General features: G+C 62.1%; 64 protein-coding genes and 1 pseudogene (1 of these 65 running past the window's edge). 35 read left to right on the top strand and 30 right to left on the bottom strand.

All coding sequences use genetic code 11. The features are described 5' to 3' along the window. From AC1D1L_RS29260 to waaF, 8 genes are all read left to right on the top strand, one after another. A protein-coding gene (locus AC1D1L_RS29260; protein WP_477344817.1) for a glycosyltransferase crosses the window boundary here: on the top strand, positions 1–929 show its 3' portion. 16 nt of this gene lie to the left of the window's left edge; 929 of the gene's 945 nt are visible here — the last part of the coding sequence; its start codon lies beyond the left edge, outside the window; it ends in the stop codon at positions 927–929. Positions 930–1,087: 158 nt separating this feature from the next. Next, positions 1,088–1,789: a glycoside hydrolase family 108 protein gene (locus AC1D1L_RS29255; RefSeq protein ID WP_477344748.1), complete on the top strand. Its 702-nt coding sequence runs from the start codon at positions 1,088–1,090 to the stop codon at positions 1,787–1,789. Next, the gene (locus AC1D1L_RS29250) at positions 1,786–1,989 is read left to right on the top strand and encodes a hypothetical protein (RefSeq protein WP_477344746.1); all 204 of its coding nucleotides are present in this window, start codon (positions 1,786–1,788) and stop codon (positions 1,987–1,989) included. Before AC1D1L_RS29255 ends, AC1D1L_RS29250 begins: the two co-directional genes overlap by 4 nt. 96 nt (positions 1,990–2,085) lie before the next feature. After that, a complete protein-coding gene (locus AC1D1L_RS29245; protein ID WP_352590180.1) occupies positions 2,086–2,325 on the top strand; it encodes an ABC transporter permease in 240 nt (79 codons plus the stop codon). Continuing rightward, positions 2,310–2,501, top strand: a complete 192-nt coding sequence (locus tag AC1D1L_RS29240; RefSeq protein ID WP_477344744.1) for a hypothetical protein — start codon at positions 2,310–2,312, stop codon at positions 2,499–2,501. Before AC1D1L_RS29245 ends, AC1D1L_RS29240 begins: the two co-directional genes overlap by 16 nt. Before the next feature lie 4 nt (positions 2,502–2,505). Further along, entirely contained in the window at positions 2,506–2,829 is a 324-nt protein-coding gene (locus AC1D1L_RS29235) for a hypothetical protein (protein WP_477344742.1), read from the top strand. A 68-nt stretch (positions 2,830–2,897) separates the two neighbouring features. Beyond that, entirely contained in the window at positions 2,898–3,416 is a 519-nt protein-coding gene (gene msrA / locus AC1D1L_RS29230) for a peptide-methionine (S)-S-oxide reductase MsrA (protein WP_436259427.1), read from the top strand. A 636-nt stretch (positions 3,417–4,052) separates the two neighbouring features. Then, the gene (gene waaF, locus AC1D1L_RS29225; protein ID WP_477344739.1) at positions 4,053–5,075 is read left to right on the top strand and encodes a lipopolysaccharide heptosyltransferase II; all 1,023 of its coding nucleotides are present in this window, start codon (positions 4,053–4,055) and stop codon (positions 5,073–5,075) included. A gap of 74 nt (positions 5,076–5,149) precedes the next feature. Here the strand turns inward: waaF and AC1D1L_RS29220 are convergent, their stop codons facing one another. Further along, positions 5,150–5,344, bottom strand: a complete 195-nt coding sequence (locus AC1D1L_RS29220; protein WP_112562371.1) for a hypothetical protein — start codon at positions 5,342–5,344, stop codon at positions 5,150–5,152. A gap of 99 nt (positions 5,345–5,443) precedes the next feature. Here AC1D1L_RS29220 and AC1D1L_RS29215 point away from each other — a divergent pair, with 99 nt between their 5' ends. Further along, positions 5,444–5,782 carry a hypothetical protein gene (locus AC1D1L_RS29215; protein ID WP_477344737.1) on the top strand — a complete coding sequence of 113 codons (339 nt, stop codon included), beginning with the start codon at positions 5,444–5,446 and terminating at the stop codon, positions 5,780–5,782. On the opposite strand, the gene AC1D1L_RS29210 is transcribed toward AC1D1L_RS29215, so the two are convergent. The 5 genes from AC1D1L_RS29210 to AC1D1L_RS29190 all read right to left on the bottom strand — a co-directional run bounded on the left by AC1D1L_RS29210 (position 5,779) and on the right by AC1D1L_RS29190 (position 8,189). After that, entirely contained in the window at positions 5,779–6,339 is a 561-nt protein-coding gene (locus AC1D1L_RS29210; RefSeq protein WP_477344735.1) for a hypothetical protein, read from the bottom strand. The two genes, AC1D1L_RS29215 and AC1D1L_RS29210, sit on opposite strands and share 4 nt — an antisense overlap. Positions 6,340–6,643: 304 nt before the next feature. Continuing rightward, positions 6,644–7,123, bottom strand: coding sequence for a GFA family protein (locus tag AC1D1L_RS29205; RefSeq protein WP_477344733.1), 480 nt, complete (start codon positions 7,121–7,123; stop codon positions 6,644–6,646). 150 nt (positions 7,124–7,273) lie between these two features. Further along, the gene (locus AC1D1L_RS29200) at positions 7,274–7,480 is read right to left on the bottom strand and encodes a hypothetical protein (protein ID WP_477344731.1); all 207 of its coding nucleotides are present in this window, start codon (positions 7,478–7,480) and stop codon (positions 7,274–7,276) included. 109 nt (positions 7,481–7,589) lie between these two features. Continuing rightward, positions 7,590–7,757, bottom strand: a complete 168-nt coding sequence (locus AC1D1L_RS29195) for a Thivi_2564 family membrane protein (RefSeq protein WP_023694668.1) — start codon at positions 7,755–7,757, stop codon at positions 7,590–7,592. Between the two features lie 156 nt (positions 7,758–7,913). After that, entirely contained in the window at positions 7,914–8,189 is a 276-nt protein-coding gene (locus AC1D1L_RS29190) for a hypothetical protein (RefSeq protein ID WP_477344729.1), read from the bottom strand. Positions 8,190–8,544: 355 nt separating this feature from the next. On the opposite strand from AC1D1L_RS29190, the gene AC1D1L_RS29185 reads away from it, so the two are divergent. Then, entirely contained in the window at positions 8,545–9,888 is a 1,344-nt protein-coding gene (locus AC1D1L_RS29185; RefSeq protein WP_477344815.1) for a sensor histidine kinase, read from the top strand. A gap of 67 nt (positions 9,889–9,955) precedes the next feature. Here the strand turns inward: AC1D1L_RS29185 and AC1D1L_RS29180 are convergent, their stop codons facing one another. After that, positions 9,956–10,243, bottom strand: a complete 288-nt coding sequence (locus tag AC1D1L_RS29180; protein ID WP_477344727.1) for a hypothetical protein — start codon at positions 10,241–10,243, stop codon at positions 9,956–9,958. Positions 10,244–10,516: 273 nt separating this feature from the next. Here AC1D1L_RS29180 and AC1D1L_RS29175 point away from each other — a divergent pair, with 273 nt between their 5' ends. Together AC1D1L_RS29175 and AC1D1L_RS29170 are read left to right on the top strand one after the other, a co-directional pair. Continuing rightward, complete coding sequence (locus tag AC1D1L_RS29175) at positions 10,517–10,762, top strand: hypothetical protein (protein ID WP_352590209.1); 246 nt, start codon at positions 10,517–10,519, stop codon at positions 10,760–10,762. Positions 10,763–11,421: 659 nt separating this feature from the next. Beyond that, complete coding sequence (locus AC1D1L_RS29170) at positions 11,422–12,648, top strand: anion transporter (protein WP_477344725.1); 1,227 nt, start codon at positions 11,422–11,424, stop codon at positions 12,646–12,648. Here the strand turns inward: AC1D1L_RS29170 and AC1D1L_RS29165 are convergent. Further along, the gene (locus tag AC1D1L_RS29165; RefSeq protein ID WP_477344723.1) at positions 12,645–13,235 is read right to left on the bottom strand and encodes a TetR/AcrR family transcriptional regulator; all 591 of its coding nucleotides are present in this window, start codon (positions 13,233–13,235) and stop codon (positions 12,645–12,647) included. The genes AC1D1L_RS29170 and AC1D1L_RS29165 overlap by 4 nt on opposite strands. An 83-nt stretch (positions 13,236–13,318) precedes the next feature. Between AC1D1L_RS29165 and AC1D1L_RS29160 the strand changes: the two genes are divergently transcribed. Continuing rightward, positions 13,319–14,203 carry a crotonase/enoyl-CoA hydratase family protein gene (locus AC1D1L_RS29160; protein WP_477344721.1) on the top strand — a complete coding sequence of 295 codons (885 nt, stop codon included), beginning with the start codon at positions 13,319–13,321 and terminating at the stop codon, positions 14,201–14,203. Here the strand turns inward: AC1D1L_RS29160 and AC1D1L_RS29155 are convergent. The 5 genes from AC1D1L_RS29155 to AC1D1L_RS29135 form a co-directional block, all read right to left on the bottom strand. Beyond that, complete coding sequence (locus AC1D1L_RS29155; protein ID WP_477344719.1) at positions 14,179–14,490, bottom strand: cupredoxin domain-containing protein; 312 nt, start codon at positions 14,488–14,490, stop codon at positions 14,179–14,181. The genes AC1D1L_RS29160 and AC1D1L_RS29155 overlap by 25 nt on opposite strands. Before the next feature lie 10 nt (positions 14,491–14,500). Further along, positions 14,501–15,025 (bottom strand): DUF4142 domain-containing protein, encoded by a 525-nt coding sequence (locus tag AC1D1L_RS29150; RefSeq protein ID WP_352590223.1) that lies wholly within the window; start codon positions 15,023–15,025, stop codon positions 14,501–14,503. A gap of 210 nt (positions 15,026–15,235) precedes the next feature. Further along, positions 15,236–15,916, bottom strand: a complete 681-nt coding sequence (locus AC1D1L_RS29145; RefSeq protein ID WP_477344716.1) for an RNA polymerase sigma factor — start codon at positions 15,914–15,916, stop codon at positions 15,236–15,238. Between the two features lie 87 nt (positions 15,917–16,003). Further along, positions 16,004–17,089: an HPP family protein gene (locus tag AC1D1L_RS29140; protein WP_477344714.1), complete on the bottom strand. Its 1,086-nt coding sequence runs from the start codon at positions 17,087–17,089 to the stop codon at positions 16,004–16,006. A gap of 230 nt (positions 17,090–17,319) precedes the next feature. Next, positions 17,320–18,492 (bottom strand): cystathionine beta-lyase, encoded by a 1,173-nt coding sequence (locus AC1D1L_RS29135; protein ID WP_477344712.1) that lies wholly within the window; start codon positions 18,490–18,492, stop codon positions 17,320–17,322. 470 nt (positions 18,493–18,962) lie between these two features. On the opposite strand from AC1D1L_RS29135, the gene AC1D1L_RS29130 reads away from it, so the two are divergent. The 5 genes from AC1D1L_RS29130 (at position 18,963) to AC1D1L_RS29110 (ending at position 23,997) form a co-directional block, all read left to right on the top strand. Beyond that, positions 18,963–19,991, top strand: a complete 1,029-nt coding sequence (locus AC1D1L_RS29130; protein WP_477344710.1) for an amino acid ABC transporter substrate-binding protein — start codon at positions 18,963–18,965, stop codon at positions 19,989–19,991. A 62-nt stretch (positions 19,992–20,053) separates the two neighbouring features. After that, a complete protein-coding gene (locus tag AC1D1L_RS29125; RefSeq protein ID WP_477344708.1) occupies positions 20,054–21,241 on the top strand; it encodes an amino acid ABC transporter permease in 1,188 nt (395 codons plus the stop codon). A gap of 4 nt (positions 21,242–21,245) precedes the next feature. Next, positions 21,246–22,403: an amino acid ABC transporter permease gene (locus AC1D1L_RS29120; protein ID WP_477344706.1), complete on the top strand. Its 1,158-nt coding sequence runs from the start codon at positions 21,246–21,248 to the stop codon at positions 22,401–22,403. 21 nt (positions 22,404–22,424) lie between these two features. Then, on the top strand, positions 22,425–23,228 hold the full coding sequence (locus tag AC1D1L_RS29115; RefSeq protein WP_023671483.1) for an amino acid ABC transporter ATP-binding protein: 804 nt from the start codon (positions 22,425–22,427) through the stop codon (positions 23,226–23,228). A 103-nt stretch (positions 23,229–23,331) separates the two neighbouring features. Next, entirely contained in the window at positions 23,332–23,997 is a 666-nt protein-coding gene (locus AC1D1L_RS29110; RefSeq protein WP_477344704.1) for a TIGR02117 family protein, read from the top strand. Positions 23,998–24,025: 28 nt separating this feature from the next. Here AC1D1L_RS29110 and AC1D1L_RS29105 read toward each other — a convergent pair whose 3' ends face one another. Then, complete coding sequence (locus AC1D1L_RS29105) at positions 24,026–25,249, bottom strand: FAD-dependent monooxygenase (protein ID WP_477344702.1); 1,224 nt, start codon at positions 25,247–25,249, stop codon at positions 24,026–24,028. A gap of 19 nt (positions 25,250–25,268) precedes the next feature. Beyond that, positions 25,269–25,514, bottom strand: coding sequence for a zinc-finger domain-containing protein (locus AC1D1L_RS29100; protein WP_112562390.1), 246 nt, complete (start codon positions 25,512–25,514; stop codon positions 25,269–25,271). Positions 25,515–25,750: 236 nt separating this feature from the next. Between AC1D1L_RS29100 and AC1D1L_RS29095 the strand changes: the two genes are divergently transcribed. The 3 genes from AC1D1L_RS29095 (at position 25,751) to AC1D1L_RS29085 (ending at position 30,625) form a co-directional block, all read left to right on the top strand. Continuing rightward, positions 25,751–27,952: an RNA degradosome polyphosphate kinase gene (locus AC1D1L_RS29095; RefSeq protein ID WP_477344700.1), complete on the top strand. Its 2,202-nt coding sequence runs from the start codon at positions 25,751–25,753 to the stop codon at positions 27,950–27,952. Then, positions 27,952–29,484 carry an exopolyphosphatase gene (gene ppx, locus AC1D1L_RS29090; RefSeq protein WP_112562391.1) on the top strand — a complete coding sequence of 511 codons (1,533 nt, stop codon included), beginning with the start codon at positions 27,952–27,954 and terminating at the stop codon, positions 29,482–29,484. Before AC1D1L_RS29095 ends, ppx begins: the two co-directional genes overlap by 1 nt. Positions 29,485–29,560: 76 nt before the next feature. Then, positions 29,561–30,625 (top strand): serine hydrolase domain-containing protein, encoded by a 1,065-nt coding sequence (locus AC1D1L_RS29085; protein WP_477344698.1) that lies wholly within the window; start codon positions 29,561–29,563, stop codon positions 30,623–30,625. Positions 30,626–30,630: 5 nt separating this feature from the next. On the opposite strand, the gene AC1D1L_RS29080 is transcribed toward AC1D1L_RS29085, so the two are convergent. The 6 genes from AC1D1L_RS29080 to AC1D1L_RS29055 all read right to left on the bottom strand — a co-directional run bounded on the left by AC1D1L_RS29080 (position 30,631) and on the right by AC1D1L_RS29055 (position 36,251). Next, the gene (locus tag AC1D1L_RS29080) at positions 30,631–31,038 is read right to left on the bottom strand and encodes a DoxX family protein (RefSeq protein ID WP_477344696.1); all 408 of its coding nucleotides are present in this window, start codon (positions 31,036–31,038) and stop codon (positions 30,631–30,633) included. Positions 31,039–31,178: 140 nt separating this feature from the next. Next, on the bottom strand, positions 31,179–31,601 hold the full coding sequence (locus tag AC1D1L_RS29075; protein WP_352559521.1) for a DoxX family protein: 423 nt from the start codon (positions 31,599–31,601) through the stop codon (positions 31,179–31,181). Between the two features lie 123 nt (positions 31,602–31,724). Beyond that, complete coding sequence (gene fumC / locus AC1D1L_RS29070; RefSeq protein ID WP_477344693.1) at positions 31,725–33,122, bottom strand: class II fumarate hydratase; 1,398 nt, start codon at positions 33,120–33,122, stop codon at positions 31,725–31,727. A gap of 413 nt (positions 33,123–33,535) precedes the next feature. Beyond that, positions 33,536–34,492, bottom strand: coding sequence for an IS5 family transposase (locus AC1D1L_RS29065; protein WP_477344691.1), 957 nt, complete (start codon positions 34,490–34,492; stop codon positions 33,536–33,538). Between the two features lie 97 nt (positions 34,493–34,589). After that, complete coding sequence (locus AC1D1L_RS29060; RefSeq protein ID WP_477344689.1) at positions 34,590–35,351, bottom strand: SDR family NAD(P)-dependent oxidoreductase; 762 nt, start codon at positions 35,349–35,351, stop codon at positions 34,590–34,592. A 126-nt stretch (positions 35,352–35,477) separates the two neighbouring features. Then, entirely contained in the window at positions 35,478–36,251 is a 774-nt protein-coding gene (locus AC1D1L_RS29055) for an NIPSNAP family protein (RefSeq protein ID WP_477344687.1), read from the bottom strand. 83 nt (positions 36,252–36,334) lie between these two features. Between AC1D1L_RS29055 and AC1D1L_RS29050 the strand changes: the two genes are divergently transcribed. Continuing rightward, positions 36,335–37,021: an LmrA/YxaF family transcription factor gene (locus AC1D1L_RS29050; RefSeq protein ID WP_477344685.1), complete on the top strand. Its 687-nt coding sequence runs from the start codon at positions 36,335–36,337 to the stop codon at positions 37,019–37,021. An 18-nt stretch (positions 37,022–37,039) separates the two neighbouring features. Here the strand turns inward: AC1D1L_RS29050 and AC1D1L_RS29045 are convergent, their stop codons facing one another. Then, positions 37,040–37,633, bottom strand: coding sequence for a hypothetical protein (locus AC1D1L_RS29045; RefSeq protein ID WP_477344683.1), 594 nt, complete (start codon positions 37,631–37,633; stop codon positions 37,040–37,042). A 109-nt stretch (positions 37,634–37,742) separates the two neighbouring features. On the opposite strand from AC1D1L_RS29045, the gene AC1D1L_RS29040 reads away from it, so the two are divergent. Then, positions 37,743–38,861: a metallophosphoesterase gene (locus AC1D1L_RS29040; RefSeq protein ID WP_477344681.1), complete on the top strand. Its 1,119-nt coding sequence runs from the start codon at positions 37,743–37,745 to the stop codon at positions 38,859–38,861. A 58-nt stretch (positions 38,862–38,919) separates the two neighbouring features. Here the strand turns inward: AC1D1L_RS29040 and AC1D1L_RS29035 are convergent, their stop codons facing one another. After that, a complete protein-coding gene (locus AC1D1L_RS29035; RefSeq protein ID WP_352590276.1) occupies positions 38,920–39,099 on the bottom strand; it encodes a CsbD family protein in 180 nt (59 codons plus the stop codon). A gap of 164 nt (positions 39,100–39,263) precedes the next feature. Between AC1D1L_RS29035 and AC1D1L_RS29030 the strand changes: the two genes are divergently transcribed. The 7 genes from AC1D1L_RS29030 to AC1D1L_RS29000 all read left to right on the top strand — a co-directional run bounded on the left by AC1D1L_RS29030 (position 39,264) and on the right by AC1D1L_RS29000 (position 42,932). After that, on the top strand, positions 39,264–39,917 hold the full coding sequence (locus AC1D1L_RS29030; RefSeq protein WP_477344679.1) for a glutathione S-transferase family protein: 654 nt from the start codon (positions 39,264–39,266) through the stop codon (positions 39,915–39,917). Between the two features lie 475 nt (positions 39,918–40,392). Continuing rightward, on the top strand, positions 40,393–40,602 hold the full coding sequence (locus AC1D1L_RS29025; protein WP_023671502.1) for a cold-shock protein: 210 nt from the start codon (positions 40,393–40,395) through the stop codon (positions 40,600–40,602). Positions 40,603–40,895: 293 nt separating this feature from the next. Further along, complete coding sequence (locus AC1D1L_RS29020) at positions 40,896–41,120, top strand: hypothetical protein (protein WP_112562407.1); 225 nt, start codon at positions 40,896–40,898, stop codon at positions 41,118–41,120. Further along, positions 41,120–41,527: a hypothetical protein gene (locus AC1D1L_RS29015; protein ID WP_192252739.1), complete on the top strand. Its 408-nt coding sequence runs from the start codon at positions 41,120–41,122 to the stop codon at positions 41,525–41,527. The genes AC1D1L_RS29020 and AC1D1L_RS29015 overlap by 1 nt, the downstream gene beginning before the upstream one ends. 1 nt (position 41,528) lies before the next feature. Beyond that, a complete protein-coding gene (locus tag AC1D1L_RS29010) occupies positions 41,529–41,696 on the top strand; it encodes a hypothetical protein (protein ID WP_352590281.1) in 168 nt (55 codons plus the stop codon). 46 nt (positions 41,697–41,742) lie between these two features. Then, positions 41,743–42,159 carry a YkgJ family cysteine cluster protein gene (locus AC1D1L_RS29005; protein ID WP_477344813.1) on the top strand — a complete coding sequence of 139 codons (417 nt, stop codon included), beginning with the start codon at positions 41,743–41,745 and terminating at the stop codon, positions 42,157–42,159. 161 nt (positions 42,160–42,320) lie between these two features. Continuing rightward, complete coding sequence (locus tag AC1D1L_RS29000) at positions 42,321–42,932, top strand: LysE family translocator (RefSeq protein ID WP_477309573.1); 612 nt, start codon at positions 42,321–42,323, stop codon at positions 42,930–42,932. 18 nt (positions 42,933–42,950) lie between these two features. On the opposite strand, the gene AC1D1L_RS28995 is transcribed toward AC1D1L_RS29000, so the two are convergent. Genes AC1D1L_RS28995 through AC1D1L_RS28985 form a run of 3 tightly spaced genes read right to left on the bottom strand, consistent with a single transcriptional unit; the run spans position 42,951 to position 44,686 of the window. Continuing rightward, the gene (locus tag AC1D1L_RS28995) at positions 42,951–43,337 is read right to left on the bottom strand and encodes a nuclear transport factor 2 family protein (protein WP_477344677.1); all 387 of its coding nucleotides are present in this window, start codon (positions 43,335–43,337) and stop codon (positions 42,951–42,953) included. 17 nt (positions 43,338–43,354) lie between these two features. Next, positions 43,355–43,804, bottom strand: coding sequence for an OsmC family protein (locus AC1D1L_RS28990; RefSeq protein ID WP_477344675.1), 450 nt, complete (start codon positions 43,802–43,804; stop codon positions 43,355–43,357). Between the two features lie 48 nt (positions 43,805–43,852). Beyond that, positions 43,853–44,686 carry a zinc-dependent alcohol dehydrogenase family protein gene (locus AC1D1L_RS28985; protein WP_477344673.1) on the bottom strand — a complete coding sequence of 278 codons (834 nt, stop codon included), beginning with the start codon at positions 44,684–44,686 and terminating at the stop codon, positions 43,853–43,855. A 277-nt stretch (positions 44,687–44,963) separates the two neighbouring features. On the opposite strand from AC1D1L_RS28985, the gene AC1D1L_RS28980 reads away from it, so the two are divergent. Next, a complete protein-coding gene (locus tag AC1D1L_RS28980) occupies positions 44,964–45,575 on the top strand; it encodes a TetR/AcrR family transcriptional regulator (protein WP_477344671.1) in 612 nt (203 codons plus the stop codon). A 229-nt stretch (positions 45,576–45,804) separates the two neighbouring features. On the opposite strand, the gene groL is transcribed toward AC1D1L_RS28980, so the two are convergent. From groL to AC1D1L_RS28965, 3 genes are all read right to left on the bottom strand, one after another. Further along, positions 45,805–47,460, bottom strand: coding sequence for a chaperonin GroEL (gene groL / locus AC1D1L_RS28975; RefSeq protein ID WP_112564873.1), 1,656 nt, complete (start codon positions 47,458–47,460; stop codon positions 45,805–45,807). A gap of 63 nt (positions 47,461–47,523) precedes the next feature. Next, entirely contained in the window at positions 47,524–47,820 is a 297-nt protein-coding gene (groES, locus tag AC1D1L_RS28970) for a co-chaperone GroES (RefSeq protein WP_006203049.1), read from the bottom strand. A gap of 185 nt (positions 47,821–48,005) precedes the next feature. Further along, positions 48,006–48,803: a class I SAM-dependent methyltransferase gene (locus AC1D1L_RS28965; protein ID WP_477344669.1), complete on the bottom strand. Its 798-nt coding sequence runs from the start codon at positions 48,801–48,803 to the stop codon at positions 48,006–48,008. Between the two features lie 237 nt (positions 48,804–49,040). On the opposite strand from AC1D1L_RS28965, the gene AC1D1L_RS28960 reads away from it, so the two are divergent. Next, positions 49,041–49,739, top strand: coding sequence for a hypothetical protein (locus tag AC1D1L_RS28960; RefSeq protein ID WP_477344667.1), 699 nt, complete (start codon positions 49,041–49,043; stop codon positions 49,737–49,739). A 10-nt stretch (positions 49,740–49,749) separates the two neighbouring features. On the opposite strand, the gene AC1D1L_RS28955 is transcribed toward AC1D1L_RS28960, so the two are convergent. Further along, the gene (locus AC1D1L_RS28955; RefSeq protein ID WP_477344665.1) at positions 49,750–50,376 is read right to left on the bottom strand and encodes a TetR/AcrR family transcriptional regulator; all 627 of its coding nucleotides are present in this window, start codon (positions 50,374–50,376) and stop codon (positions 49,750–49,752) included. A 158-nt stretch (positions 50,377–50,534) separates the two neighbouring features. Here AC1D1L_RS28955 and AC1D1L_RS28950 point away from each other — a divergent pair, with 158 nt between their 5' ends. The 3 genes and pseudogenes from AC1D1L_RS28950 to AC1D1L_RS28940 form a co-directional block, all read left to right on the top strand. Further along, a complete protein-coding gene (locus tag AC1D1L_RS28950; protein ID WP_477344663.1) occupies positions 50,535–51,722 on the top strand; it encodes an MFS transporter in 1,188 nt (395 codons plus the stop codon). A gap of 103 nt (positions 51,723–51,825) precedes the next feature. Beyond that, a complete protein-coding gene (locus AC1D1L_RS28945; RefSeq protein WP_112564881.1) occupies positions 51,826–52,761 on the top strand; it encodes a bifunctional helix-turn-helix transcriptional regulator/GNAT family N-acetyltransferase in 936 nt (311 codons plus the stop codon). A gap of 76 nt (positions 52,762–52,837) precedes the next feature. Further along, a pseudogene (locus AC1D1L_RS28940) lies at positions 52,838–53,003 on the top strand (IS5/IS1182 family transposase); the annotation flags it as partial.

Here is a 53,003-nt window from a genome sequence, read left to right as displayed (position 1 = left end):
CAGTGCAAGGCAAAATACCCTCTAGAGGCTACGGTGGCACCCAGCGGCAAATCGATTGGCTGGCCAGCGAACTCGTATCTCTCGGACATCAAATCACGCTGATTGCCGGCCCGGGATCAAGCCATCCGCGTTGCGAGGTCCGGCAGGTGGCGTCAGTAGCGGAATGCCTGGCGGCGATCCCTGCCAATACTGACATCGTGCATTTCAATGGCTGGTATGATGTAGAGAGCCCATATCGTGCGCTTTACACCCTGCACGGCTATGTTCCGAACGCCCCGAGGGAGGGGCTAAATTTCAGCTTTGTCAGCGCCAGTCACGCGCATCAGCATAACCGAGAAACGTTTGTTTATAACGGTTTCCCGGTAGATGCCTATCGGCTCGCAGATCGCAAAGTTGACCGGCTATTGTTTCTGGGCGGCATAGCAAGGGCCGGGAAGGGCCTCAACCGGGCCGTTGGTCTGGCAAAGAAATTCAACTTCGAGCTCGATATTGCAGGTGGATCGAGGTGGAAGTTGCTGGGGCGCAGCCAGACCCGGAAAGACGGCCTGTTCTTCAAGAGCTTGTCGTGGCGCTACCGTTTCCACGGTGCCGTCGATGGCGAAGAGAAGCTGCGATTGCTCGGCGAGGCGCGTGCATTCCTTAATCCGATCTCTTGGGTAGAGCCGTTCGGCATGGCCCCAGTCGAAGCAATGCTATGCGGGACCCCGGTGCTGACCACGCGGTGGGGTGCGCTTGCAGAAACGGTCGATGCAGAGAGCGGGCGCTTCTTTGAAACCGATGAGGATTTTGCTCACGTTCTCAATGAGATCGACAGCATTTCCGCGCGAACATGCCGTGAATCAGCTGCCGAAAGGTTTCCGATCCAGATGACCGCAAAGGCCTACTTGGAACTCTATAAACGCATCCTCGATGGCGAAACGCTTCCGTGAACCCTGTCTAGCGGCTCCTATCCTGCGAGGAAGCGTTGTGGTGGGGGACCGACATGCCGGTCTGCTCAGTTAGGTTAGCGAGACACTCGTCTCCTTTGTTTGATTTGTGACCAGCTAAAATCGCCTAGCTAAATCCCACAACCCAAAGAGGCACTCCCATGGACCGCAACTTCGCGCGGGCGCTTGCGCTCGTCCTCAAATCGGAAGGCGGGTGGTCGGACAATCCGGCCGATCCGGGCGGCGCCACCATGAAGGGCGTGACGCTTGCCAACTTCCGCCGCTATGTGAAGGCGGACGCCAGCAAGGCCGATCTTCGCAAAATTACCGACGAACAGGTGGCCACCGTCTATCGCCGCTTCTACTGGGATGCGGTCGCCGGCGCTGAACTTCCCGGCGGCGTCGACTATGCCGTGTTCGACTTCGCCGTGAACAGCGGGCCGGGCAGGGCGGTGAAATATCTGCAGGCGGCGGTGGGCGCGGTGCAGGACGGCAGGATCGGCCCGGCCACACTGAGCGCCGTCGGCGCCAGGCCATCGGGCGCCGTCATCGACGACCTCTGCGATGCCCGGCTGGTATTCCTGCGGCGGCTGCCGACCTGGCCGGTTTTCGGCAAGGGCTGGAGCGACCGCGTCCGGTCGGTCCGCGCCCAGGCGCTGTTGATGTCTGCCCCTCGGCCCGCTCCGGCACTTTCGCCGGATCCATGGGGGCCACAACATCCGCCCGGCCCATCCACCGCACCCGGCTCTACGCCATCGCCTGCGCCGGCCGGGGCTCCCGTTGCGCCTCCCGTCGTACGCCTGCCGTTCTGGGCTGCGCTGCTTCAGATCCTGAAATCCATTTTCGCAAGGAGTTCTACATGATCGCCGTCTTCATCCGCATCGGCTTGCGTTACGGCGCCGGCGTTTTGGTCGCGCGTGGCCTGCTCGGCGCCGACGACGCTGCAGCGTTTTCCTCCGATCCCGACATCCAGGCGGGACTGGAGGTCGCCGCCGGTCTTGCCATCGCCTCGCTCACCGAGACCTGGCACTGGCTTTCCCGCAAATTCGCCTGGACGCACTGACATGGAAGGGTTTCAACAACTGCTCATCGCCTATCTCGAAGCCGCCAAACCCTATGCCATCGGCTTTGTGGCCGGACTCATGGCCGGATGGCTGCTGTGAGCGCGCTCCTTGCCGTCCTGCTCGGCAACAAGGCGCTGCTGGGCTTCCTGGCATCGGTCATCGCCGCCCTTTGCTGGGGTTTTCACCAGCGCCTGGCCGGCGCCAGAGCCGAGCGCGGCAAACAGGCGGCCGCTGAAGCCGCGGCGCGCGCGGTCGCCGACCAGGTGCAGAACGATATCGGCGCACTGCCGGCGGACGCTGTTCGAAAGGAGCTGAAATCATGGGCAAGGGACTGATGCTTGCGCTGCTCGTGACGCTGGCCGGTTGCGCGACTGCTTCGGGCGGCTTCTGCGCGGTTTCGAGCCCGCTGCGCCTGTCGGCCAAAGCCGTCGATGCACTGTCGGACGCCGAGGCGAGAGCGCTTTTGATGCACAACCGCAAGGGACAAAAGCTTTGCGGATGGAGGCCTTAAGCCGATGCACGACCTCTTCGACATGCTTGGCATCAAAGGCCCCGTCGTCGCGGCCGGACTGGCCGGCGGCGTGCTGCGGGCGCTGTCACGCCATCGCTACAAGCTGCGCGAGATGATCGCCTCGCCGATCTGCGGGGCACTCGCCGCCGCCTATCTGACGCTGCCCGCCGTTGCCTCGTTCAAGGCGACGGGGATGCCCATTCCAGATCCGGCCGACGACACCACGACACTTGCCGCCGCCTTCCTGATCGGCGTCTCGGCCATGTGGATTTCCGACATCGTCTTCGAGGTGATCGTGCGGCGGTTCAGGCCGGCTGGCGACAAGTGATGCACTTGAGGTGCTGGAAGAAGCCGGCGACAATGCCTACCTAACGAGCAATCCAAAGGAGGTATGATATGGCGACGTCCACCGAACGTGCAGTGCTTGCCGGCGGCTGTTTCTGGGGCATGCAGGATCTGATCCGGCGCTATCCCGGCGTGATCTCGACCCGTGTCGGCTATAGCGGCGGCGATGTGCCCAATGCCACCTACCGCAACCACGGCACCCATGCCGAAGCCATCGAGATCATTTTCGATCCGGCCAGGATCAGCTTTCGCACGCTGCTCGAATCCTTTTTCCAGATCCACGATCCGACCACGAGGAACCGGCAGGGCAACGATGTCGGAATGAGCTACCGCTCGGCGATCTTCTACACCAGTGACGAGCAGAAGCGCGTCGCCGAAGACACCATTGCCGATGTCAACGCCTCGGGACTGTGGCCCGGCAAGGTGGTCACCGAACTTGCTCCGGTGGGCGATTTCTGGGAGGCCGAGCCCGAACATCAGGACTATCTCGAGAAATATCCCAACGGCTACACCTGCCACTTCGTCAGGCCGGGCTGGAAGCTTCCGGTCCGCGAAAAGGCCATTTCGTAGCCAGTCATAACCGGCCGATATCGGTATCGGTTCAGAGCGCCGCACCCGAAAGGGTGTGGCGTTTTTTGCGTTTGTTCGCGGCGTTTCCGCCGCGAGCGTATCCGGAGAGGATTGGCCTAGAAGCCGAAGAATTGCCGGCCGATCATGTATCCAAGCGCGGCGACGACCAGCGGAAACAGGGCAGGCGCCAGCCGATCAATAGCGGACCTCTTTGGCTGTTGCCTGGGGATGGTCCTGGATGCATTGCCGAGATTCTTGGTCATTGGGCATAGTAGCAAGCGCTGATTAACGATTCCGTAACCCGGTGATAGAGGCGCAACACTGACAGTGGGCGCGGCTTTTCGCGATTCCGGCGTGACCTTGACAATGCCCAGCCCGTGACGCAACTGAGACCGGCTTTGACAGGGATTATGAGGCAGGATCAATGCGGGTGACGTTCATTTTGAAGGGCGTGATAGCCTGTCGGGCCTACGGCGGGATTCAGCGTCAGGTCGATCGGTTGGCAACGGAGTTGGTTCGTCTGTCGGCTCAAGCCGAGCGCTTTACGAGATTCGGCACGCGTCGACCGATCCCCAATGCCGCGCCGCCAATCCGCAGGACCTCTACGCTCCGCATCCTTGACGGCGAAGCGCTTCCTTGACGACCACCGATCCAATCCTCTTCGTCGGCTTTCCGGCAGTCGGCGACTTCGTCCGTTGCCACTCCGCCATCCAGATCATTGCCGAGCGATTTCCCGGTCGCGCCATCGATGTCGTCACCTCGCCGGTCGCGGCACCACTGGCGCGCCTGATGCCGCATGTCAGGAAAGGCTGGTCGCTCGCCAAGCGCCATCAACGGCCCGGTTTTGCAGAGCGCGGCCGCCTTGTCGGCGAGTTGCGAAAGGAGAACTACGGGACGGCCTATCTGATGACCAGCAGCACCAAGGCGGCGCTGATGGCGGTTATGGCCGGCATTGAGGAGCGCATCGGCTATCCGCAGGAATTGCAATTCGGCCTCCTCAATCGCTTCCCCGCCGGCTGGCTGGCACATCTATGGGCTTTCGGCCCGCGCAAGACGCGGCTCTTCGAGGAGGTCTGCTCGATTGCCTCTCTTGGCGAAAAGCCGGCTGCGGGGACAGAATGGCCGGCGCCCCGGCTTGTGGTCGATCCGGCCGAGCTGGGCGAATGGCGCCAACGCCACAAGATCGATGCCGGACGGCCGGCGCTGGCGCTCTATACGGCAGACATCGAAAATTTCCGCTCGTGGCCCATAGAGCGCTTCATCTCGGTGGCCAGAGACCACCATGATCGCGGCTGGGCAATCTGGATTGTCGGCGGACCGCGCGAGCGCGCCGGTGCTATAAAAATCCGCGCCGCCATTCCTGAGGCAATCGACTTCACCTCGACCCCATCGATTGCTGATGCGATGTGCCAGATCGCTGCATCGACCATATTCCTGGGGGTTGACGGCGGCATTTCGCACGCCGCCGCTGCCCTGAACGTCCCATGTGCGCTCATCTACGGGCTAAATCGCCCCTACGTGCACGGCCCGGTAAACAGCCATGTTCGTTTTATCGAGCCGCCGCTCTCGACGCCCAGCTGGGTCAAGGATACGCGCGGGATCAGCGAAACCCGGGTGAGGGAGGTGCTGGCTGGCCTTTCAGTCGGCATTCACAACTGACGGTGGTCTGGATAGCCTCCGGCGCCTGATCCAAAACACCCCCGTGAGGGCGCCGCCATCGCTCCGTTTCGGCTTTACCCCTTGGCCCTGCGGCTTTCGGGCTCGTGATTGCCGACCCAATGCGCGCGAATGCGATCACTGGCTTCAAGGTAAGCCATGTCGATGAGATAGGTCAGAAGCTTCTCGCCGTCGGCTTCGGCTTTCTGCCGAAGTTCCCGCAGTATCCCTTGCGCGAACTGCAGGTTCTCCATCTTGCTCGGCTGGTTCATCGGTGCCCCCAATGTCTGCGCATGAACTGTGCGCCGACTATGCTTGCATGAAGATTGCGGTGAAGCTCACGGTGGAGCTGTATCAGGTTGTATTAGCGCTTGATCAACGACCCTATTGCGCTTTGTGCGAAAATGTCGATATTTTACGCCGCCAATCGGACCGCGACGATGCACGAAGACGAGGGCAGTTCCCCCGACAAGTTGCAGGCCATGATGGATGTCATCGCCGGCAGCGTGTCGTCCAGCCGGGACGGACACGCCGACCTTGGCCGACTCAGGGTCGACGCCGCCAGCGCAGCGACGGTGTTGGTCGAGTTTTACGGCGACGCTGCTCTTGAGCGAGCCAGCTTGCTGGAGCGCCGCTCGCCTCAAAGCCATTTTGCTCGCATGGTGACGGCTGAGCTCCGCGGTCGCGGTAAGATTGCCCGCAAAAGCTAACAAGGTCTGCTCCAAGCCGAGTTGCGCCTCATCGTCCTGCCGTCAAGGCGTTGCTGCGCCTCTTCCTGGGCATTTTCGAGAAGATAGAACAGCAGGTCCTGTCCTATCGACTGTGAGATCTCCTTGGCCTGTTCGATATGGCGGTGGACCTCGCGAAGTGCTGTCTCGCCCGAATCGACATTGCGGGTCAGATCGATGAACCAGCCGGGGTACAAGGCCGCTTCTCCCTGACCGTCCACATAGCATTGGCCAACCGCCAGTATCCGGCGAAGCCCCATCTTGTCTGAGCGGACCTGATAGATCTCCCTGAACCCCGCTCTCCGCTCCACCGCCTTGCGGATCGCGATATGCACCCGCAGCCGATCTTCGGCGTCGATGCTCTGCATGCATCTTTCCATGGATGCGCCGTGCGAGAACTCTTCGAGCGTCAGCCCGAAATAGTCAGAAAGATTGGCGTCGCCGTAAACGCGGTCACGCTTGATGTCCCAGGTCCAGAACCCATCGATCGGTGGATATTGCACGTGCGGACTGCGACCCTGCCCATGCGCTGACTGCATGAAAACCGCCTCATTCGGCTTCAAGATTCGCCACACTATGTAACAAAAAAGGAAGCAAACAAAGTTGTCCTTTTGTCCGAGCTGGCAAGATTTCTTCATGTCACGCTAAAACATACTTGGACAGCATAGTTGGCGTAACGATATTACGTGGTCTTAAGCTCTCGTTTTTAAATAAACCAGCACCGCTCTGCAACCGTAAGACGAATTCCAACTGACCAACCGCTCCGATAAATCGATTGCCGTTACAAAAAGACCGCGAGCGTCGAGCCCGCCTTCGACTGGCTAAGGCTCTGCGGTGGGTACACTACGCAGATTTGCGTCGCGACAAATGGCTTAACGGCGTTTCAGCGCCTTCAGCAACCGGTTCAGCTGTCAGGCCATCATTTGTCGACCCGTCTTCCACCCGGTCATGCTCGAACTGCTGGGCGCCGGGCAATGGTTGCAACCAGCGTTCGCGGCGGTTGACCCAGAGCTCATAGCTGGGCTCCAGTGCTTCGGTGGGGACCTCATCGAGGCTGCCAATTGTCACCTCCACCTCGTTCTCACGAACCAGCGGGACCCGGCCGCCGCAGGTTGGACAAAAGCTTCTGTCGCCATAGCTGCTGACGATACCCGTCGTTTCAAATGCCTCAAGTGGCCACACCGCGAACGCCGAAAAAGTCGACCCACTGGCCTTGCGGCAGTCCTTGCAATGGCAAAGGCCAATCCGAAAGGGATCTCCCGTCACCGAAAACTGGATGCCGCCGCAAAGGCAGCTGCCGCTTCGCCTTGTATCATTGGGCATGACCGCTCCTCCCGTCTTGTTGGGCATCACACCGCTACAACTCGCAGCGCCCTGCGCAGAATCAATTCACGCGGAGCGCAAGGGTTCCGCGTTGCCTCGCGCAGTGCATTTGCTGGCGCGCACAGTTGCTGGCGCGCGCAGTTGGCTCCGTCAGTTCGGGAAGTCGAACACCGGCTCCCGGCACCAATAGATGCGGCATTGTCCATCACGTGTTGGAACGGAGGCGGCAACCGGCACCTCCGGCCAGTAGCAGTCGTTGCCAAATTGACGAACGTAGCGATCGTAAGTGTTGCGGCCTGTCTCCAGCACGGCCGAGTGATGGCTCTGGATCAGGCGCTGTGTCTCCTCGCAGGTCATCGTTCGCGTGTCCGGTCGAGCGTAGGCCGTGGTTGTTGCGACAAACAACGCTGTTCCGACGATCCATACGAGCCATACGAGCCTTTGGAATCTCATAGCGGTCCTTATTCTAGAACACCGCCAGATATTTCAGCAACGAAATGATGCCGATAATGATGACAACGATCTGCGCGATCTGTCTCGTGCGCCCGTCGAGCGGCAGGCGCTGAACGAGATAGAGCACCAGGATGATCACCAGAAAGGTGATCAGGATGCCGATAAGTACCGATGAAGCCATGTCCCTCACTCCGTTTGGCCAGGTCTGAAAATGAAAAAAGTACGCAGCGGCAAACGCTCTGGCCGTTGATTGGTTCCTGTCGGTGCGAACTGACCGGTTAACAGCAAGGCCGCAAATTCCGTTCCGCGGCCTTTGAAGCTGGATGCCGATTGCGACTTACTTGCCGCAATGATTGTCGTTCACCGTTGGCGACACAGTTCCGGGCGACTTGGTGCTGGCGTCGGGCTGGGCGCCCTGCGGGCTGGCGGCACAGTTTTCATCGGCATTCGAGTTTAGCGCGCCGTTCATGCCCTTGGTGCTGTAGGTTGCGCTCGGATCAACGGCGTTGGGATCGGCCGGATCGGGCGTGACCACAACCGATTTGCCGCTGCCACCACCGTCAGCGCTCTGCGCCATCGCCGAGGTCACCGACGGCAAGGGCTGAAGCTGCAAGGATTTTCATAAACATGGTGTTTCTCCATTTTTCGAAACTCGTCGCATTGCGACCTAGGGGGGGGAACCACTCGGGTTGACGAAGGTTCCGACAAAGTTGACCTGGGTTGCGCTTGGTGGTCGGCATTTTGCGCGAGCCCCGAAATCGACGCCGCCGGCGTAGGAAATCGCCCTTCCGCAGGAGAACAACTGCCGCCCCAAGGGTGCGACGGGAACCGAAACCTCGCGCGTGCATTTCAGCTATTGCAGCAAGCTGCAAAAACTCGAGCGTGCAGGGGAATTCGTGGCAGGGGAATATGCTGATGTCGTCCAACAGCTGGAGCCTGGAATTCCAGGAGTCCCTTCTGCCCATTTGATGGAGGCGTTGCCCGTTGCCGTCTACACGATCGACAGACAGGGCCGCATCACATTCTTCAACGAGGCCGCGGCTGACCTGTGGGGGCACAGTCCTGTAATAGGCAGAGACCTTTGGTGCGGCTCCTGGAAGCTGCGACATCTCGATGGCCGGCCGATGGCGCATGGTGAGTGCCCAATGGCAATCTCCATGCTTGAAGGACGCGATATCCCGTGGGATCAGGCGATTGCCGAGCGGCCCGACGGCGAACTCATTCCGTTCAGAGCCCACCCGCGCCTGCTTCGCGACGAATCGGGCAATATTGTCGGCGCCATCAACACGTTGCTCGATCTGCGCACGCAGACGCAGGCCGACGAGGCCCGCATGCGACTTGCCGCAATTGTCGAGTCGTCCATGGATGCGATCGTTTCGAAGGACATCAACGGCATCATCACCAGCTGGAACGATGCCGCCGAACATCTGTTCGGCTATACCCCGGCCGAGGCGGTCGGCCAGCCGGTAACGATGCTCATTCCGTTCGATCGCCTCGGCGAGGAGGCCTCGATCATCTCCCGCATACGCGCCGGCGAGCGCGTGCCATCATATGAAACCATGCGCATGCGCAAGAGCGGCAGCCTCGTCCCGGTATCGCTGACCATATCGCCGATCCGCGACGGAATGGGGCGGATCATCGGAGCTTCCAAGATCGCGCGCGACATCAGTTCCCACAAGGAGAGCGAGGGACGCATCCGTCTGCTTATGCGCGAAGTCAACCATCGCGTGAAGAACCAATACTCGGTGATCATTTCGATGATCCGCGAAACCAGCAAATCGGCGAGCACGCCGGCAGCTTTCCTTGAACAGGTGCGAGAGCGCATCACGGCGCTTTCGCAATCCCATGATCTCCTGGTCGACGCCGAATGGCGGGGCGCCACGGTCGGCGACCTGATCCAGGCACAGCTCAAAGCGTTCGCGGAGCCCGATCGTCTGTCGGTGGCAGGACCGGCGATCACACTTCAACCAAATGCCGTCCAGTATCTGGGCATCGCCTTCCATGAGCTGGCCACCAACTCGGCAAAGCACGGAGCGCTGTCGCGCCACGGCGGACGTGTCGAAATCGAGTGGAGTGCGACACCGGGAGCCAACGGCACCGATATCTTTCACCTGATATGGCGTGAGCTTGACGGGCCGAGCCTGGGGGGGACCACGCACCGCGGTTTTGGATCTGTCGTCCTCAAGCGGGTTGCACCACAGGCGCTCGGCGGCACCGGACTGATGGAGTTCAGGGAACAAGGTTTTGTCTGGACGCTCGAAGCGCCGCTACGCTCCGTTCAAGCCTCTCTCGCCGATATCGTAATCGATTGACAAAGATGCGTGGGTGGCGTCGGCGGCCAAGCCTTGTCCCTGTAGCAGGGCTGGCGGCGCGGTGCGGTTATCCAAGACTGTCGATGCCAGACAGTTCGCGCCGAATGTCGGGAAGCGATGTAAATCGCGCCGCCTCGACGGCGGCCAGGCCATCGAGTTCCATCGCTGCGCCGTAGAGTTGGGCCACCTGCATCACAAGCAACTCGACGTCTTCGAGAGCTAGGTTCTCGTCAAGATTGCGCAATCGCACTTCTTCGGCAACCAGGGCGATATTGACCATTCCATGGGAGCGTAGGGCGGCCAGAACCCGTGAATTGAGGTCCTCTCTTAATTGGGCCGAATATCCGTAACGCATGGAAGCCTCCTTTCCAGGAGCGGGCTGTCCCTCACGAAACAAGATGCGCCTGGTATTTTCAAATGACAAGGAAAATCGTGAAAATCACCATACAAATCAATCAGTTAGTATAGAGTGTTGGTTGCACAATCGACGCTTCATTATCATAGCACGTCTTGTGTGTGACCTGCCTATCGGTCGCTCTTGACGCACTATGCGGGGACCCCTAACTATACTGTTAGTGAGACACATACTAACTCATGGTATTTCTGGTCCAAGCGGTTGGAGGCGCGAATGGCCGAGTTGGAACGACCCGAGCGACTGCAGATCATGCTGACGGCTGAGGAATTGTCTGCCTTGGAAAATTGGCGCTTTGAAAAGCGTATGCCAAGCCGTTCGGCCGCGGTGCGGGAATTGCTGCGGCGCGGTCTGGACGCGGACGGATTCCTGACAGCCGGGCAAGGAGCGAAGTCGCAGGACTTTGGAATTCTACGCAGTGCGAATGGGGACGGATCGTCGGGCGAACAACCTGGCGACTAACAACCAGTCGCTTCATCTGAAACTGCCGCTATCATGGTTGCAAGCCCGCTCCGGTTTTGCCGGGGCGGGCTTTTTGCTTTTCCGGGACTTTTGAACGGGAATATCTGGGTGTCCCTGGGGGGTGACCGTTCCGCTCAAGATTCCCGTCCGCCGCACTCGAGGCAAGCGATACTGTGGCCCGGGCAGCTGAGCCGGTGTGTTCCCCCGGGGCAGCAATGGCCGTTCGAACTCAGCCAGCGGGCGCAAACAAAGATCTTGCGGGCGCCGCGGCAGAGCGGACATTCCATCGGGCGGGTCAGCAGGTTTTCCCTCTCCGAAGCGCGGCACTCTCTCTCAAGACTCTGGCCCATCTGGAAACCCCCCAGGCCGAAATACGGCTACGCCATCTATATCCAAAAAGCCTGAATTAGAATTTAACCATATAAGTCACGAACGAGGCGACGGGGGAGTTTCGCTATGGTCTGTCACGCGCGGGGACCCGCTACATGATGGCTCGCTCCCTTTGGTCTCCGCACCACGATTTGCCCGCCAATTTTCACACTCGGATCTCCATGGACGCTTTCGCTTTTCCGGGGCGACGCTAAAAGCTGCATGGCTGAAGACGTGAGCGGGAACAATCCATTCCGGCGTCGGTTCGTTTGAACAGGGATGGTTTGCCAATGACATTGATGGGCGCGGCGGCATTGCTGATCCTCATCCTGACCTATGCCGGCGTCGCCATCGGCCGCATCCCGGGACTCCGTCTCGACCGGGCAGGGATCGCCTTGCTCGGCGGTGCTGCGATGATCGCCATCGGCGCGCTCAGCATGGAAGATGCCTATCGCGCCATCAATTTCGACACCATAACCCTGCTGCTCGGCATGATGATCGTCGTTGCGCACCTGAAAGTCTCGGGCGCCTTCCGAGCGCTGGGCGCTTACGCCATCGAGCATGCGCACGCGCCGTTCATGCTGCTGGTGATGGTGACACTCCTGACCGGCATCCTGTCGGCATTCCTGGTCAACGATGCCATCTGCCTGGTGATGGCGCCGATCGTCGTCCACGTCACCCGTGTCATCAACCGCAATCCCATCCCCTATTTGATCGCCACCGCCACCGCGTCCAACTGCGGGAGCGTCGCCACCATCACCGGCAACCCGCAGAACATGGTCATCGGCGCGCTGTCGGGGATCTCCTATCCGGCCTTTTCGGCCGCGCTTGCACCGGTTGCCTTGTTCGGCCTTGTCGCCGTCATCGCCATCGTGCGCATCGTCTACCGGGCCGAATTCGCGCGCAGTGCCGAACTCAGCCCGGAAGTCTATCGCGGCCGCATGCTGCCCGGACAGGTGCTGAAGGCAGTAATTGTCTGCATCGGCCTGGCAGTCGCGTTCTTCGCCGGCGTTCCGGTAGCCAAGGCAGCACTCATCGGCGGCGCCATCCTGCTGCTCACCCGCGCCATCAAGCCGTCACGCATCTACCGCGAGATCGACGGCCCGTTGCTGTTCATGTTCGCCGGCCTGTTCATTGTCGTGGCCGGCGCCGAGAAAACACTGCTGACGCCTGATATCATTGCTTCCGCCAAGAACCTTGGCCTGGACGATGTCTGGCGGCTGTCCGGCTTCACCGCTGTGCTTTCCAACATCATGAGCAATGTTCCGGCGGTGCTGGCGTTGAGGCCGTTCATACCAGGCCTCGAAAACCCGGAGCGTGCCTGGCTGGTGGTGGCGATGAGCTCGACACTGGCCGGCAATTTCACCTTGCTCGGCTCGGTCGCCAATTTGATCGTCGCCGAGCAGGCGCGGGCCGCCGGCAAACAGCTGTCCTTCTCAGCCTTCTTCAAGGTCGGCGTGCCGTTGACACTGCTGACCCTTGCTGCCGGCACGGCTTGGCTGGCTGTTGGTTTCTAGGAGATGGTCGCTGACACCAACCGTGCCCGAACCAGCGTTGCAGCGGCATGTCCCGCCGCCTCGACATAATCGGGGTCGCGGTGGATCAGCATGATCGAAAAGGCGCCGTCCATCAAAAGCACGATTTCACGCGCCAGGGTCTGCGGCTCGTCGACGCCGTAACCGGAGAGTTCGCGGGTCAGCCAGGTCTCGAAATTCTTCTTGTGCCGTGACCCGGCCTTGACGGCCGGATGTCCCGGCATCGAAGCGAGTTCCGCTGCCGTGCGCAGGAAGCCGCAGCCTTTCCATTTCGGGTTCTTCGCCACCCGCGCCAGATTGGTGAAGATGGCCTCGACCTTGCGCTCGACATCGCCTTCGGCCGCTTCGAACCAGCCTGCCATCTGCCTGATGTTCGGCTGGTCGCGACCGTCGAGATAGGCGGCGATCAGATCGTCCTTGCTCTTGAAGTGATAGTAGAGCGTACGCTTGGTCAGCCCGGCTTTTTCAGCCACCGCATCGACGCTGACGCGGCCGATCCCTTCGGCATAGAAGAGCTTCGTCGCGGCATCGACAATGCGTTTGCGGGTGGGGATCGGCGCTTCGCTCATCCATCAAGTATACCGACTAGTGAATATACATACAATCGAAAGCCTGATCCTTTCCGATGATAAACGCAGGAAAGGGAAGAGACATGACCGAGCTTGTGCTCACCGAGGCCCGCAACGGGATCGCCATCCTCACACTCAATCGCCCCGAAAAACTCAACGCCTTGAACTATGCGCTGATCGATCGCCTGCTTGTGCTTCTGGATGCGATGGAGACAGATGATGCCATCCGCGCCATCATCCTCACCGGTGCAGGAGAGCGCGCCTTCTCCGCCGGCGGCGACATCCATGAATTCTCGGGCAGCGTGGCCAACGGCGCCGACGTCGCGCTGCGCGACTTCGTCATGCGCGGACAGCGGCTGACGGCAAGGCTGGAAGCATTTCGCAAACCCGTCATAGCCGCCGTCAACGGCATCGCCTTTGGCGGCGGCTGCGAGATCACCGAAGCCGTGCCGCTCGCCATCGCCAGCGACCGCGCCTTGTTCGCCAAGCCTGAGATCAACCTCGCAATGCCTCCCACCTTCGGTGGCACGCAGCGGCTTCCGAGACTGGCCGGGCGCAAGCGGGCGCTCGAACTGCTGTTGACCGGCGATTGGTTCCCGCCGCCGCGCGCCCTCGAACTCGGCCTCGTCAACCAGGTGGTGCCGCACGAGGAGCTGATGCCGGCTGCGCTCGATCTCGCCCGGCGCATCGTCACGCACTCTCCTGCTGCAATTGCCTCGATCCTCACCGCGGTGGCGCGCGGCTTAAACCACAGCATAGCCGAGGGGTTGCTGGTCGAGGCCGAGCAGTTCGCCCGCATGGCTCCGACCGCTGATCTGCGCGAAGGGCTGGATGCCTGGATCGCACGCCGCCAGCCGGGCTGTGACGGCTCGTGGACGCACATCACCCGGCCGGATGAAGCCAGGCGAGCGTCAACGCAGCGGGACCGGCTTGCAGAGCGGGATCAAGGCGCCGTCACCGCCAGATGACCTTTCATGTTGGGGTGGAAGCGGCAGAAATAGTCGACCGCTTCCGCCTTCTGCAGGGTCAGGCTCGCTGTTCCCTTCGGCGGGATCATCACTTCCCAGCCACCCTTGACGGTAGCCGTGTGGGCGAACACGTCCTTGTTCACCCACTTGATCGTGTCGCCAACCTTCGCCTCGACGGTGGCTGGCGAAAAGACGAGCTTGTCGATGGTGACCTGAATGGTTTCGGCCTGCACGGGTGAGGTCCCGAAGACCAGCACCAGTGCAATCCACAGCTGCCGTTTCGACATGGACTTGTCCTTACTTCAACATACCTGCAACATGCTCGGCGTGCTGTTCATGGCCCTGAAAAATCTTCAGGCCCGTCTCCAGCAGGCTCTTCAACTCGGCATTGCTGGCCGATGGGATCAAAAGGGTTTCAAGCGCGCCGTTGACCTGCTTGTGGTAGGCGACTTCGTTCTCGACATAGGCTTTGTCGAAGGCTGCGCCGTCGAGCTTGGCGAGCTTCGTCCGTTCCTCGGCCGCAGCCTTGGTCAGCGCCTGGCTGGTGGCGTTGTCTTCCGGCGTCACCTTCAGCTTCTTGACCAGTTCCAGCGCCTGCGCGTTGACCGCTTCGTGGTCGCGCACCATGTCGTTGGCAAAGTCCACGACTTCCTTGGTCTTCGATTTTTTGATCGCCTGCTTGGCGGCTTCCACATCGATGACGCCTGCCGTGTAGGCGATGTGGGCGATCTGCGGATCGGTAGGCTTGTCCGCAGCCTGCGCCAGCGGGGCCGTGCCCATCAGCAGCACGGTGGCGAGCGCGGCTATGTGTCGAGTAAACATGGCATCTCCTTTGCCCGACCGCGAAGGCGGCGGGCTTCATCTGGGTTGACGCGTATTGGATGCGGGAGGGGAAGAAACGTTCCCTGGAGCAATTCCAGGAAAAGTGTGAGCGGTTTTCCGACCGGAATTGCGTAGAAATAAAAATAGATAGAGTGGTTCGCCGTTTCCGTGAAACGGTGAACCGCTCTAGGAATCGGCGAAGGCCGAAGATCAGCCTGGCAAGCCGAGCCGCTTCATGACCGCTTCTGTCAATCGCTCGCAACGCCGGCCAGCGAAGGGAAAGGCATCAAGCAGCACCGGGCCGATCTCGTCATCCAGCGCCTTGCGCACCAGGGCACGCGCCCGGTGCAATCTGGTCTTGACGGTCTCGGGCCGCACGCCAAGCAGATCAGCCGTTTCCTCGATGTTCAGACCCTCGATAACGCGGGCAATGAAAACTGTCCGATAGACATCGGGAAGATTGTCGGTCGCTCGCTCGACCAGCCTGAGAATCTGCCGCTGCGCCATCGCCCGCTCCGGATCGTCACTTGGGTTGAGGGGGAACTGGATGATTTGCGCTTCCTGGCTCGCAGGCATCGCCACGGTGCGCCGCCTCTTGCGCAAGCGGCCGAGCGCTTCGTTGATGACGATGCGCGACAGCCAGGTCGCCAGGGAAGAATCGCCACGAAACGTCGCCAGAGCGGCAAAGGCTCGGACATAGGCCTCCTGGACGATGTCCTCGGCCTCGCTGTCGTTGCGCACGACGCCGCGCGCGATGCGGTAGAGCCGCTGGTTGTGCGTCTTGATGATGGCGCGGAACGCACCCGCCTCGTGCGCCATCGCGCGGTGGACAAGCAGCATGTCGCCGGGCGCGGAAACCGTGACAGTTTGTATTGCTGACTTCCTGGTCACGACCGCTCTCCCTGGCCAGACGCTTGATCGGGACATTGGATGCTGCCTCAGACAAAAGGTTCCCGACCTTTCTGCACCTGGAGCGATCTATCCTACAGCTTCTGGCCGCGCCTTGTCTGCCGTCTGTATCCGGGCGGCTACCGCCAGGAGGTCGGTCTGCGTGATCAGGCCGAGGATGCGGCGCTCGCTGTCAATGATCACCACTCCATGGCTGCGCCCGTCGGTGAGCACGGGAAGCAGGCTCATTGCCGGTGTGTCGGGGGAGGCGGTGCCGGCGTTCGACATCACGCCTTTCACTGTTTCGGTAGCCCGTGTCAGCTCGCGCAAGCCGACGGCGCCGACCAGCCTTGCCTCCGCGTCGACCACCGGCAAGGTGCGGATGTTGTGGTCGAGGAGTTGCTGTCGCGCCTGATCGGGCGAGGCGTGCTCAGGCACCGACACCACGTCGCGGGACATAATGTCGGCGCACAGCAACGTCCGGTGCGAGCGAACCATGGCCTGCAGTTCGACCTGGCGCAGCAGCAATTCGAGATCGCTGCGATCGATATCGAAAGTCTCGTCCAATGCACCAAGCGCGGCATCGATATCCTCGGGCCGGAAGCCGACGCGCTGCACGGCCGGCGGATCTGCCGTTCCATGGCTGTTGGCGGCAGGGGCGGGCCGGTGCGGGTAGCTGCGTCGCGACAGCCTGTGGAAAGCATAGCCGAGTGCGACCAGAATGATGGAATTCAGCGCCACCGGCACGAAGGGAAACAGGAAGCCGGCGCTGGTCACCGCCGGTCCGCCAAGGACGGCGGTCAACGCGGCGGCTCCGCCCGGCGGATGCAGGCAGCGCGTGAACGACATGGCGGCGATCGCCAGCGCCACGGCTATGCCCGTGGCGAGAGCCGGCTCGTGCACGAAATGCGCAACGATCACGCCGATCAGCGCGGATATGGTGTTGCCGCCGATGATCGACCATGGCTGCGCCAGCGGGCTCGCAGGCACCGCAAACAGCAACACCGCCGACGCGCCCATCGGCGCCACCAGCAGCGGCACATGCGGGCCGTTGCCGAGCGCGAGCGCGCCGATCGCTCCGGTCAGCGCAATGCCGATCATCGCGCCGATACAGGCGATGAGGCGCTCACGCAGCGTCGCGCCGGCGAGAATGGGGACAAAGAGACGAAAGGCCATGGCAAGCTCAGTCTGGCTGGAAGTTGCGACTCGAAGCGCCTTGCAATGCGGGCTGACTGCCCGCTTTGAAAGTCAATCCAATCCGGAAAAGCGCACGCTGGGGAAATAACATTGCGCACGGCCGAGCAATGAGCGGCTTTGCGACGCCGATCATCCTGCGAAAGCCGCCGGGCCAGTCCTTTCAACACGTTGGGCGGGTTTGCGGAATCAGCATCGCAGGTCAGCTTGTGTCATGCCGCGGCGGCCGCAGCGGCCAGTCCGCGCAAGATGTCGGCCTTGAGGTCCTCGACATCCTCGAGCCCGATCTGCAGGCGGATGAGCGGGCCGTCATAGGGGCCCTTGGCGACGACGCGGTCGCCGAGGAAGACCGGCACGGCAAGGCTTTCATAGCCGCCCCAAGAATAGCCGAGGCCGAAGATCCTCAGCGCATCGAGGAAGGCGTGCTGCTGTTTCTGGCCACCGCCCTTGAGCACAATGGAAAAGATGCCGCTCGAGCCGGAAAAATCGCGCTTCCACAGCGCGTAATCGGGATGGCTGGGCAGCGCAGGGTGCAGCACGCGTGCCACGCTGGGCTGCCCTTCGAGCCAGGCGGCAATGGCGAGCGCGCTCTTTTGATGGTGATCCAGCCGCACGCCCATCGTGCGCAGGCCGCGCAGCACCTGGTAGACGTCGTCGGGGCCGGCGCAGCAGCCCATTGTGTAGAACGTCTCGCAAAGCTGTTTCCAGCACTCGGCATTGGCCGACACCGTGCCCAAAAGCACGTCGGAATGGCCGGCGGGATATTTCGTCGCCGCATGGATCGAGATGTCGACGCCGTGGTCGAGCGGGCGGAAATAGAGCGGCGTCGCCCAGGTGTTGTCCATCATGACGATGGCGCCGGCCGCGTGCGCCGCCTTGGCGATGGCCGGTATGTCCTGCACCTCGAAGGTGTTGGAGGCCGGCGATTCCGTGAACACGACCTTGGTGTTGGGCTTGATCAGCTTGGCGATGCCGGCGCCGGCATGCGGATCGTAATATTCGACCTCGACGCCCAGCCGCTTCAGCATCGTATCGGCGAAATTGCGGGTCGGATGATACACGGAATCGACGATCAAAATGTGATCGCCTGCCGAGAGATACGCCAGCAGCGGGATCGTTACCGCCGCCAGGCCCGACGGCACGATTATCGAGCCGGCCGAGCCTTCCAGAGCGTCGATCGCATGCGCCAGCGCGTCGGTGGTCGGTGTACCGCGCGTGCCGTAGGTGTATTTCTGGCTGCGCGCGGCCATCGTCGCGGCATTGGGGTAGAGCACGGTCGAGGCATGCACGATCGGCGGATTGACGAAGCCGAAATAGTCGTGCGGGTTGTTGCCGGAATGGGCAAGCCGCGTGTTGATGCCCAGTTCGCTGCCGTCTGTCGCCATGGTTCGCCGCCTGTCAAAGGATGTCAGGAGATCAGCCATAAAGCGGTGGCAAAGCCCGCGCAACAGCCGTGGACCCGCCAAGCGGTGGGGTTTGCATGGGCCAATCCATCGCGGTTCGCGCCTCCAACAAAGCATCGCTATAGTGACGGCGGAGTCTGTCGCGAGCTATAGACTTGTGCGGCTGCTTCTTTGACTGATTTGTTTGCACGGGTTGCCGATTTCCTGGTGGTCTTGTGCGCATTTCAGGCATTCGCGGCAATTGGTTTTCAAAGCTGTCGTGAATCGGTCATTTCCCTTGACCTCACAGGAATAATCGCCTTCGATGCAGTTCGTGAATGGGAGGGGCCGGGCGTCGGTTACGACGCGGGGTTCCGGGATCCACCGGATGGGAGCCGGGTTCACGCGGGAAAAAGATCAGGATTTGCCTGAGGATCAGGGTTTACCTGAAAACAGAAAAGGGTCTGTGGGTTATGAAACACATTGCAATTGGCATTCTCGGCGCCGCAGCGCTTGGATGGATGGCTTCGTCTGCGTCGGCGACCACGCTCGGCGACGTCAAGGCGAAGGGCTTCATCCAGTGCGGTGTCTCGACTGGTCTGGCCGGTTTCTCGGCGCCTGACGACAAGGGCGACTGGAAAGGCATCGATGCCGATTTCTGCCGCGCTGTCGCGGCTGCCGTCTTCGGCGACGGCACTAAGGTCAAGTTCACCCCGCTTAGCGCCAAGGAGCGCTTCACTGCGCTGCAGTCGGGCGAGATCGATATCCTGTCGCGCAACACCACCTGGACCATCAATCGCGATACTGCGCTCGGCCTGAACTTCGTCGGCGTCACCTACTATGACGGCCAAGGCTTCATGATCAACGCCAAGAAGCTGCCGGGCGTCAATTCCGCGCTGCAGCTTTCGGGTGCGGCGGTCTGCGTGCAGAGCGGCACCACGACCGAGCTCAACCTCGCCGACTACTTCAAGGCGAACAAGATGGAGTACAATCCGGTCGTCTTCGAAAAGCTGGAAGAGGTCAACGCCGCCTATGACGCCGGCCGCTGCGACGTCTACACCACCGACCAGTCGGGTCTCTACGGCATTCGCCTGACGCTGAGCGCGCCGGCCGATCATGTCGTGCTGCCCGAGATCATCTCCAAGGAGCCGCTCGGTCCGGCCGTGCGCCAGGGTGACGACCAATGGTACCACATCGTCAAGTGGACCTACTTCGCGCTGTTGCAGGCCGAGGAACTCGGCATCACCCAGGCCAATGTCGACGAGCTGAAGACCTCGGATAATCCGGAGATCAAGCGCGTGCTCGGTCAGGAAGCCGAAACCAAGATCGGCACCGACCTCGGCGTGAGCAATGACTGGGTCGTCAACATCGTCAAGGCCGTGGGCAATTATGGCGAGATGTTCGAGCGCAATGTCGGCACCGGCAGCCCGCTGAAGATCGCGCGCGGCATCAATGCGCTGTGGACCAAGGGCGGCCTGCAATACGCGCCACCGATCCGCTGATCGAAATGTGATCCGGAAGGCAGATCGTCTGCCTTCCGGTTTCTCTTTCCAGGGATGGTCCAATGGCGTCGCAGGAAGTTCTTCGCGAGGAGCCGAGCCGAGGTTCCTTCATCAACGATCCAAAAGTCCGCGGGATTTTTTTCCAGGCGGTGGTTGTCATCTTGCTGGTGGCGGGCGTCTGGTGGATCGTCCACAACGTTATCGAGAATCTGCAGCGCCTGCATATCGCTTCCGGGTTCAGCTTCCTGAAAAACCGTGCCGGGTTCGACATCCCAGTCAGGCCCATCGCTTATACTTCGGACTCGACCTATGGCGATGCCATTATTGTCGGGCTGATCAACACCCTCATCGTTGCCGGTGCCGGCATCATCACAGCGACCATCATCGGCTTTGTCGTTGGTATCGGCCGCTTGTCGCGAAACTGGCTGATTCGCAAGATCTGCACCGTTTATGTTGAGGTGTTCCGCAATATCCCGCCGCTGCTGGTGATCTTCTTCTGGTATTCAGGCGTGCTGGCGGTGCTGCCGGCGCCTCGCGACAGTTTCAATTTGCCGTTCGGCTCTTTCCTCAACCAGCGCGGCTTCTATTTTCCACGGGCTATCTGGGGCGAGGGCTCCTGGCTGATCTTCGTCGCTTTGCTTGTCGGCATCGCCATGGCGTGGTTCGTAGCCCGCACGGCGCGCCAGCGGCAAATGGCGACCGGCCAGCAATTTCCGGTGTTGTGGACTTCGCTGGCGCTGATCGTCGGCCTGCCATTGCTGGCCTACGCGCTGAGCGGCTTTCCGCTGAGCTTCGATTTTCCCAAACAATCGACCTTCAACCTGACCGGCGGCTTCCAGATCGGACCCGAGTTCCTGTCGCTCTATCTGGCGCTGTCATTCTACACGGCTTCCTTCATTGCCGAGATCGTGCGCGCCGGCATTCTCGGCGTCAGCAAGGGCCAGACCGAGGCGGCTGGCGCGCTTGGGCTGCGGCCGGGATCGATCCTGCGGCTTGTCGTCGTTCCTCAGGCCATGCGCATCGTCATCCCGCCGCTGACCAGTCAGTATCTCAATCTGACCAAGAACTCGTCGCTGGCCATTGCCATCGGCTACCCGGACCTGACGGCAATCGCCGGCACTGTGCTGAACCAGACCGGCCAGGCGGTCGAGGGCGTGCTGATCATGATGGTCGTCTACCTCATAATCAGCCTGGTGACCTCGGCAGTCATGAATGTGGTCAACGCCAGGATGGCGCTGGTGGAGAGGTAAGGCCATGCAGGAACATGATACCGCCTGGGTACGCACCGAAATGGCACTGGCGCAACAGGCGCCGGCAGGCGTGCGGGGGCCTTTGGCATGGGTTCGCAAGAACCTGGTCGGTTCGGTGGGCGACGTCATCCTGACTGTGCTGGCTATTGCGCTGGTGGTGATGATCGTGCCGCCTATCATCAACTGGGCCTTCATCAACGCCCAATGGGTGGGGCCGGATCGCACGGTATGCGCCACGGCAGCGCAAGGTGGCATCCAGCCGGACGGCTGGTCCGGCGCCTGCTGGGCCTTCGTCAACGCCAAGTTCGGTCAGTTGATGCTTGGCCGTTATCCGATCGAAGAACGCTGGCGGCCGATCCTGGTCGCCATCCTGTTCGTGGCGCTGCTGGTGCCGCTGCTGATACCACGCGTGCCGCGCAAGGGATTGAACGCCATTCTTCTGTTCCTGGTGCTGCCGATCGTCGCCTTCGTGCTGCTGGTTGGCGGTATGTTTGGCCTGCCCCATGTCGAGACGCAGCTGTGGGGTGGGTTGCTGGTGACGCTCAGCCTGTCCTTTGTCGGTATTGCCGTGTCGCTGCCGATGGGGATCGTGCTGGCGCTCGGCCGACGCTCCAAGATGCCGATCGTCAAGACGTTGTGCGTGATCTTCATCGAGTTCGTTCGCGGCATCCCGTTGATCACGGTTCTATTCTTCGCCAGCGTCATGCTGCCGCTGTTCCTGCCTGCGGGCGTTTCCTTCGACAAATACCTCAGGGCGTTGATCGGCGTTTCGCTGTTTGCCGCTGCCTACATGGCTGAAGTGATACGCGGTGGTCTGCAGGCCATCCCCAAGGGTCAGTATGAGGGCGCGGATTCACTTGGCCTCGGCTACTGGCAGAAGATGACGCTGATCGTACTGCCGCAAGCGCTGAAGCTGGTCATTCCCGGCATCGTCAACACCTTCATCGGCATGTTCAAGGACACCAGCCTGGTGATCATCATCTCGATGTTCGACCTGCTTGGCGTCGTCAAGCAGAACTTCGCGGACGCCAATTGGGCGACGCCGCAGACCGCGAGATCTGGCCTCATCTTCGCAGCCTTCGTCTTCTGGCTGTTCTGCTTCGGCATGTCGCGCTATTCGATGTACACGGAACGCCGGCTCGACACCGGCCACAAACGCTAAGAACAAAAAGGGGAACCTGCCATGGTCATAGAAAACGCCGTCAGCGCCGAAGAGATCAAGGTCGATGCCAAGAAGATGCACATCTCGACCACCGATGTCGCCATCGACATCATCGGCATGCACAAATGGTATGGCGAGTTCCACGTGCTGAAGGACATCAATCTGAAGGTGATGCGCGGCGAGCGCATCGTCATCTGCGGTCCTTCGGGCTCCGGCAAGTCGACCATGATCCGCTGCATCAACCGGCTGGAGGAACACCAGAAGGGCAAGATCATCGTCGACGGCAAGGAGCTGACCAACGATCTCAAGAAGATCGACGAGGTGCGCCGCGAGGTCGGCATGGTGTTCCAGCACTTCAACCTGTTCCCGCATCTGACCATCCTGGAGAACTGCACGCTGGCGCCGATCTGGGTGCGCAAGACGCCGAAGAAGCAGGCCGAGGAAATCGCTATGCACTTCCTCAAGCGCGTGAAAATCCCGGAACAGGCCAACAAATATCCGGGCCAGTTGTCCGGCGGCCAGCAGCAGCGCGTGGCGATCGCCCGCTCGCTGTGCATGAACCCGCGCATTATGCTGTTCGACGAGCCGACCTCGGCGCTCGACCCTGAAATGATCAAGGAAGTGCTGGAGACGATGGTGGGCCTGGCCGAAGAAGGCATGACCATGCTGTGCGTCACCCACGAAATGGGCTTTGCCCGCAAGGTCGCCAACCGGGTGATCTTCATGGATCAGGGCCAGATCGTTGAACAGAACACGCCGGCCGAGTTCTTCGACCATCCGCGCCACGAGCGCACAAAGCTCTTCTTGTCGCAGATCCTGCACTGAGCATTTTCATCCAAACCGGAAGAGCCCGGCCGCAATGCGGCCGGGCTTTTTTGCTATTTTGGGGCCGGACGATGACGTCGGGAGACCGCAAAGCCGCCGCCGCATGAGAAGAGCCCTGCGTTTCCTGGCCATGCTGGTTGTCGCGGTCGCACTTGCCGCAACGCTCGGCACTTTGGTGCCGCGCCCGCTCTGGCCGGCGTCGGCGGCGGGTGAGGGCACGCGCCATATTCTTGTGCTGAAGAACCCGATCCACACCGACATCGCCATTCCGGTCGATGATGCCGTACGCCAACGCTTCCATTTCCTGGTCTATGCCGGCATCGCTGCGGACGCTCCCGAGGTGCGCTACATCGTCTTTGGCTGGGGCGGCCGCGCCTTCTATCTGGAGACGCCGACCTGGTCTGAGCTGAAACCAGTGCCTGTGCTCAAGGCGCTGACGCTGGACGCCTCGGTCATGCATGTCGATATCGCCGGCGCCATCGCCGAACCGCATCCCGCCGTCACCGGCTTCGACATCGATGAGGCGCGTTTTGCAGCGTTGCTCGATTATATCGACGCGAGCTTCCAGCAAGGGCCGGACGGCCCCATCGTCATCGAGAATGCCGCGTATTCGAGGTTCGACCGCTTTTTTGAGGCGAACGGCCATTTCAACGCGCTGGTCGGCTGCAACACCTGGACGGCGGCGGGTCTGCGCACCGCCGGTCTGCGCACCGGCTGGTGGAACCCGCTACCGGCCTCGCTCCGCCTGTCGATGCGGCTGTATAACTAGGCGAAAACAGCATCCCGGTGGCGTCGAGCTAGCACCTGATGATTTTCTGCGGCTCCCAGCCATAGAGCCAGTCGAGATCGGCCGCGAGCTTGTCGGGCGAGCGCATGGCCAGAAACAGGTTGCGGGCGACAGCCACCGGGCCGGCGGCATGCCAGGCCAACCGGTTGACGGCACCGCGACGTGCGGCTTTGGCGACACGCGGCCGCCGCAGGTTTTCCCAGATCTGAAAACTCCTTGCCGGATCGGCAGGGAAATCGGCAATGACGTCAGCCAGCGTCACGGCATCTTCGATCGCCATGGCCGCGCCTTGCGCTGCAAACGGCGTCATCGCATGCGCGGCGTCGCCAATCAGGGCGATGCCTTGCGAGCTTGTCCACCGCTGCTGGACGACCGTATGGATCGGAAAGGCCGTCCAGGGACCGGCCAGCGCTACAAGCCTGGCGAGGTCCGGCGCTGTGCCGCGCGTGGCGCCGTCGAGAACAGCTGGGTCGGCATGGCCCGACCAGCCTTCGGCAATACGCTCGCCCTTGGTGAAGGCCGCGAGATTGAAGGCGCGGCCGTTGCTGACGGGATAGGCGACCATGTGGAAGCCGGGATGCAGGAAGGTGGTGACACAGTCGTCAGCGGCGATGGCGGTAAAGGCTTCTCCGGCGGCGCTCTCAACCGCGACCGTTGCCCGCCAGGCGAGTTCACCCGAAAAACGGCTTTTGCCGAAGCCTGCGAGTTGCGCCCGGACCGACGACCAGACACCGTCGGCGCCGACCAGGAGCCGGCCGCTTGCTTCGATCGCGCGGCCATCCGCTTCGGCGGTCACGGCAACATCTGACGCATTGACGGCGATGCTGTTGACGCGTGCACCCGTGACAAGCTCAATTCCCGGCCGCTCAGCCACCTGCGCCAGCAGTGCCGCCTGCAGATCGGCGCGGTGGGCGACGAGATAGGGCGCCTGCCAGCGCGCTTCGGCGGCTTGCCCGAGCGGCACCCGCGCCAGTTCGCGCAGCGTCCCGGCATCCTTGAGCACCACCGCTTCCGGCCGCAAGGCCGCCGGCAGCAGGCGCTCAAGCACGCCGAGCTTTCGAAGAATGCGTGTTGCGTTGGGCGAAAGCTGGATGCCGGCGCCGGCGGCTTCGAGGCGCGACGCCTGTTCGAACAGCCTTACCGCATATCCGCGTTCGGCAAAGGCAAGGGCAGCCGTCAACCCGGCGACGCCAGCCCCGGCGATTATGACCTGCCGGGCCTGTGTGTCCTGCATCGGGCTTGCCGCGACAGGATCAGGCGGCCTGGTCGATGTAAATGCAGCCGGCCGGCACCGTTTCAGTCGCCTTCAGCTTCGCCGAATAGCGGTAGAGCGTCGAGCAATAGGGGCAGACCTTTTCATTGTCGTCGCCCATGTCGAGGAAGACATGCGGATGATCGAAGGGCGGGTTGGCGCCGGTGCACATGAATTCCCTGACACCGATGTCGATCGCCGGATGGCCGGCATCGTTCTGGAAATGGGGAATGGAACCGCCTGCCATCGTCGTCTCCTTAACGCAGTCTCGTCTGCATCTGGATCATAACAGCTCTCTTTGCAAGATCGATGAAATGAAACTGTCGCAAAAGGCTGGCAGAGGATAAGTTGAGCCGGTTAAGCGCATGACCGGGAAGTCGAGCGATTCCGCGACGGATCATGCGTCACAAAGACATGGTAGAGCGTCCATGGCCATCTCGGCATTTGCGGCGCTTCAAAAGGAACGGTTGCGGGCAGGAAACCATGAATGAACTGAAGCCGGTGCTGAACGAATTCATCAATATCGAGGCGGCAAGCCCCGAGGGCGGCAATCCCGACCGTTTCGTCAACCGTGAATTCTCCTGGCTGCAGTTCAACCGGCGCGTTCTCGAGGAATCGCAGAACGAACACCACCCGCTACTCGAACGGGTCCGTTTCCTGTCGATCTCGGCCGCCAATCTCGATGAATTCTTCATGGTCCGCGTCGCCGGTCTTGCCGGCCAGGTTCGCGAAGGTATCGCGCTCAAGAGCCCCGACGGGCGCACGCCCGAGCAGCAGCTCGAACAGCTTTTGCGCGAGGTCGAGCGGCTGCAGGAGGACCAGCAGAACAGCCTGTCGGCGCTGATGCTGCTGCTCAACAAGGAAGGTATTGAGAGCATCACCCGCGATGCACTGACCAAGGATGAGAAGGTCTGGCTGGAAGATCATTTCCAGGATCAGGTCTTCCCGGTGCTGACCCCGCTGTCGATCGACCCGGCGCATCCGTTTCCGTTCATTCCCAACCTCGGCTTCTCCATGGCGCTGCAATTGCGCCATCGCAAGAATGGCGAGGAGATGAGTGCGCTTCTGCGCCTGCCGGTGGCGCTGAAGCGCTTCATCCGTCTGCCGGACCGCAAGCAGCATGTTCGCTTCATTCCGCTCGAGGAGGCGGTCGGCCTCTATATCGGCAAGCTGTTCCCCGGCTATGAGGTCAAGGGCTCCGGCACCTTCCGCATCATCCGCGACAGCGATATCGAGGTCGAGGAGGAGTCGGAGGATCTTGTGCGCCTGTTCGAGACGGCGCTGAAGCGCCGCCGCCGCGGTTCGGTCATCCGCATCGAATTCGACAAGTCGATGCCCGGCGAATTGCGCGAGTTCGTTGCCGGCGAGCTTGGCGTCTCTTCGAGCCGCATCAGCGTTCTGACCGGCCCGCTGGCGCTCAGCCAGATTTCGGAGATCGTCTCCGTGCCGCGCGACGACCTCAAATTCAGGCCCTACAATCCGCGCTTTCCCGAGCGAATCCGTGAACATGGCGGCGATTGTTTCGCGGCCATCCGCGAGAAGGACATCGTCGTCCACCACCCCTACGAATCCTTCGACGTGGTGGTGCAGTTCCTGCGCCAGGCGATGGCCGACCCGGAAGTGGTGGCAATCAAGCAGACACTCTATCGCACCTCCAACGACAGCCCGATCGTGCGTGCGCTGGTCGATGCGGCCGAGGCCGGCAAGTCGGTGACCGCTCTGGTCGAGCTCAAGGCGCGCTTCGACGAGGAAGCCAACATCCGCTGGGCGCGCGACCTCGAGCGCGCCGGCGTCCAGGTCGTGTTCGGCTTCCTCGAGTTGAAGACCCATGCGAAAATGTCGCTGGTGGTGCGGCGCGAGGACGGCAAGCTGCGCAACTATGTGCATCTGGGCACCGGCAACTACCATCCGGTCACCGCGCGCATCTACACCGACCTGTCCTTCTTCACCACCGATCCGACGATCGCGCGCGATGTCGCGCAGCTCTTCAACTTCATCACCGGCTATGCCGAGCCGACCGACGAGATGCGGATCGCCATCTCGCCGTTTACCCTACGCAGCCGCATCCTGAAGCACATCACCGACGAGATCGGCCATGCGCTGGCCGGCCGGCCGGCGCGCATCTGGATGAAGATGAACGCGCTGGTCGATCCGAACATCATCGACGCGCTCTATGACGCCAGCCGCGCCGGCGTCGAGATCGATCTTGTCGTACGCGGCATTTGCTGTCTGAGGCCGCAGGTGCCGGGCCTGTCGGAAAACATCAGGGTCAAGTCGATCGTCGGCCGCTTCCTCGAACACAGCCGCATCTACTGCTTCGGCAACGGCCATGGCCTGCCCTCGGACGAGGCAATCGTCTACATCTCCTCCGCCGACCTGATGCCGCGCAATCTCGACCGCCGCGTCGAGACCATGGTGCCGATCACCAATCCAACTGTGCATGAACAGATACTTGGCCAGATCATGCTGGGCAACATCATGGACAACCAGCAAAGTTTCGACGTATTGGCTGACGGAACCTCCCGGCGCGTGGCGCTGGAGGAGGGTGAGGAACCGTTCAACGCGCAGGAATATTTCATGACCAATCCTAGCCTGTCCGGACGGGGCGATGCGCTGAAGTCGCATGCGCCCAAGCGCATCGCGCAGTTCAAGCGCCGCAAGAAAAACGCTGCAGCGTCCGGCTGATGATTTCAACTTCCCAGGGCCGGCTGCAGGATCGCCGACCGCTGTCCATCATCGACATCGGCTCGAACTCGATCCGCCTTGTCATCTATGAAGGGCTGGCGCGCTCGCCGACCCTGCTGTTCAACGAAAAGATGCTGGCCGGCCTCGGTCGCGGCATTGTGTCGACCGGCAAGCTCGATCCCGAGGGCGTGACCCGCTCGATGGAAGAGTTTCGCCGCTTCCGCGCGCTGTCCAACCAGGCCGGTGCCGAGCACATGTATGTGCTGGCGACCGCCGCTGCCCGCGAGGCGATCAACGGCCCCGATTTCATCCACCGCGCCGAGGATGTACTCAAGACCGAGATCCGCGTGCTGACTGGCCGGCAGGAGGCGCATTATTCGGCGCTCGGCGTCATCTCCGGCTTCCACCCGGCCAACGGCATTGCCGGCGACCTTGGCGGCGGCAGCCTGGAGCTCATCGACATCAATGGCGAGGCGATCGGCGACGGCATCACGCTGCCGCTGGGCGGCCTACGGCTGCAGGACATGGCGAAGAATTCGCTCGCCCAGGCGGCCAAGATCACGCGCGAGCAACTGGCGCGGGCCAAGCTTCTGAAGGGCGGGCAGGGCAGGCCCTTCTATACCGTCGGCGGCACCTGGCGAAACCTCGCCCGGTTGCACATGGAAATGAGCAACTATCCGCTCGGCGTCATGCACCATTATGAGATATCGACCGAAAGTGCTTTGAGTTTCCTCAAGCAGGTGGCGCGGCCCGAGATCGAGAAGGTCCGCGGTATCGAGGGCGTCTCCAAGAATCGCCGCTCGCTGCTGCCCTATGGCGCGGTCGTGCTGCAGGAGATCATGGCGGCGATGCAGCCGTCGAAGATCATCGTCTCGGCGCTTGGCGTGCGCGAAGGGTTCCTTTATTCGCTGCTCGACCAGGCCGAGCAGAAGGCCGATCCGCTGGTCTCCGCCTCGGAGGAACTGGCCCGGCTGCGCTCGCGTTCCGTCACCCATGCGCATGAGCTTGTCGAATGGACGGGCAAGACCTTTGCCGCCTTCGGCATCGACGAGACCGAGGATGAGGCGCGCTACCGCCACGCCGCCTGTCTGCTGGCCGATATAGGCTGGCGCGCACACCCGGAATATCGCGGCAAGCAGTCGCTCAACATCATCGCCCACGCCTCCTTCATCGGCGTCGACCATCCCGGCCGTGCCTTCCTGGCGCTGGTCAGCCTGTTCCGTCATGAGGGCGTGTTCAACGACGCCGCGCCGGAAATTCGAGGCCTGGCGACGCCGCGCTATCTCGAGCGCGCCCGCATCCTGGCGGCGGTGCTGCGCGTCGTCTACCTGCTGACGGCGGCGATGCCCGGCGTCATGCCAAGACTGAAATGGGAAAACCGTGGCAATGGCACGCTGGCGCTGGTGCTGCCGGCTTCGCTCTCGGACCTCTACGGCGAGCGCCCGGCCGGACGCCTGGCGCAACTGGCGCGCATCACCAACCGCCGGCTGGTGCTGGCGGTTGAAGGCGGGCAGAGCGTGTCGGTGAAGTAGGGCGTCTTCGTCAAATAGGCGCCTCGGTAAGACAATCTGGATTCGTGACGGCGGGGCAAACGCGGAGCGGAAATCCATGAAAAGCGCAGAACCATTGTCCCCGACCGAATCCCCAGCCGAAACGCTCGGTTTCGATCCGGCGATCAAGCGCAAATTGCTTGCCGGCATCGAGTCCGGCCTGTTGCGCGACCTGCATGTCGTTCTCGCCGCCCGTTCCGGGAGCGTCTTCCTCGATCACTACACGCAGGGCAATGACGACGAATGGGGTCGCCCGCTTGGGCAAGTCGCCTTCAATGCCGACGCACTGCACGATCTGCGCTCGGTCACCAAGAGCATTGTCAGCCTGATTTATGGCATCGCGCTCGATAGGGGACTGGTGCCGCCACTCGAAGCAACGCTTTTGGCGCAGTTTCCGGAATATGCCGATCTCGCCGTGCACCCGGCTCGCGCCAGGATCACTATCGGCCATGCGCTGACGATGACGCTTGGCATGGAATGGGATGAAAACCGCCCCTACAGCGATCCACTGAACAGCGAGATCGCGATGGAACTCGCCCCCGATCGCTATCGCTTCGTCCTCGATCGCCCGATCATTGCCGAGCCCGGAAGCCGCTGGATCTATTCCGGTGGCAGCGTTGCGCTCATTGGCGCGATCATCGCGAAAGGCACCGGTCAATCGCTGCCGGACTTTGCCCGCGATGCGTTGTTTACGCCGCTCGGCATCGAGCGCTTTCACTGGTCGGCCGGCAATGACGGCGTCGCTTCAGCGGCGTCCGGGCTCCGGTTGACCGCGCCGGATCTTCTGAAGATCGGCCAGATGCTTCTTGGCAAGGGTGTTTGGAACGGACAAAGGATCGTGTCCGAGGGCTGGATTGAGGCGTCGTTCGCGCCTGCAATCTCGACGCCGGACGGCCCGGGTTACGGCCGGCTGTGGTTCATCGGCGATGCGCCGGCGCCGGCATTTGACGCGCCAAAACCCTGGTATGCCGGCTTCGGCAATGGTGGCCAGCGGCTTTGGCTGATGTCCGAGGCCGACATCGCGGCCGTGATCTATGCCGGAAAATACGATGCCTGGGATGCCTGGGTGACGCCGACCCGTGTCTGGCGCGAGATCATTTTGGCAAATCTCCAGCGCGCCTGACGCAGTCAGGCCGCGGCGTGGCGTCCATCGATCGACCAGGCGCCTGCACCAGCCATGGCCAGCGCCAGGAAGCCGCCGGCGATGGCAATGTCCTTCATCAGCATCTGCTGGTGCAGGAAGGCGAGCATAGGATCGTCGCCACCCTGGCCGTAATGGCCGATGGCGCCCGCGACGATGCAGAAGGCGGCAAGCAACAGGGCCACGACCGGCGTCTGAAAGCCGACCAGGATCAACAGCCCTGCGATCAGCTCGAACAGCCCTGTGCCCCAGGCGGCAAGCGTCGGCAGCGGCATGCCGAGGCCGGCGAAATAGCCTGATGTGCCGGCAATGTCGGCAAGTGCATGGTAACCGGACGGGATGAACAGCGCGGCGAGCAGCAGCCGGGAAAGCAGGAGCAGTGCATCGCGGGGCATGGTCGTCTCCGTTGTCTGTCCGCCAGCTGTTCTGCCACCGATCCTAGCAGCGGTGGGATGCGGGCGCGCGTATAGACAGATAACGAAAAAGCGGCGCGGAAAATTCCGCGCCGCTTTTTTCAGGCTTGGGAGGGGAAAGCTCAGCCGCGCTTGGCGTCGATCGAGTAGGCGCCCGGGCCTGAGGAAGCCAGCACAAGGAAACCGCCGCTGATGGCGACGTTCTTCAGGAAATGGATCATCTGATTCTGGTCGGCCCAGCCGGTATGGGCCACAAGAGCCGTCGCGATGGTGAAGATGGCGAGCACCCAGGCGGCGATGCGGGTCTGGAAACCAACGAGGATGGCAATGCCGCCGAGCAATTCGATCAGGCCGACGACAATGGCCGTTACGGTCGGCACCGGCAGACCCATGGCGCCGAAGTAGCCGGCGGTGCCGGAAATGGCGGTGAGCTTGCCGAAGCCGGAAAGCAGGAAGATGGCGGCAAGCAGGATGCGGCCGAGCAGGATGGTGGTGGAACTGTTGGACGCGGTGCTGGCGCCGGCAGTGGAAGTGTTGATGGACATGGTGGCTCTCTCCGGGAGGTTGCGAATGCCTCTTGAGATAGTCCAGGCTGACTGTTCACCAAAGATACCCATTCGGTGACAGTTCGTTCACCGGGATAACGCTTTTGTGATCGAGCGTGGTTTTCAGCCCGGATGCGTCATGTCCTCGGGCCGCACCAGCCGGTCATAGTCGGCGGCGCTGACCAGCCCGGTGGCCAGCGCTTCCTCGCGCAAGGTCGTGCCTTTCTTGTGCGCGGTCTTGGCGATCTTGGCGGCATTGTCGTAGCCGATGGTCGGGGCGAGTGCGGTTACCAGCATCAACGAGCGGTCGAGTGCCGCCTTGATGTTGTCTTCGCGCGCTTCAATGCCGACGACGCAATTGTCGGTGAAGGAAATCGAGGCATCGGAGAGCAGCTGCACCGACTGCAGGAAATTGTAGGCCATCAATGGGTTGTAGACATTGAGCTCGAAATGACCCTGGCTGCCGGCGAAGGTCAGCGAAGCATTGTTGCCGAACACCTGTACGCAGACCTGCGTCATCGCCTCGCACTGCGTCGGGTTGACCTTGCCCGGCATGATCGAGGAGCCCGGCTCGTTTTCCGGCAGCGACAGTTCGCCAAGGCCGGAGCGCGGGCCAGAACCGAGGAAGCGGATGTCGTTGGCGATCTTGAAGAGCGCCGCGGCGGCGGCGTTGATGGCGCCATGCGAGAACACCATGGAATCATGCGCGGCAAGCGCCTCGAACTTGTTCGGCGCGGTGACGAAGGCGATGCCGGTGATGGCGGCGATGCGGTCTGCCACCTTTTCAGCAAAACCCACCGGTGCGTTAAGGCCGGTGCCGACCGCGGTGCCGCCCTGCGCCAGTTCCTGCAGGCCCGGCAGCGTCATCTCGATGCGATTGATCGAGGAGGCGACCTGCGCGGCATAGCCCGAAAATTCCTGGCCAAGCGTGAGGGGGGTGGCGTCCTGCGTATGGGTGCGGCCGATCTTGATAATGTGGGCGAAGGCCTTGGACTTGGCCTCGAGCGCGGCGTGCAGATGCTTCAGCGCCGGCAGCAGGTCATGCACGATACGCTCGGCGCAGGCGATATGCATGGCCGTCGGATAGGTGTCGTTCGACGACTGGCTCATATTGACGTGGTCGTTGGGATGCACCGGCTTCTTCGAGCCCATGACGCCGCCCAGAAGTTCGATCGCCCGGTTGGAGATCACCTCGTTGGCGTTCATGTTGGACTGCGTGCCCGAGCCGGTCTGCCAGACCACGAGCGGGAAATGGTCGTTGAGCTTGCCGTCGATGACCCCCTGCGCCGCCTCGATGATCGCCTTGCCGATGGCCGGATCGAGCCGTTTCAGCTCCATATTGGCTTCCGCCGCCGCCCGCTTGACGATGCCCAGCGCGCGCACGATCGAGGCCGGCTGCTTTTCCCAGCCGATCTTGAAATTGCCGAGGGAACGCTGCGCCTGCGCGCCCCAAAAACGGTCGGCGGCGACCTCGATGGGGCCGAACGTGTCGGTTTCGGTTCTGGTCTTGGCAGTGGTCACTTGTCTCTCCGACGATCGAATTCGGCAACGGCGTATCGCGTTGCACAAATCGCTTCAAGCGAAGATTGCGAAGGGCGAGGATGCGAATCGGTTGAAGGAGCGCAGCTAATCTCCCCCTCGAGGGGGAGATGCCCGGCAGGGCAGAGGGGGGCGTGAAGGATCGCCAACCTTGTTCTCCCTGCCGCCATGGGAGAACAAGCCTGAGGTGTCATCGCGATCGATTGAGATGTCGGAGGGACAGCGCCCCCCTCTGTCCTGCCGGACATCTCCCCCACGAGGGACCTGTTGCACAGTTTGAGGTGCGCGACGGCGGGATGGGAATGCAGCCGGTCGTCACTTGCGCTTGGGGATTGAGGCCTGGTTTTGGGGTTTGAGGTGTCGGTTCGGCCCGTACGGCCGAGCTGCAGGCGCACCTATCCCGTGATGGCCGCCCATCGGCGCATGTTGAAGGCGATGGCCGCCATCGTCACTTGAGCGGTAGCCTTGGCCAGTCCGATGTAGCGGATCGTGGTCAGCTTCATGCGGTTCTTGAGCGTAGCGAAGGTGGTTTCCACCGCCGCTCGCCGTCTGGCGATCAGGCGATTGTAGCGCTTGAGCCGTGCCGGCAGCGCATGATGCTTGTTGGGACGGCGCGCAATGCGCACCTTCTTGCCCTGTGCCTTCAATCGGGCGCGGCGGGCATGGGTGTCATAGGCGGCATCCGCCCACACCGTCTTCTCGTCGCCGCAGATCAAGGCATCGGCCATCACCGTGTCGTTGACGTTGGCCGGTGTGGTGATCACCGTGCGGATCAGGCCCGAACCCTCATCCACCCCGACATGAGCCTTGTAGCCAAAGGTAAAGCCATCCTTGCCCTTGCGCATGGTGGGGCGGGCGTCTGCGTCCTTCGACGGCCGCTCGGGTGTCGGCGGTGCCGAGACCGCATCGATCAGCGTGGCGTCCAGCATCGTCCCACGCTTCAGGATCACACCGGCCTTCTCCAGCTGCCGGTCCAGTTCGCCAAACAGCTTCTCCATCAGCCCTTCGCCGACAAGCAGGTTGCGAAAGCGCGACAGAACCGTGTGATCGGGGACCGTGTCGTCCAGCCCAAGCCCGGCAAAGCGCCGGAACGACAGCCGGTCGCCGAGTGCTTCCTCCAACTCGCGATCAGACAAGCCATAGAGCGATTGCAACAAAAGCGCCTTGAACAGCACCAGTGGCGGCCAGGCTGCCCGACCCGGCCCGCCATCCCGCAGCCGGTTAAGCATCTTCTCAAACCGATACCACTTCACCAGCCCCGACAGGCGGTCGAGCGGCGAAGAACCGCCCGCAAGCTTGTCGCCCAGAAATGCCTCCACCAAGCTCAACTGACCCGTCCGCTTAACTGCCATTGTGACTCTCCCGGCCTTTCGCCTTCAGAGAATCACAACCAGCCAATTACGCAACAGGCCCTCAAGGGGGGAGATCGGCAACTTTGCCGACCGCTTCTCACCCCGCCGTATATCCCCCATCCACGGCAAATATCCCGCCGCTGGTCCACGCCGCTTCGTCGCTGGCGAGATAGACCGCAATGCCGGCAAGGTCGCTGGTCTGACCGATGCGGCCGAGCGGGTAGCTGCGCTCGACATAGGCTTTCAGCTCCGCCTGTGCTTCGGCCGGCAGGTTTTCGATCGACTTGCGCCGCATGGCGGTGTCAACCGTGCCTGGTGCGATCGCATTGACCCTGATGCCGCGCGGGCCGAGCTCGAAGGCCAGCGACTTGGTCAGTGAGTTCAGCGCGCCCTTGGATAGCGAATAGAGGCTCGACGGTCGTTTCGGGATCATCTTGCTGGCGAAGTAGGACGAGATGTTGATCACCGAGGCGCCCGCGCCGAACTGCAGCAGTAGCCGCTGGGTAAGGAAGAACGCCGCCGTCACATTGAGCGCGAAGGATTGCTGGAACTGGTCCCCGGTGACGGTCTCGAACGGCACCAGATAGGCGACGCCGGCATTGTTGACGAGGATGTCGAGCGGGCCGGTTGCTTTCGCGCGCTCAACCACGGCATCGATGCCGGAAGAGGTTGAAAGATCGGCCGACTGGGTCTCCACGCTGCCTGCGGCCGTCAGTTTCTGGCGTGCCGCTTCGAGCTTTTTGGTGTCGCGGCCAACGATCAGTACTTCGGCGCCTTCACGCAAAAAGGCTTCCGATATGGCTAGGCCGATGCCATCCGAACCGCCGGTGACCAGTGCCCGTTTGCCAGAAAGTCTCATTGAAGGCCAAGTCGCATCGGATGCTCTCGCTGTTCCAGGTCAGGAAAGCAATGCCGATCGGCGATTGCGGTCAAGCCGCCGGCCTATCGCTCAGTATGAACTTCGGTAGGTCCCGTCCCGATCCAGTTACCGCAGCAGCGATTGCGACGTCGGCGACAGGCGCAAAGTTTCAGTCGGCCTAGTCGTATCGGCCGCTTGCTGAAACGACTGCCACCATGGCGAGGCGGCAAGCGCTGCGTCATGGCGACCATGCGCTTCGACGCTGTCGAAAGCCGTGACGGCGATGAAGACGTTTTCGCCCAGGCGCACCGGCAAGCGGGGAAAGCTGTTTTCGGCATATTCTGTGATGAAGGCGCCGAGCAACCGCCCGCCGGCGGCGGCAAGGATCGGAACGGTATCCGTTTCGAAATTGCCGGCGAAATCGGCCTCGGCGCCAGGCCGCAGATGATGAATCCGGATGACAACAACACCGGTCAAGCGATTGTCTGTGCTCGGCTTTCCTTCCTTTGGCAAAGCACCTCGCTGCGCGCCAGACAGGTCGAAACCGGCGCCTGGCCAGGCCGGCTTCAAGAGCAGCACATCGTCGGAATCGATCATCGTCGCATTGGCGGCGTCGCGGTGCGCCGCCCATACCGGCCCGTCATAGAAGGCGGTGAGCGCCTCCTTCCGCGCGTCCATGTCGCCAAAACCGCGCAGCCAGACGAACATGTCGGGCCGGTCGAGGTCGCGGAACTGACCGATGATGGTCATGCCGGCATCTTCCTGGCCTTCGATGAACTGGCTGTCGAAGATATCGATCAGCGTCTCGCGCCGTCCCGGCTTCAGCGTGTATTGCCGCAACTCGACCACAGGCGAGGCAAACAGGCTGGAGGCCGCAGAGGCATCCAGGGGCAGGTTCATCGCATCGTCTCCAAAACAGGATGATCATCCGGTTTATAAAACAGACCGGTTGTCCTGTTTTGTCAATCTGCTATCGTTCGCAAATGTCAGCAGAGATTGCTCAGGTCCCAAAAGGGCCGCCGCGAAAACGCATCAACGATCCCGAAGGCCTGCGCAACAAGGTGCTCGATGTCGCCGAAGCGTCGTTCCAGGCGCGCGGCTATCATGGCTCCGCCCTTGGCGAGCTGATGGCTACCGCCGGTGTCACCGGCGGCGCGCTGCATCACCATTTCCCCACCAAGAAGGCGCTCGCCTTGGCGGTGATCGAGGAGCGGGTGGCTGCCGCCCTGGAGGAGACCTGGATCGGTCCGGTAAGGGCGGCTGATACGGCGCGCGAAGGCGTGCGCGCAGTCTTCGAGGCGGTGGCGGCTGAATTAGAGCAGCAGGGCTTCGTTCGCGGCTGTCCGCTCAACAATCTGGCGCATGAATTGTCGCTCGCCGATTCGGATTTCCGTGCCGCCCTTGCACGAATCTTCGCCGAATGGCGTCAGGCGATCGCCGACAAGATCAGGGCCGATCAGCAGGCGGGGAGGGAGCAAGGCACCGATCCCGAACGCTTTGCGGCATTTGCCGTCGCCGCCTATTCCGGCGCAATGGCGATGGCCAAGACGGCGCAGGATGCTTCCGTATTGCGCGATTGCCTGGCCGAACTTGAGGGCAGCCCAATGCCGCCATTCCGGAGCGCAGCGAAGCGACGTCGCAGGATCCTGCTGCGGCCGGGAAAACCTTGAGCCCAGACCAGCGCCGTTCTAGTTGGCAAGCGACTTGATCGTCGTGTAGCCGTTCACCGATTCCGCGCTGGTGCCTTCATCGTAGCGCCGGGCGAGTGCCGCTTGCAGATCGGGCGCATAAAGCGCGGTGAATGTGTCCAGCGTCTCGCCGGCTCCGTTCTTGAAGGTCTCCTTGACGGCCAGCACGTTGTATTTGCAGCCGCCGACGCTGAACGTCTCCTTGCCCTTCACGACCAGGCTCAGCGTCTTGGTGCTCTTCGGCTGCTTGTTCGGCGACAGCTCGACAAATTCAATCGTGCTCTTTGCCCCCGTCTTCAGCGGAAACAGTTTTCGCAGATCGGAAAACGGGATCGTCGCCACCCGACCTGTATCGCTGTCGCGAAACACTTCGACCAGGCCGCCGAACAGGAACTGTGTCTGCGGCGATTGCGATTCATAGGTGTTGGCGACGGAGACCATGCCGCCGGCCACCGGCCGAAACTCGCTGCGAATGCCGGGCATTTGCAGCACGAAGCCGGCCTTCGCCGATTTTGCGTCGACGCAATCGGCGGCATACACCACACCCGGCGGCAGCAACCCAGCCAGCACCATGCCTATCGAAGCAACTTTCATGAAATCCTCCTCTGCCCGCGCACAAAAAATGCCAGAGCCACAGTGCTGTGTCGACCTGCCATGCGTGGCAACTGGACGGCAGGGCGCCGGCTGTGCTGAAACTCAGACCATGAATCGCATCTCGACCCGGCGCAAATTCCTCGCACAGGCAGCCGGCCTTGCCATGGCTGGCATGCTGCCGCGCGCCGCTCTCGGCCAGACCGGAAAGCGTATCCAGCCGATCGACGCCACCTTCTTGTTCATCGCCGATGTCCATGCCTGTCGCATGGCGAGCGGCCTGAGCCCCAATTGCCTGCAGGAAGGCAAGACCGATGCCGCGCTGTTGCGCAATGTCGCGGCCCTCAATGGCTTGGCCGACCGGCAATGGCCGGCCGAGATCGATGGTGTTGCGACCGGCCTGCGTTCGGCCGGCAGCCGCATCGGCGCGCCACTCGGCCTCGTCGTCGGCGGCGACATCACCGACGATGGCGGCGGCCAGATCACCGAACCCAGCGAAGGCACGCAGCTCTTGCAGTTCAGCCAGCGCTACAGCCAGGGCATCGGCCCGGACCGTGTGCACATGCCGGTCTATGTCGGGCTGGGCAACCACGATCTCGACCAGAACGGCTCGCCGCCGCATGTCGACTGGTACCGGCGTGAATTGCGCGACTATGTCGAGGTCAACCACCGCCCGGGCGTGTTCTTCAAACCGCCAGTGCCGGCCACCGAATACGATGTCGACACCGACTGCTATTCCTGGGACTGGGGCGGCCTGCATCTGGTCCAGACGCATCGATTTGCCGGCGACACCGGCCACGGCGCGGTGAGCAGCCTGCCATGGCTGAAGCAGGATCTGGCAACCTACGTCGCGGACGGCCGTCCCGTCATCCTGTTCCAGCACTATGGCTGGGATACTTTTTCGGTCGAGCGCTGGGACCCGGCCAAGCGCACCTATGACGATGACGGCTCAGGCGCGCCGCATTGGTGGAGCGAGGCCGACCGGCAGGCGTTGCTTGCAGCGCTGAAAGGCTACAACGTCATCGCCATCTTCCATGGCCACCAGCACGAAGTGCCGATGATCTACAACAGCGACGGTCTCGACCTGTTCAAGCCGAAGGCCGCCTATATGGGTGGCTTTGCGCTGGCGAAAGTAACCGACGAGGCCATGGATGTGGTGCTGGGCGAGGCCACCGGCGACCATGGCGAGGTCAAGTTCACCTACGCCTTCAGCAAGAAACTGACCTTCTGACAGCGCGCACGAAAAAGGCGGCCTTGAGCCGCCTTCTTCATTGCCTGCAAAGATCGGATCAGAACGCCTTCTTGACCTTTTCCTTCACGTCGCCATAGGCCTTCTGCACCTTGCCGGCGATCTTGTCGGCCGTGCCTTCGGCCTCGGTCTGCCTGTTGCCAGTCGCCTTGCCGGCAGCCTGCTTGACGGAACCTTTGACCTGTTTGACCACGCCGGCAACCTGATCCTTGTTCACCATCTTTGCATCTCCTGGGATTTCATTTGCAGGAGGCAAACGGGCAGGCGTGGCTTAGGTTCCCCGGACAGCAAATCATCGTCGCATTGGTTGCCTATCTGGTCGCCTGGATGCTTGCCGCCATCGTATGAGCGGCTAGTGTGACGAAAATTTTGGGGGAGACCGTCTTGGCCGAATTCACGCTCATCATCGCCAACAAATGCTTTTCATCCTGGTCGCTGAGGCCATGGGTGGCGATGAAGCATCTGGAGATACCATTCGAGGAAGGCTTCGTTCGCCTGCGCACGCCCGAGACCTTTGCCAATCTGGCGAGAGTGTCACCGACCGGCCTCGTGCCGATCCTGAATCACAACGGCAGGATCGTCTGGGAAACCCTTGCCATCCTTGAATATCTGGCCGATCTGTTTCCGGAGAAAAAACTCTGGCCGCAGGATATCGGCGCTCGTGCCTTGGCCCGTTCGGTGGCGACCGAGATGCATTCCGGCTTTCGCGAGGTGCGCTACGGCTGGCCGATGAATTTGCGCCGGCCCAAGGGGCACAAGCCGCTCGACGCCGAAGGCGAACTGCAGCGGGCGCGCATCGAGACGATCTGGCGCCAGTGCCGGGAACAATACGGCAAGGGCGGTCCGTTCCTGTTTGGCCATTTCACCGCGGCTGATGCCATGTACGCACCGGTCGTCACCCGCTTCGACATCTATGGCGGCGAGCTTGCGACCGACACACGCTCCTATGTCGATGCGGTGCTGGCAACGCCGGCAATGCGGCACTGGTATGCGGAAGCGGCGAAGGAGACGTGGCCGGAACCCGGCCCGGACGAATAGGTCGACGGATGGTCGACTGAGACATCCCTGATCCGGGAGAGAGTCTAAATAGGGCGGTCGAACGCCGAAAAAGCCCGGCACATACAAAGAACGCCTCTCGCACCGTTTAATGTGCGGGAGGCGTCCTGTTGCCAGCATTCTGAGATTGCTCTCTGTAGTGCTGACACCATAAAAATGCGCCGGCTTGGGATTGGTTCCGGCTTTGGTGCTTTTTTTTACGCCCGCCTTACCCTGGCTCGCCAGTTGAGGCGTCACGGCTCGGCATCCCCAGGTTGAATTCTGGCCGCAGGAAAACCAGAAATTGACTCGGTGCCAAAAGAAGTCTACAAGACATATGTCGATATTTGTTTGACCGACTTTTGTTATCCGCGCACGCACGCGCGCCTTTGACGAACTTCCCCATCAAAAATCGAGACAAACGCTGTTGTGCAGTCGCACAATGGTGAACGAATATTTGCCAGGGAAAGGGTTCTTCATGGCCACCGGCACAGTGAAATGGTTCAACGCCACCAAAGGTTTTGGTTTTATTCAGCCTGACGACGGCTCCGCCGACGTTTTCGTCCACATCTCGGCCGTAGAGCGCGCCGGTATGCGTGACATCGTCGAGGGTCAGAAGCTCGGCTACGAGATGACCCGCGACAACAAGTCGGGCAAGATGTCCGCCGACCAGTTGAAGGCGGCCTGATAGGGAATTCGGCCTTCCGGTGACCACGGATGTACTGGCACCGATGAAAGGCTGAAAGGAGTGCCTTGCGCATCCAACTGGATGCGCGGCGCTTCCATGGAAGGTCAGGCGGTGCCTGGCCTTTTTCATTTTGCGTGTCATGCCGCTAAAAGTGCGCTGCACGCCGGCCGGAACGTGCTAAGGGACGCTCCAGCAATCTGAACCGCCCGTATTGCCCCGATGCCGTACTGCTTTGGTCGTGACCGAAGACCGGTCTCGCTCTATCGGCATCAGGCTCCCGACAGGAGAAAGTTTTGACCACTCAATCGAAGACCGCCGACCAGGCCGGCTCGCTGTTCAGCAAGACGCAAACCCAGTCGATGTCGCTCAACCGCATCCTGTCCGAGCGTGATGCCGTCAGCGAGGCGCGCGAAGCCAAGACCGCACGCTTGCGCGAACTGCGCAAGGAAAAGGAAGCCGACGAAATGGCAGCGGCCGCCGCCCTTGCGGCGCTGCCGAAGCGGGCAGGCAAACGCTGATGGCTACCAAGCGCGTGCCGCCTACACCGATCGATGCCGATTCGACCATTGCGTCCATGGTCGAAGGCCTGGACAAGCCGGTCGAATATGTCCGCCGCGTGCTGGAAAAGCTCGAGCGCTGCAAGCGCGCGCATGGCGATGCCCAGGTGCGCGTCGGCGTGCGCGGCCGCGCCGAAGCCCCGAACTACCTGATCGAATATGTCCGCGAGGACAAAAAGACCCTGGAGCGGGTGACCTACCAGGATGCCGCCTATAGCGGCAGCACGCATCGCGAACTGGCGGCACACCACATCGCGGAGGCCAGGAACTGGTCGCCCGAGGAAATGAACATCACGGCGGTCTCGGCGCTGATCGGCCGCTTGCGCAATCCGCGCGCACCATCATCGCGTTTTTCCGACGAGGACTGACATGGCCATAAAATTCTCTGCCAAGGACCAGCCGGCAGCGACGGCTGCCGCTGCAAAGCCGGCCAAGCCCGCTGCCGCGCCGAAGGCCGCTGAGGCCACGGAGGCCGCGACCGACCTGTTCAAGTCGCCGGCGGACGCGCCGAAGGGCAAGGCAGGCAAGAAGAAATAGCGCCTTGCCGCAAGCTGCCGGTCATCCCGCCATCGCGCCCGCCGACTTGGCTGACGCACTAGACTTTTCGTCTGGCGATGAGGGCGCGGTCGTAATCTTCGATTGCCAGAGCTGCGGCGCCTGCTGTTCCTATTCAGCCGAATGGCCACGCTTCTCGACCGAGGACGATGCGCAGCTCGACCGGATTCCGGAAAAATTCGTGGCGGCTGACCTGTCCGGCATGCGCTGCGACGGTGTCCGCTGTTCGGCGCTGACCGGCGAGGTTGGCAAGCACACGGCCTGCGGCATTTACGAGATCCGCCCTGATGTCTGCCGCGCCTGCATGCCCGGCGGCGACGATTGCCTGATGGCGCGCAAGGCGCACGGGATGGCGCTCGAACTGCCAATCTCCCCCCACGTGGGGGAGATGCCCGGCAGGGCAGAGGGGGGCGCTGTCCCGCCGGCCTCTCGGCCAGACGATTGAGGGCTTCGAACGATCGGAAGACAGTGGCGTAGGCGATCCTTCGCGCCCCCCTCTGGCCTGCCGGCCATCTCCCCCACGAGGGGGGAGATCAAGCTCACCACCGCTTGCCTCGTCCCGCATCCCCCGATAGCTTCCACGCCGGGCAGGGCGTTGGAGGATCCATGAGCATCGAATTCCTGCTGACGTCGCTGATCGTCGTGGCTTCGCCCGGCACCGGCGTTCTCTATACGCTGAGCGCCGGGCTTTCACGCGGGGTGCGCGCCTCGATCATTGCTGCTTTCGGCTGCACGCTCGGCATTATCCCGCACATGGCCGCCGCCATCACCGGCCTGGCGGCGCTGCTGCACACGAGCGCTGTCGCCTTCGAGACCCTAAAGTATCTCGGGGTTGCCTATCTCCTCTACATGGCCTGGAACACGTTGAAGGAGAAGGGCGGCTTGAGCGTCGACGAAAACGCAGCACCCCGTTCCGCCGCCAAGGTCATCACCTCCGGCATCCTGATCAACATCCTCAACCCAAAGCTGTCGATCTTCTTCTTTGCCTTCCTGCCGCAATTCGTCAGCACCACCGAACCGAACGCTTTCGCGAAAATGCTCGAACTCTCGAGCGTCTTCATGCTGCTGACCTTCGTCGTGTTCGTGGCTTACGGCATCTTTGCCGCCTCGATCCGCAGCCACGTCGTGTCGCGGCCGATGGTGCTGACCTGGATGCGTCGCACGTTCGCCGGCGCGTTCGTCATGCTCGGCGCCAAGCTGGCGCTGGCCGACCGGTAGGAAAGACGGGGCGCGGCGCTACCCCTTCACATAGCCCATCGCCTCGACGATCAGCCCATCTGCGACGCGCATCAGGTTGACGCCGCGGATGGAGTTGCCGTCGGCCATGAAATAGCGCCAGCGGATCGTTGCCCGCTCACCGGCAACACACGTTTCCTCAAGGTCGAAGCGCGTGCCGGGCTGGGTGGCGATTGCCGACCATAGGGCAACGCATGCCTCTTTGCCGGCATGGCGGGCGCCGTCCGGCGCCGGCACCGTGTTTTCGATGACGCAGTCCTCGGCGACCAGTTGGCCGAGCGCCGATGGATCGTGCAACTGGAATACATCGTTGAAGCGCTGCATGATTTCGGCGGTCTGCCTGGAGCGGTCGTCCGGATGAATGTTCGTGATGCTGTTCTGGTCCATTTCATATCTCCTGGTTTTCATTGTTTCGTGGCAGTGGTGGCGACGAGCTCGGCCTTGAGCGCGATGTTCGCAACGCCGGCCAAAGCGCGAGAGACGAGGCAGGTCGTCTTGGCCGTCTCCGCCATGCGCTGGAATTCGGCAGGCTCTAGGCCCGGGATGTCGGCTTGCGTTTCGAGCTCGATGCGGGTGATCGTCGGCCCCGCGGCGGTCGCACCGAGATGGACCTTGGCGACGGTGCGGATGGTGCGGGCAACGTGGCCGTCCTGGCCGAGGATGAAGGTCAGCGCCATCGAGAAGCAGCCGGCATGGGCCGCGGCTATCAGTTCTTCCGGGTTGGTGCCTGGGCCGTTTTCAAAGCGCGACGGAAAGGAATAGGCGCCTTCAAAGACGCCGCTGCCCAGCCGCAGCCGGCCGGCACCTTCCTTCAGCGTCCCTTGCCACTCTGCCTGGGCTTCACGGATGGTCATGGTCGTTCTCCTGGGATCGAGGTTGAAAATGACGGGTGGGCAAACGGGTCAGGCGCCGTCGATGACAACCTTCCCGAAGACGTCGCCCTGCTGGAAATAGCGGTAGGCTTCGGCGCCCTCGGCAAAGGGGAAGACCTTGTCGATGACGGGCTTCAGGCGATGCTGGGAGACGGCGCGCAGCATCGCTTCGAGGTTCGTCCGGCTGCCGACGAACAGGCGGCTGATGGTGACGAGGCTGCGCTGATAAAGCGCTGCCGGCATCTCGATCGATCTGCCTTTGGCGTCCTGCAGCGTCAGCAGCACGATGTGCCCGTAAAGCGTGCTGGCAATCAGCGACTGCGCGAAGGTGGCCGGGCCGCCGGTTTCAACGACCAGGTCGATGCCACCTGTCTGCTCGCGCACCCAGCCGCCCCATTCCGGCGTGTCGGTGCTGGAGACAACGAGGTCGGCGCCCAGCGCCCGCAGCCTGTCGGCCTTCTCGGCGCGCGACGTGACAGCCACGACGCGACAGCCTGCGAGTTTGGCGAACTGCAGCGCAAACAGCGCTACGCCACCCGAACCGATGACCAGAACCCATTGACCTGGTTTGAGAATTCCGGGACCCGTCACTGCATTCCAGGCCGTCACGCCGGCGCAGGTCAACGTCGCCGCCTCGTGCCAACTCAGATGACCGGGCAGGCGCGCCGCCCATTGCTCGTCGAGCACGGCATATTCGGCCAGCATGCCGTCCAGCGTGCAGCCGAGCTGGTCGATTAGCCCGGCATTGATGCGGCCGTCGATCCAGCGGGCGAAATAACTGCCGGTGACACGGTCGCCGACGGCAAAGCGCGTGACCTGATCGCCAACAGCGACGACCTCACCGGCGCCGTCGCTGAGCGGCACGACTCCCATGGCGCGGCGTCAGCGGATAGGTTCCGCCCAGGATCATCGTGTCGCGGCGGTTGAGCGAGGTGGCACGAACGCGGATCACAATCTCATGCGGTTTCGGTTCTGGCCGAGCCTCGTCACGCATCGCCAAGGAATCGGCCCCGCCGGATCCTTCGAGACGGTAGCTGCGCATATCGCTCTCCAAAAGTATGTAGACTGATCTACATATTATGTAGACCGGTTGTCATATTTTGCGCAAGGCCTATAATGGCCGCTCCTGACAGAGGCTGACATGGCAAACGACACCCGCACCCGCATACTCGAGACGACGGCGCTGCTGCTCAGGCAGCGCGGCTATCACGGCACTTCGCTCAACGATATCTTGAGCGCCAGTGCTGCACCGCGCGGCTCGCTCTACTTCCATTTTCCTGGCGGCAAGGACCAGTTGGTCATCGAGGTGACGCGCGACAGCGTCGCCGGCGTGACGAAAAGGCTGGGCGAGGCGCTTGCCGCCGAGAGCGATCCGGCGGTGGCCGTCCACCACATCTATCAGTCGGTAGGACGCATGCTGGAGGAAAACGAGTTTTCACTGGGCTGTCCGATCGCGCCGGTGGTGCTGGATTCGCCGACCGACGTGCCGGAACTGGCGGAACTTTGCCGATCGGCTTTCGAGCAATGGATAGGTCTTCTGCAACAGGCCTTTGTCAGGGCAGGGGTGACCGAGCGCCGCGCGCATGCCCTGGCGCTGCTGGTCGAATCCTCGCTGGAAGGGCTGATGGTGATTGCGCGGGCCACCCGCGACCGCTCGGCGCTGGCTGTCGTCGCCGACGAGGTCGCGGCTCTCGTCAAAGGCGCTGTGCTGACTGGAGGAGAGACGCAGCGACGTGCGGATGCCGCCGTCTGAACCTCGGTAGCCAACCTAAACGCAGAAAGGGCGCCTTTCGGCGCCCTTTCCGTATGCACAAGCCAGGTTGGCTGGATTAGAAATCCATGCCGCCACTCAAGCCCGCTTGCGGGCTTGAGCAACTTTAGCTCATGGGCGTGCTTTATGGACTTCTTAGAAATCCATGCCGCCACTCAAGCCCGCTTGCGGGCTTGAGCAACTTAGTTCATGGGCGTGCTTTATGGACTTCTTAGAAATCCATGCCGCCCATGCCGCCCATGCCGCCGCCGCCCATGCCGCCGGGCATGCCGCCGCCAGCCGACTCCTTCTTCGGAGCCTCCGCGATCATGGCTTCGGTGGTGACGAGCAGGCCGGCGACCGAAGCCGCGTCCTGGAGAGCCGTGCGAACGACCTTGACCGGGTCGACGATGCCCATGGCGATCATGTCGCCATACTCGCCGGTCTGGGCGTTGTAGCCGTAGGTCGCGCCCTTGTTGTCGAGGATCTTGCCGGCAACGATCGAAGCTTCCGCACCAGCGTTCGAGGCGATCTGGCGGGCCGGAGCCTGCAGAGCACGACGGACAATGTTGATGCCGGCAGCCTGGTCGGCATTGGCGCCGGCAGCCTTGATGTTGGCCGAAGCGCGCAGCAGCGCGACGCCACCACCAGCAACGATGCCTTCTTCCACGGCCGCGCGGGTCGCGTTGAGGGCGTCATCGACGCGGTCCTTCTTTTCCTTGACTTCGACTTCCGTCGCGCCGCCGACGCGGATCACCGCAACGCCGCCCGCCAGCTTGGCGAGACGTTCCTGCAGCTTCTCCTTGTCGTAGTCCGACGTGGTCTCTTCGATCTGCTGCTTGATCTGGGCAACGCGGCCCTGGATCTCGGCCTTCTTGCCGGCGCCGTCAACGATGGTGGTGTTCTCCTTGGAGATCGACACCTTCTTGGCGCGGCCGAGCATGTTGAGGCCGACGTTCTCGAGCTTGATGCCGAGGTCTTCCGAGATGACCTGGCCACCGGTGAGGATGGCGATGTCTTCCAGCATGGCCTTGCGGCGATCACCGAAGCCCGGAGCCTTGACGGCGGCGATCTTCAGGCCACCGCGGAGCTTGTTGACGACCAGCGTGGCCAGGGCCTCGCCTTCGACGTCTTCCGAGATGATGAGCAGCGGCTTGGAGGTCTGCACGACGGCTTCGAGAACCGGCAGCATGGCCTGGAGGTTGGAGAGCTTCTTCTCGTGCAGGAGGATGTAGACGTCCTCGAGCTCGGCAACCATCTTGTCGGCGTTGGTGACGAAGTAGGGCGAGAGATAGCCGCGGTCGAACTGCATGCCTTCGACGACTTCCAGCTCGGTCTCGGCGGTCTTGGCTTCCTCAACCGTGATGACGCCTTCGTTGCCGACCTTCTGCATCGCTTCGGCGATCATGGCGCCGACCGACTCGTCGCCATTGGCCGAGATCGTGCCGACCTGGGCAACTTCCTCGGAGGTCTTGATCTTCTTGGCAGCCTTGCCGAGAGCCGCGACGACTTCGGTCACGGCCAGATCGATGCCGCGCTTCAGGTCCATCGGGTTCATGCCGGCGGCAACCGCCTTGTGGCCTTCCTGGACGATCGACTGCGCCAGAACGGTCGCGGTCGTGGTGCCGTCGCCGGCGATGTCGTTGGTCTTCGAAGCAACTTCGCGGACCATCTGCGCGCCCATGTTTTCGAACTTGTCCTCAAGCTCGATTTCCTTGGCGACGGTGACGCCGTCCTTGGTGATGCGCGGGGCGCCGAACGACTTGTCGATGACGACGTTGCGGCCCTTGGGGCCGAGCGTGACCTTCACCGCGTCGGCAAGGATGTTGACGCCGCGCAGCATGCGCTCACGGGCATCGCGGGAGAATTTTACGTCTTTGGCAGCCATGTTTTAGCTCCTGGCAGGGGCTTGCGATCAAGCCCGAAATTTAGTTGACGGTGAGGCCGATAATCAGCCGATGATGCCCATAATGTCGGATTCCTTCATGATCAGAAGGTCTTCGCCATTGAGCTTGACTTCGGTGCCCGACCACTTGCCGAACAGGATGCGGTCGCCAGCCTTGACGTCCAGGGGAACCAGCTTGCCAGCTTCGTCACGAGCGCCGGAGCCGACGGCGATGATCTCGCCTTCCTGCGGCTTTTCCTTTGCCGTATCCGGGATGATGATCCCGCCGGCGGTCTTGGATTCGGATTCGACCCGGCGAACGACCACGCGGTCATGAAGCGGGCGGAACTTCGACTTTGCCATTTTTTCTTCCTCGAATGAGAACGGTGAGAACAGTTCCTCCATCCGGCGATGCCGGACATGCGTTAGCACTCACCAAGGGAGAGTGCTAACGTGGCGCTGAAATAGGCGCGTGGCTTTCGAGAGTCAAGGCGAGCGGTGGGCTCAATTTGCTCTAATTTGAGCCCTGCCGTGGTCTGACGGGAAGCCTAGCGACGCCTCGGCGATCCAAGCACCAGCAGAGGGCATCGTTCCGCCAGCGGATAGGAGCCGCTCGGCACGACGCGCACGTCGCCGAACCACCCACTCGCCTCATCGACCAGCACGGCCAGCGTCGCGAAGCTGTAGCTTACGTCGGAGCCGGCATAGACGTCGATCGTGTTGATCGAGGCGATGCTCCATCCCGTCCGCGCGGCAAGGGCCTCGCGGTCGGGGAACAGGCCGTCGAATGTGTCGCGGATCATTCGCACCTGGATCGCGAAATCCGGGCCGCCCGTGGTGCACGCCATGGCGATCCGCCATTTGAGCGCATGGAAATTCTCGATCGCACCGGCCAGCACCTGGGCTTCAATGCTGGCCAGATCCTCGGTCGTTTCCGGAGCGGCGAAAACGCGGATCGCGGCACGCCCGCCGGGTCTCAGGACCCTGGCGATTTCGCCATGCAGGCGATTGCGCGCCGCCTTCGAGGCGACGGCGGACAGGCATCCGTCGCCAATGACTGCCTCGGTGCTGGCCCCGGCAACCGGCAGATCCAGCCAGTTTCCAGCCATCGCGCTGCGCGAGGTATTGTCGCCAGCCCATACGCCCGAGATCATGGCCGCCGACTGGTCGACCGCCAGCATCGATCTGCCAAGCACTGCAAGTTCCGGCGTCACCCCCAGGAGCAGGACATCGGCATTTGCCAGGCTGACTTCGCGCTCGAATATACCAACGGTTTCCGGCGTCGGCCGAAGCGGCGCGTCCAGAAGCCTCCAGTGACGGTGATAATTGTCCCAATGATTTGTCATGCTGCCTTTGCAGAGTCCGAGACGTCTGGCTTTTGGTGTTCACAGTCGCCTATTAGAAAATTGCAGAAAATCAAAAGGCTGTCTGTGGCACGTATTGTCGTCGTAACGCATGAGCACGATCGGTTCCAGAGCGGCCGCAACCTCTTACTGCGCAGGTCGAGCCCCTATATGCTTTTCGATGTTCTCGAAGAACTGAAAAGGCGCGGTCATTCGGTCCGGATCCAGCAAGGCCCGGCCATGACGCACAGTGCCGACATCGCAATTCTACATGTCGATGCAACCGTTACACCGGCGGATTATCTCGACTATGCGCGGGGTTTTCCATTCTGCCTCAATCTCGCAACGGCCGACATCTCCAAGCGACGGGTCAGCGGCGCGTTGCTAACGCATGACGACGCCTGGCAAGGCCCGGTCATCGTCAAAACCAATCTCAACAATCAGGGCATTCCGGAGACGTTCCTCAACCGGCGATCCTGGCGCGCGGGCAAGCAGCCACCTTTTCCCGATGTGCAGGGGCTGCAGCCCTACGAGGTCTACGAGTCTCTTGGCGACGTCCCGGATGGCGTCTTCGGCGACGACGATCTGGTCGTGGAAAAGTTCATTGCCGAACGGGAACCCGATGGCTTCGCAATGCGGTTCTGGGTGTTTTGCGGAGAGAGCGAGCGTTGCACCCGCTACGTGTCACCAAACGGCCTCGTCAAGGCATCTGAAACGATCCGACGTGAGCCTGTCCCTGTTCCTGACGAGATCCGCGAGTGGCGACGAGAACTCGGCTTCGACTACGGCAAATTCGATTTCGTCATGCATGAGGGCAGGGCGATCCTGCTCGATGCCAACAAGACGCCGGGCCGTCCCAAAAACCTGGTGAAAATGTTTGCGGCCGGCGCCGCCAATCTGGCCGACGGCTTCGAGGGCCTCATGCACCGGGCGCGATAGGCCTTCTCGCCTAAAGAAACTGGCGCAACTGCGTATGGATGATCGACCGGTAGTCCTCGATCGTATGGCGGCTTTCCGTTTCGTCCTGGGTCAGCGCCATGCGCACGACGCCTCCGGCAAGCTGGAAGATCAGGAAGACCATGCGCCCGAACTCCTGGCGCCGTTCGGCCGCGAGAAACGGACCGACATGATCGCAGAACATCGCCGCCTGGCGCCGGGTTTCGGCGATATCCAGATTTTGCAGCGCCTTGTCGGCCTGGATGGCGTTCTGCAGGTCCTGGATGGCCGGGTCACCGGCGACACGTTCATAGTAATCGTCGAGCAGCCGGTCGGCGGCGGCGATGACGTCGCTCAGTCCGCCAATGTCGGCAACGATCACGGCAAGCCGGGCGCGGCTCACTTCCGAGAAACGCTCGTAGAGCATCGCCAGGATCGCCGACTTGTTTGGGAAGTAATGATAGACGGTGGCGATCGGCCCGCCGGCCAGCGCGCCGACTTCCTTCATGGTGACGGCGTCGATGCCCTTTTCGCCGATCAGCCGCATGGTGGTCGACAGGATGGCGTCGATGCGCTCGCGGCTGCGCTCCTGCTTGGGCCTGCGCCTCGGTTCGGTCGCCGTTCTCACTGTTTCGTTCATGCCGCCACCCTCTCGATCGTCAAGACCATCGATCCCCAGCCTTGCTGATGCCGCGCCTCACCAATGATTGACAAACGAATATGATCGAGTATCAGCTTCTAAATACTGACAGATTGTCAGTTTTTGTGCCGTCAGGCAAGGACGTTTGGGAGACGCCCGTGACTTCTGTTCGTAATGCCGATGCCGGAAACGGCGACTGGCTGGTCGGCAACCCGACGGGGGCGCAGCTTGCCTCGGCGCTGTGGATCGGCTCGGTTGGCCTACTCATTCTCGGCCTGCAGCCGGTGCTGCTTGGCGCGCTCTACACCGAGGGACATGTCAGCGGCGACGAACTCGCTCTGGTCGCCACGGCGGAGATGATCGCCATCGGCATCGGCTCGGCGGTCATCGCGATGCTGCTCTCCGCGCGCAATATGCGTTGGAAGAGTGCGGTCCTTCTGGTCCTGCTGGCGCTGGCGAACTGGGCAACCGCCTATGCGGTCAGCCCGAATTCGCTGATTGGCGCCCGCACTGTCGCCGGTCTCGCCGAAGGTGGCCTGGTGGCGGTCGCCACCGAACTGATCGCCCGCTCGCGCCGGGCCGAGCGCATCGGCGGCTATTTCGTCACCATCCAGACCCTGGCGCAATGCGCGCTGGCGCTGCTGCTGGCGCTTTACGTCATCCCGGCTGCCGGATCGGCGGGCGGCTTCATCGTTCTTGCCGTCGTCTGCATCGCCTCGCTGGCGGTCGCCTTCATCGTCCCGGATAACTATGCCGACCTGCCGAAGGAGGAGAATTTCGGCAATGTGCTGACCGTGCCTTCGATCACCGCTCTGCTGTGCGTCTTCTGCTACTTCATGTTCTTCGGCTCGGTCTGGGCTTTTCTCGAGCCGCTCGGCGCACAATACAGCATCGACGGCCGCACGGTCGGCCTGATCGTCTCGGCCAGCCTCGCGGTCCAGGTCCTGGGCGCCATGACGGCCACTGTCTTCGAGGCGCGCATCGACTACCGCATCGCCATCGTGGCGATCGGCGTGGTCGCCGTCGCCTGTTCCGCAGTGCTGGCCAGTAGTCCAAGCCTGACGATATTCTGGGCCGCCGCGCTGGTCATGGGCTTCATTCTTCTGTTCATCGTGCCTTATCAGATCCGGCTGGCGATCACCGCCGACGAGACGCGCACGGCAGTGCTCCTGGTGCCGGCTGCCCAACTCTTCGGTCTGGCCATCGGGCCGATCGCGGCATCGCTGCTGATCGACGGCAAGGACTTTCGGCCGGTACCGGAATTCGCCGCCGCGAGTGCCGCGGCCAGCGTCGTAATGCTTGGTCTGTTCATACTGGTCGCGCGCCGCCGCCGCGCCATCGCCTGACCGAAACCATTCGTTCCCGAAGACACGATGGCGTGAGCGTTCAGTCACGATACTTGACTAAGTCAAATAAATGATCGATCGTTCTGGGGCAGGAGGCTGGCCCATGACGATCCATCATCAACCCGGCAAGGAACGCATCGACGCGGTGCGGGCTTTCAACCGCTTCTACACCCGCCAGATTGGTCTGCTCGACGAAGGCCTGCTGAAAAGTGCCTTCTCGTTGACCGAAGCGCGGGTGCTTTACGAACTGGCGCATCGCGACGGCCTGACGGCCACTGATCTCATTCGCGATCTCGGCCTCGACGCCGGCTATGTCAGCCGCCTCCTGAAGAAGTTCGAGCACTTGCAGCTGATTTCGCGCACGGCGCTGGCGTCGGATGCGCGGCAATCGTCGATCACGCTGACGCCGGCGGGGCGGCAGGCCTTCGCGCCGCTGAACCGGGGTTCGCACGACCAGGTCGCGGCCTTGCTGGGGCGGCTCCCGGCTGCCGAACAGGACCGGCTGGTCAAGGCCATGCAGACGGTGCAGCAGCTTCTGGGCGAGAGCCCGGAGCCCAAAGTTCCCTACATGCTGCGACCCTTGCAGGTCGGCGACATAGGCTGGATTGTCCGCCGTCAGGGCCAGATCTACGCGCAGGACTATGGCTGGGACGAAACCTATGAGGCGCTGGTCGCCGAAATCCTCGGCGCCTTCGTAAAATCCTTCGATCCAAAATGGGAGCGCAGCTGGATCGCCGAGCGGCAAGGGGAGGTGGTCGGCTCGGTCTTCGTCGTGCGCAAGTCGGACGAAGTGGCAAAGCTGCGCCTGCTCTATGTCGAGCCTTCGGCGCGGGGCCTCGGTATCGGCAAGCGGCTGGTCGAGGAATGCATCGGCTTTGCCCGCGCCAAGGGGTACAAGACATTGACCCTGTGGACCAACGACATACTGACCGCCGCCCGCCACATCTACGAGAATGCCGGCTTCAAGCTGGCCGACGAAGAGCGCCACCACGCCTTCGGCAAGGATCTGGTCGGCCAGAACTGGAACCTGGAGCTTTAGCAGGCTGTTGAAGAAGTGCTGGCGCGGGTGTTTGGGTCGTGATTCACTGATCCCGAGATGATTTGGGGATTTTTGGATGCGCGGCTCAGACGAACGGACAGGTTCGCTGTTTTCGTATGTCGACCTTGAGGCGCGGGTTCGCCGCGACCATCCGTTGCGAGTGATACAGGAGATCGTGAACGCGGCTCTCGTTGCGATGGACCGAGATTTTGCTGGGCTCTATCGGCCGGGGCTCGGCCGCC

The organism is Mesorhizobium sp. P2_D6, from assembly GCF_056404315.1.
This window is presented reverse-complemented; position numbering and strand designations above follow the sequence as displayed.

Bases quoted from the DNA above. Each gene is read 5' to 3' on its own strand.
- AC1D1L_RS29115 (WP_023671483.1), top strand. From the start codon at position 22,425: ATGGTCATAGAAAACGCCGTCAGCGCCGAAGAGATCAAGGTCGATGCC.
- AC1D1L_RS29050 (WP_477344685.1), top strand. From the start codon at position 36,335: ATGTCAGCAGAGATTGCTCAGGTCCCAAAAGGGCCGCCGCGAAAACGC.
- AC1D1L_RS29140 (WP_477344714.1), bottom strand. From the start codon at position 17,089: ATGGCCTTTCGTCTCTTTGTCCCCATTCTCGCCGGCGCGACGCTGCGT.
- AC1D1L_RS28990 (WP_477344675.1), bottom strand. From the start codon at position 43,804: ATGACCATCCGTGAAGCCCAGGCAGAGTGGCAAGGGACGCTGAAGGAA.
- AC1D1L_RS28945 (WP_112564881.1), top strand. From the start codon at position 51,826: ATGACGATCCATCATCAACCCGGCAAGGAACGCATCGACGCGGTGCGG.
- AC1D1L_RS29155 (WP_477344719.1), bottom strand. From the start codon at position 14,490: ATGTCGAAACGGCAGCTGTGGATTGCACTGGTGCTGGTCTTCGGGACC.
- AC1D1L_RS29100 (WP_112562390.1), bottom strand. From the start codon at position 25,514: ATGGCAGGCGGTTCCATTCCCCATTTCCAGAACGATGCCGGCCATCCG.
- AC1D1L_RS29040 (WP_477344681.1), top strand. From the start codon at position 37,743: ATGAATCGCATCTCGACCCGGCGCAAATTCCTCGCACAGGCAGCCGGC.
- ppx (WP_112562391.1), top strand. From the start codon at position 27,952: ATGATTTCAACTTCCCAGGGCCGGCTGCAGGATCGCCGACCGCTGTCC.
- AC1D1L_RS28960 (WP_477344667.1), top strand. From the start codon at position 49,041: ATGACGCACAGTGCCGACATCGCAATTCTACATGTCGATGCAACCGTT.
- msrA (WP_436259427.1), top strand. From the start codon at position 2,898: ATGGCGACGTCCACCGAACGTGCAGTGCTTGCCGGCGGCTGTTTCTGG.
- AC1D1L_RS29255 (WP_477344748.1), top strand. From the start codon at position 1,088: ATGGACCGCAACTTCGCGCGGGCGCTTGCGCTCGTCCTCAAATCGGAA.
- AC1D1L_RS29170 (WP_477344725.1), top strand. From the start codon at position 11,422: ATGACATTGATGGGCGCGGCGGCATTGCTGATCCTCATCCTGACCTAT.
- AC1D1L_RS29065 (WP_477344691.1), bottom strand. From the start codon at position 34,492: ATGGCAGTTAAGCGGACGGGTCAGTTGAGCTTGGTGGAGGCATTTCTG.
- AC1D1L_RS29025 (WP_023671502.1), top strand. From the start codon at position 40,393: ATGGCCACCGGCACAGTGAAATGGTTCAACGCCACCAAAGGTTTTGGT.
- AC1D1L_RS28995 (WP_477344677.1), bottom strand. From the start codon at position 43,337: ATGGACCAGAACAGCATCACGAACATTCATCCGGACGACCGCTCCAGG.
- AC1D1L_RS29240 (WP_477344744.1), top strand. From the start codon at position 2,310: ATGGGCAAGGGACTGATGCTTGCGCTGCTCGTGACGCTGGCCGGTTGC.
- AC1D1L_RS29095 (WP_477344700.1), top strand. From the start codon at position 25,751: ATGAATGAACTGAAGCCGGTGCTGAACGAATTCATCAATATCGAGGCG.
- AC1D1L_RS28955 (WP_477344665.1), bottom strand. From the start codon at position 50,376: ATGAACGAAACAGTGAGAACGGCGACCGAACCGAGGCGCAGGCCCAAG.
- AC1D1L_RS29195 (WP_023694668.1), bottom strand. From the start codon at position 7,757: ATGGCTTCATCGGTACTTATCGGCATCCTGATCACCTTTCTGGTGATC.
- AC1D1L_RS29200 (WP_477344731.1), bottom strand. From the start codon at position 7,480: ATGACCTGCGAGGAGACACAGCGCCTGATCCAGAGCCATCACTCGGCC.
- AC1D1L_RS29120 (WP_477344706.1), top strand. From the start codon at position 21,246: ATGCAGGAACATGATACCGCCTGGGTACGCACCGAAATGGCACTGGCG.
- AC1D1L_RS29045 (WP_477344683.1), bottom strand. From the start codon at position 37,633: ATGAAAGTTGCTTCGATAGGCATGGTGCTGGCTGGGTTGCTGCCGCCG.
- AC1D1L_RS29205 (WP_477344733.1), bottom strand. From the start codon at position 7,123: ATGCCCAATGATACAAGGCGAAGCGGCAGCTGCCTTTGCGGCGGCATC.
- AC1D1L_RS29130 (WP_477344710.1), top strand. From the start codon at position 18,963: ATGAAACACATTGCAATTGGCATTCTCGGCGCCGCAGCGCTTGGATGG.
- AC1D1L_RS28980 (WP_477344671.1), top strand. From the start codon at position 44,964: ATGGCAAACGACACCCGCACCCGCATACTCGAGACGACGGCGCTGCTG.
- AC1D1L_RS29015 (WP_192252739.1), top strand. From the start codon at position 41,120: ATGGCTACCAAGCGCGTGCCGCCTACACCGATCGATGCCGATTCGACC.
- AC1D1L_RS29175 (WP_352590209.1), top strand. From the start codon at position 10,517: ATGGCCGAGTTGGAACGACCCGAGCGACTGCAGATCATGCTGACGGCT.
- AC1D1L_RS29135 (WP_477344712.1), bottom strand. From the start codon at position 18,492: ATGGCGACAGACGGCAGCGAACTGGGCATCAACACGCGGCTTGCCCAT.
- AC1D1L_RS29185 (WP_477344815.1), top strand. From the start codon at position 8,545: ATGGAGGCGTTGCCCGTTGCCGTCTACACGATCGACAGACAGGGCCGC.
- AC1D1L_RS29220 (WP_112562371.1), bottom strand. From the start codon at position 5,344: ATGAACCAGCCGAGCAAGATGGAGAACCTGCAGTTCGCGCAAGGGATA.
- AC1D1L_RS29085 (WP_477344698.1), top strand. From the start codon at position 29,561: ATGAAAAGCGCAGAACCATTGTCCCCGACCGAATCCCCAGCCGAAACG.
- AC1D1L_RS29110 (WP_477344704.1), top strand. From the start codon at position 23,332: ATGAGAAGAGCCCTGCGTTTCCTGGCCATGCTGGTTGTCGCGGTCGCA.
- AC1D1L_RS29160 (WP_477344721.1), top strand. From the start codon at position 13,319: ATGACCGAGCTTGTGCTCACCGAGGCCCGCAACGGGATCGCCATCCTC.
- AC1D1L_RS29080 (WP_477344696.1), bottom strand. From the start codon at position 31,038: ATGCCCCGCGATGCACTGCTCCTGCTTTCCCGGCTGCTGCTCGCCGCG.
- AC1D1L_RS29125 (WP_477344708.1), top strand. From the start codon at position 20,054: ATGGCGTCGCAGGAAGTTCTTCGCGAGGAGCCGAGCCGAGGTTCCTTC.
- groES (WP_006203049.1), bottom strand. From the start codon at position 47,820: ATGGCAAAGTCGAAGTTCCGCCCGCTTCATGACCGCGTGGTCGTTCGC.
- AC1D1L_RS28965 (WP_477344669.1), bottom strand. From the start codon at position 48,803: ATGACAAATCATTGGGACAATTATCACCGTCACTGGAGGCTTCTGGAC.
- AC1D1L_RS29035 (WP_352590276.1), bottom strand. From the start codon at position 39,099: ATGGTGAACAAGGATCAGGTTGCCGGCGTGGTCAAACAGGTCAAAGGT.
- AC1D1L_RS29165 (WP_477344723.1), bottom strand. From the start codon at position 13,235: ATGAGCGAAGCGCCGATCCCCACCCGCAAACGCATTGTCGATGCCGCG.
- AC1D1L_RS29075 (WP_352559521.1), bottom strand. From the start codon at position 31,601: ATGTCCATCAACACTTCCACTGCCGGCGCCAGCACCGCGTCCAACAGT.
- AC1D1L_RS29150 (WP_352590223.1), bottom strand. From the start codon at position 15,025: ATGTTTACTCGACACATAGCCGCGCTCGCCACCGTGCTGCTGATGGGC.
- AC1D1L_RS29180 (WP_477344727.1), bottom strand. From the start codon at position 10,243: ATGCGTTACGGATATTCGGCCCAATTAAGAGAGGACCTCAATTCACGG.
- AC1D1L_RS29105 (WP_477344702.1), bottom strand. From the start codon at position 25,249: ATGCAGGACACACAGGCCCGGCAGGTCATAATCGCCGGGGCTGGCGTC.
- AC1D1L_RS29060 (WP_477344689.1), bottom strand. From the start codon at position 35,351: ATGAGACTTTCTGGCAAACGGGCACTGGTCACCGGCGGTTCGGATGGC.
- AC1D1L_RS29250 (WP_477344746.1), top strand. From the start codon at position 1,786: ATGATCGCCGTCTTCATCCGCATCGGCTTGCGTTACGGCGCCGGCGTT.
- groL (WP_112564873.1), bottom strand. From the start codon at position 47,460: ATGGCTGCCAAAGACGTAAAATTCTCCCGCGATGCCCGTGAGCGCATG.
- AC1D1L_RS29055 (WP_477344687.1), bottom strand. From the start codon at position 36,251: ATGAACCTGCCCCTGGATGCCTCTGCGGCCTCCAGCCTGTTTGCCTCG.
- AC1D1L_RS29010 (WP_352590281.1), top strand. From the start codon at position 41,529: ATGGCCATAAAATTCTCTGCCAAGGACCAGCCGGCAGCGACGGCTGCC.
- AC1D1L_RS29235 (WP_477344742.1), top strand. From the start codon at position 2,506: ATGCACGACCTCTTCGACATGCTTGGCATCAAAGGCCCCGTCGTCGCG.
- AC1D1L_RS29210 (WP_477344735.1), bottom strand. From the start codon at position 6,339: ATGCAGTCAGCGCATGGGCAGGGTCGCAGTCCGCACGTGCAATATCCA.
- AC1D1L_RS29000 (WP_477309573.1), top strand. From the start codon at position 42,321: ATGAGCATCGAATTCCTGCTGACGTCGCTGATCGTCGTGGCTTCGCCC.